The sequence below is a fragment of the Oscillibacter sp. GMB15532 genome, assembly GCF_041020825.1.
In the GTDB taxonomy this organism is placed as follows: domain Bacteria; phylum Bacillota; class Clostridia; order Oscillospirales; family Oscillospiraceae; genus Oscillibacter.
On sequence record NZ_JBEVTO010000011.1, the window covers coordinates 1 to 55925 of the forward strand.

Here is a 55925-nt window from a genome sequence, read left to right on the forward strand (position 1 = left end):
GTGACATAATTTGCGGTGACTGCGCACAGATTGCGAGCTGCCATTCCACTTACGACAGATTAAGACTGCTACCTTGAAAAGCTAAAAGGTGTTTTGGGAATTCATTAAAGATGTACTTTGTGTCTATTCGGGATTACCTTTCAGTATGCTTATGGTAAGACCGTCCAGTCTTTCGCTTTGTGTGCTTATCTCTGGATTTTTTTGGATTTTTAGCCCCGGTCCTTTTGTAGTTGCGTCGCAGGGGGAGTTGTGTTAAACTAATGACTGCACATTGCCTTGCGCAGCGCGGGAGGGGGGAGCCGATGAAATATGGAACAGTGCTTCCCGGTTGCTTTGCGGAGCGACCGAACCGCTTTATCGCGCTGGTGGACACGGCGGAAGGGCGGGTAGTGTGCCATGTGAAAAACACGGGCCGCTGCCGGGAACTGCTTCTCCCCGGGGCAAGGGTCTATCTGGAACGGGCGGAGAATCCTGCCAGGAAGACCGCCTATGATTTGATTGCGGTGGAAAAGGGAAGCCTGCTGGTCAATATGGATGCACAGGCTCCGAATCGGGCGTTTGGCGAGTGGGCCGCGAAGGGCAGTTTTCTGCCGGATGTCCAGACGCTGAAGCCGGAGTATGCCTACGGTGCGTCCCGCATCGACTTTTGCCTGGAGACAGCCAGAGGGCCTCATCTTGTGGAGGTAAAGGGCGTGACACTGGAGGAAAACGGCCACGCGCGGTTTCCTGACGCGCCCACGGAGCGGGGTGTCAAGCATATCCATGAGCTGCGCCGCGCAGTGGAGCAGGGGCTTGTGGCTACGCTGTTTTTTGTTGTGCAGATGGAGGGTATGCTGGATGTGTCGCCCAACGACGCGACGCACCCGGCCTTTGGTGCCGCACTGCGGGAAGCGGCGGCAGCGGGCGTTTTTGTGCGGGCATTTGACTGCACGGTGACGCCTGACAGCATTGCGATTCGCAGAGAAATTCCAGTGCTTTTATGATTTACGAGGATGGGAGCGGGATTTTTTGGGACTTTTTGAACTGCTACTGGTTGGCGTAGGCCTGTCTATGGACGCATTTGCAGTAGCGATTTGTCAGGGGCTTTGTATGCGGAAGCTTCGCTGGGGCCATGCGTTTGTGGTGGCTCTGTTTTTTGGAGGATTTCAGGCGATAATGCCTTTTCTGGGCTGGCTGCTGGGGTCCCGGTTTGCGATGTATATCCAGAACGTGGACCACTGGATAGCCTTTGCCCTGCTTGCGATCATCGGTGGAAACATGATACGCGAGGGCTGCGGTAAAGAGGAAGAGGAGGCGGCCTGCGCCGTGGCGGAGAGAGTGGACCTCAAGCAACTGACGGTGCTGGCCTTTGCCACCAGCATCGACGCGCTGGCGGTTGGCGTGACCTTTGCATTTTTAAGTGTGCGCATTGCCCCGGCGGTTTCTATCATCGGGTCCGTGACCTTTCTCCTGTCCTTAGCGGGCGTAGCAGTGGGGAATTACTTCGGGGCACGGTACAAGCGCCGCGCGGAGCTGAGTGGTGGAATTCTCCTCATTTTGTTGGGTGCAAGAATTTTAATGGAGCATCTCGGCTTTTTTTCCTGAATAGGCAGTACATACCGGACGGGGGCAGATGGAATCGGCCCCTGCCCGGTCTTTTTTTCTTCTGAGCTCATATCCTGCTTTCAGGAGAAGAGGGGGGAAGGTATGGAGAGCCTTTGGATGATGCTGGGCGGCGTGGTGCTGTTTTTGTTTGGAATTACGCTGCTGGGGGAATATCTGCGGGAATTTGAGGGCGGACGGGCAGAGCGTTTGCTGCGCCGCGCTACGGACGGCCGGGGCCGGGGCTTTTTGCTGGGATTTTTGGTAACGGCAGTGGTGCAGTCCTCCTCGGCGGTGACGGTAATGACCGTATCCCTGGCAGATGCCGGGATTCTGACCCTTGGACAGATTATCCCGGTGATGATCGGAAGTAATCTGGGGACTACCGCCACGGCGTGGCTGTTATGCTTCCGAACAGAGACTTCCGGTGCGCCGGGGCTGACGGTAATTTTGGCGTGTATAGGGCTTTTAATTTATCTTGTGGTTCCCAGACGGAGGGTATGGGGTGGGCTGCTGCTGGCTCTGTTTTTGCTGCTGGTGGGGATGGAGCGGATGGCTGTCGCCGCCGCGCCGATCGCGGAGACAGAGGCTTTCCGCCGACTGACAGAGATGGCGGTCAACCCGCTGACAACGCTTCTGGCGGGCACGATCTTTACCGGCGTAATCCAAAGCTCCAGTGCCTCCATCGGACTGTTGCAGGCGTTTTCAACCGCAGGCTCGGTAACTTGGGGAATGGGAGTGCCTTTGGTGCTGGGAGGGAACATCGGCACCTGCGTTACAGTCCTGCTGGCCTCCGTGGGCTGCGGTGCAAACGCCAAGCGGGCTGCGTTTGCACATCTGAAATTCAATGTTCTGGGAACAGCGGCCCTCCTGCCACTATGGCTGCTGTTTGGCGGGCCGATGCAGGACCGTATTATCAATCCGGTGGGGATTGCCGTGGTACATACTGCGTTTAACCTGCTCTCCGCCGTATTTCTGCTTCCGGTGTTTGATGGTCTGACCGGCTTTTTTACGCTTCCGACGAAAAGAAGACGGAGGCTGTCCCCAAGTCTCCCGGCTTCAATTGGAAAGCGTACCGCAGGGACAGCTTTCAAAGAAAAAAAACCTGCAAGAAAATAAGGAACGGCTCGCGGAACCAAATCGGTTCCGCGAGCCGCGTTTATGAGATGAAGAAGAATTTTTTAGAACTGACCCTGCTGCATCATGGCTTCGGCAACCTTCTTGAAGCCCGCGATGTTGGCTCCGGCCACCAGATCATAGCCCAGACCATACTCTTCGGCCGCTTCGGCGGACATGCTGTGGATGGTGACCATCATCTTCTTGAGCTGTGCGTCAACTTCCTCCGCAGTCCAGACCAGACGCTCGGAGTTCTGAGACATCTCCAGAGCGGAGACGCCCACGCCGCCGGCGTTAACAGCCTTGGAAGGAGCGACGACCATGTGCTTCTGGCCGCGCAGGAACTCCAGGGCATCGTTGGTGGTGGGCATGTTGGCGACTTCGATGTAATACTTCACGCCGGACTCGGCAATCTTCTTGGCCCACTCCAGATTGACGTCGTTCTGCATAGCGGCGGGCATGAGAATATCCACGTCCTTGTGGCCCCAGTGCTTGGTGCCTTCCACAAACTCGCAGCCGAACTTCTCGGCGTAGGGCTTGCAGTGCATGGGGTCCTTGGCGCGCATGTCAAGGATGAAGTTCAGCTTCTCGTCGGTGTCGATACCGTCGGGATCATGGACGTAGCCGTCGGGGCCGGCCATATAAGTAACCTTGGCGCCAAGCTCGGCAGCCTTCTTCATGATGCCCCAGGCCACGTTGCCGTAGCCGGAAACTGCGATGCGCTTGCCCTCAATGGAGTCGTTCTCATGCTTGAGAACCTCGCACAGATAATAAACCGCGCCAAAGCCGGTGGCCTCGGGACGGATCAGGCTGCCGCCGAAGCTCAGGCCCTTGCCGGTAATGACGCCGTTCTCCCACACGCCCTTCAGGCGGCGGTACTGGCCGTACAGATAGCCGATTTCGCGGGCGCCCACGCCCATGTCGCCGGCGGGAATGTCAATATCGGGCCCGATGTAGCGATACAGTGCGGTCATGAAGCTCTGGCAGAAGCGCAGGACCTCGGCGTCGGACTTGCCGGCGGGATCGAAGTCGGAGCCGCCCTTGGCGCCGCCGATGGGCAGGCCGGTCAGGCTGTTCTTAAAGGTCTGCTCAAAGCCCAGGAACTTGATGATGCCCTCGTACACGTTCTTCTGGAAGCGCAGGCCGCCCTTGTAGGGGCCGATGGCACCGTTGAACTGGCAGCGCCAGCCGCGATTGGTGTGCCAATTGCCCTGATCGTCTTCCCAGGTCACGCGGAAGGTGAACATCCGCTCCGGCTCGACCATGCGGGTAAGCAGGTCAACCTTCTCATATTCGGGGTGCTTCTCGATGACGGGCTCCAGAGAAGAGAAGACCTCCTCCACGGTCTGGACGAACTCAGGCTCGTTGCCGTGCTTGGTCTTTACATTTTCCAGTACGCTGGCAAGATATGCATTCATCAAAAACTTCCTCCTTCATTTTTTACAGCGATTTTTGCATAAAACAACTGAAATTTTCCTATTTGCGCTTTAATTATTTTAGCACTTTCCATGTATGGAAGCAAGCCTCCTTTTCTTCATATGGGTCATTTTCTTTCTGTATGACGGAAAAAATTCATGCAGGTTTTTGTGCAGTTTACCAAAGAAATGCAAGATATGCGTCTTTTGATGGAAAATTGGGACTTTACATTGACTTTTTAAGATAGGCCTATATAATAAATATGTTTGGGACCCGGGGAAAATCGGAAATTCGACTGTGTTGTTGGAGGAGTTTTACTATGCGGCAAACCTATAAAACAAACATCGCGGGGCTGGAGCGGGAGCTGCCCATCTGCAAGGTGACGGACGATTTGTACATCGGCGCGTTTATCTGCTTCGGCGACGCGGAGATTACCGTCGCCTGCGCCCGGGAGCTTTTGAAACTGGTGCCTCAGGCCGACTATGACTATATGCTCACGGCAGAGGCCAAGAGCATACCTCTGATTCACGAGATGGCCCGACAGTCCGGCGCGAAGCGTTATTTCATTGCTCGGAAGGGCCCCAAGGCCTATATGCCGGACCCCATTTATGTGGAGGACCGGTCCATCACCACCGCTGGATCCCAGCGGCTGTATCTGAGTCGGGACGACGCGGAGCTCATCCGGGGAAAGCGGGTGCTGCTGATGGACGATGTGATTTCCACGGGAGGCTCCATGCACGCCATGGAGGCGCTGGTGGAGCTGGCGGGAGGAGCTACCGCGGGCCGTATTGCGGTGTTTGCCGAGGGAGACGCGCAGGCGCGGAGCGACATCCGGTATCTGGCGCCCCTGCCCCTGTTCAACCCGGACGGAACCGTAAAATGCTGAAAAAATGAAATGCGGGAGACGGCTTGCCGTCTCCCGCTTCTTTTTTTGAACCGCCTCCGGGATAAAAGCGCGCACCCCACGTTGCCGCTGCGTATCCCTGATGACCGGGTTTTGGCAGCAACCCGACAGACCATGGCAACTGTGAACGCTCGAACCGCTGTTTCACGGCAAAATGCACTTTACCTTTATTTTACATAAACACCATAACCTTCAAACACAAAGATGCTATCGTTTGATATATAAAAAATATGATAGTAATAAAGAGGAAATAAACGTATGAAGGTTTCCATTCAGTCGAAGGTTCGCAAAGCGATTGCATATAACGTGGTCGCCACCTGCGTCGTCATTACCGCCATTACCTGCGTGCTGATCGGGCGGTATTCTCTTGAGAACCATAAGGTGTTTGCGCAAAGCCTTGCGGCCTCTTATTCCATGAGCATTACCGAAGCGGTTGCCTCCATTAAAAACCAGATACAGAATGTTGCCGCCGATGAAGCGGTCTGCGATCCCACGCTGGACGCGGCTGATCGCAGGGCCTATCTCAAGGTAAGGACGCGGGGCACCGCCTTTTCCTCCTTTTCCGTCAGCAGCAAAACCGGTGTTACTTACGAAGGGGAAGATATTTCAGGCACCGAAAGCTTTCAAAGCGCCATTGCGGGCGTTTCCTTTCTGTCCGCGCCGGGCCTGTTCCCGGGCGAAGAAGCGCCGGTCATTCTGGCCGCTACGCAGATTACGGCCATAGGCCCCACGGGCGTGGTGACCGGCAGCTTGCCCGCCGATTACTTTAATCAGTACATTCGCCAGATTTCCATGGGAGAAACCGGATACGGTTTTATTATGGACCGCAGCGGTACGATTGTTTCCCATCCGGATGACGCGATGCTGTCGCTTAATCTGCCGGAAAGCGTGGACGCTGCCGCGCAGCCGGAGTGGGCGGCGCTTCTTGCGCGTATGTGTGCGGGAGAGTCCGGCGCGGAGGTTGTAACCGACGCGGAGTCGAAAAAGCTTGTAGCCTACGCGCCCATAGCCGGTGCGGAAGGGTGGGTGCTCGCCGTCAGTCAGGACTATGACGAAATTCTCGCCATGAGCCGCCAGCCAATCTGGATTTCGCTTGTGGTGATGGTGCTGGCCGTGGTTTGCTCGTCCGTTTTCTCCGCCCGTACGGCATCCTCCCTGGCGCGGCCCATCGCTGCGGCGGTTACGCGGTTGCAGCAGCTTGAACAGGGTGATCTGGAATCTCCCGTTCCCACCGACGCATCGGTCAGGGAAGCAGAGGCGTTGCTGCAAGCGCTGGAGCACACGGTTTTTTCCCTGCGTGGCTATGTATCGGAAATCTCCACCGTGCTTTCCTGCATCGCAGACGGAGATCTCACCGTAAAAAAAGAGAAAGAATATCTTGGAGATTTCGCCCCCATCGGCACGTCGCTGGAGACAATTTTGCAATCCCTGAACGGGGTGTTTTCCGAAATTGAGACGGCGGCCTCCACCATCCATCAGGGGGTCAATCAGGTTTCTTCCGGCTCGATACAAATTTCCGAGCGCGCCTGCACGGAAACTGAAACGATGGCCAGACTGGACGACCGAATTGGGTCTGTCACGGACAGCATCAAGGTCAATACCGAAAGCGTGCAGACTGCCGGGGCGCTGTTTGATCAGATGCGCCAGCAGTCCGCCCATGCGGGGGAAAGCATGACGGAGATGCTGGCGGCAATCGGCGGCATGGAGCAAACTGCAAAAAAGATTACCGAAGTGATTCGTGTCATTGAGGACATCGCCTTCCAGACCAATGTGCTTGCGCTGAACGCCGCCATTGAGGCGGCGCGCGCTGGCGGCGCTGGAAAGGGGTTCTCGGTTGTAGCCGGGGAAGTTCGCAACCTTGCGCAAAAAAGCGCAGAGGCAGCCGAAAGCACCCAGGCCCTGCTTGGGCAGTCCGTTGCATCCGTGCAGGCCGGGCGCATCCACGCACAGAAGACCGAAGAGGCCTTGTACGAAATCATGGACTTCGTAAAGCAGGTGACGGACGCGATTCAGCAGATATCAGGCACATCCTTGAAGCAGAAGGAGGCCGCCGTGGAGATGCAGTCGAGCATGACGCAGATTGTGTCCTCCATAGCCTCAAACAGTGCCTTTTCCGAGGAGTGCGCCGCCACCAGCCAGAGCCTGCTTGAACAGGCGGAAGTTTTGGCGCAGAGAATGCGGCAATTCCGCCTGATCGAATCTGCGGATGATTCTGCTTTGTCGGACGATGCCGCCATTACGCCGCCGGATTGCGGGGACGACGCGCCTGCATCATCCATCTGAGCCATCGCGAAGTTTCCAGCAAAAGTGCTCAGCAGTCCGCAGTCTTGGGAGCTGCTGCCCATACACAGGAAAAATCGCGCCATCCCAACGGGCTTTTCCTGCATGACGGTAAAGTCTGCGGCCCTGACATCCCCGCACATATAATTCAAGGGTGGAAACCGATCACTATCGGTTTCCACCCTCGATTTTTGGTATTCAGGCTGGGGGCTGCCGTCTCCCGCTTCTTTTTGTGAACAGGGCGCATAGAATCATACGTTCTCTGCGTATTTCTCCCGGTCGCGGCGAATCTGCTTTTGATAGCGGTCCGCCTCGGAAAAGACGCAGCCGCAATATTTCTGCATATAAAAGCCCAGCTCCCGTGCCTTTTGGTTGCCCTCGCGGAAATTGGCCCGGAAGTCTCGGTATAAAAACGCAACGCCATATTGCTGACCAAGCCGCTCTGCCGCCCGGGCAATGCCATCGTGGTCCTGATAAAGGGAGGCCAGAAGCGTGGAGGTAAAAGCTTCGTACCCGTGCGCGGCGGCATAGCGTGCCGTCTCCTCCAGCCGGTGCTCGTAGCACCAGGCGCACCGGTGGTCGATGTCGCCTGCCACATGGCAGACGAAGTCCCGCAGGCCGTATTCCTCCCGCACAATCAGCTTCATGCCGATGCTGGGCGCATACTCCGAAAGACAGTCCCGGCGGGCCTCATATTCCTTCCACGGATGAATGTTGGGATTATACCAAAAGGCCGTGGGCTCCAGCCCCTCCGCCCGCAAAGGCTCAATGCAGGAGAGGGAACAGGGGGCGCAGCAGCAGTGCAGCAAGACGGATTCCATAAAACGCGTCACCTCGCCGTCAGTATAGCAGATTCGCCGACTTTGCGCAAGGGCGCAGAAAGACACGGAAAAGCGCGGGAAATTCCTCTGTTTCCAATGTTTGTTTTAACGTATCATTAACAGAGGAAAACGTTTTTACAATTGAAAAGTTCACAAAAACAGAGTAAAATGAAAACTGTTTAACAGGAGGTGCGGTGCGAATTTTCGCGCCGTTCGGACATTCTTAGGAGGAATCTGTTTTTGCGTGTTGGACTGGATGTCGGATCCACCACCATCAAATGCGTGGTGCTGGATGACGACGAAAAAATTATATATTCTACTTACGAGCGTCATTACAGTCACATTCTGGAGAAATCTGAGGAGCTGCTGCGGCGCATGGCCCAGTGGCATGTTCCCGGTGGGCGGGCCTTGCTCTCTATTTCCGGCTCCGCCGGGATGGGCATGGCGCAGAGTGTGGAGGTCCCCTTTGTGCAGGAGGTGTTTGCCACCCGCGTAGCGGTGGGGCAGTTTGCCCCCGGCACGGATGTGGTGATTGAGCTGGGCGGCGAAGACGCTAAAATTCTCTTTATGACCAATGGGCTGGAGGTCCGGATGAACGGCTCCTGCGCCGGCGGGACCGGTGCGTTTATCGACCAGATGGCGACGCTTTTGAAGCTGACCGCTGAGGAGCTGGATACTGCGGCCCTGCGGGCGGAGAAAACCTATACCATCGCGTCCCGCTGCGGCGTGTTCGCCAAGAGCGACGTGCAGCCCCTCATCAATCAGGGCGCAAAGCCGGAGGACATTGCCGCCAGCATCTATCAGGCGGTGGTGAATCAGACCATTGCGGGACTGGCACAGGGCCGTCCCATCAAGGGAAGGGTTTTGTATCTGGGCGGGCCGCTGACCTTCTCTAAATGCCTGCGGGAGAGCTTTGACAGTACGCTGGGTGTTGCGGGCATGTGTCCGGAAAACAGCCTTTTGTTCGTGGCCCTTGGCGCGGCGCTGTATTCCGATCAGGAGTTTGACCTAGCGGACGTGGCCCGGCATCTTCGGGAACGGGGCGCGTCGGAAACCTACCGGTCCCAGCCGCCCCTGTTCGCCGACGAGGAAGCGTATGAGAAATTCCGCGCGCGGCACGCAAAGGCATCCGTTCCCCAGGTCCCTTTCGGGACGGATTATGCCGAACCGGTGCACATTGGGATCGACTCCGGCTCCACCACCGTGAAGGTGGCGGTGATTGACGAACAGGCCCGGCTGCTGTTCACGGACTACCGTCCCAACGAGGGCAGCCCCACCACCCTGATCCGGGAGGTGCTTCTGCGGCTGTACGACGAGCACCCGGCTCTGCAAATTGCCTCCGTCACCACCACGGGATATGGAGAGGATTTGGCCAAGGCTGCGTTTCACGCGGATTTCGGCGTGGTGGAAACCGTGGCCCATTTTACCGCCGCGCGGCATTTCCTGCCGGATGTGGATTTCATCATCGACATCGGCGGGCAGGACATGAAGTGCTTCAAGATTGAAAACGGAGCCATCGGCGACATCTTTTTGAACGAGGCCTGCTCATCCGGCTGCGGCAGCTTTCTTCAGACCTTTGCCCAGGCGCTGGGCAGGGACGTAAAGGAGTTTGCAAAGCTGGGCCTGTTTGCCCGGCGGCCTGTGGATCTCGGCAGCCGGTGCACGGTGTTTATGAATTCCAGCGTGAAGCAGGCCCAGAAGGACGGGGCCTCCATTGAGAACATTTCGGCGGGCCTTTCCATCAGCGTGGTGAAAAACGCCATCTACAAGGTTATCCGCGCCGCTTCTCCAGAAGAGCTTGGACAGAACATTGTAGTGCAGGGCGGTACATTTTATAACGAGGCGGTTTTGCGGGCCTTTGAAAAGGAGATGGGGACGGAGGTCATCCGCCCCGACATCGCGGGACTGATGGGGGCTTACGGCGCGGCACTGCACGGTATGGAAAAGGCGGAGCCGGGACGGCAGAGCACACTGCTGACGGCGGAGCGCCTGCGCGGCTTTACGCAGGATACCCGCAGCAGGCTGTGCGGCCTGTGCGGCAACAACTGCCAGCTCACGGTCAACACCTTTTCCGACGGCTCTGTCTTCCTCAGCGGTAACCGCTGCGATCGCCCCGTCACCGGCAAGGCGGATACCGGCGTGCTGAACCTCTACGAATACAAGCGCAGGCTGCTTTTAAGCTACAAGCCTGTCCCCGGAAAACGGGGAAAAATTGGCCTTCCGCTGTGTCTGAACAATTACGAGCTGCTGCCTTTCTGGCACGCGTTTTTTACAAGCCTTGGCTTTACCGTATACCATAGCCCACTCAGCAGCCGGGATCTGTACCTGAAGGGGCAGGCCAGCATCCCCAGCGACACCGCCTGCTTTCCGGCGAAGCTGGCCCACGGCCACATCCAATATCTGAGCCGTCTGGGGCTGGACGCGATTTTCTACCCCTGCATGACCTATAATCTGGACGAGGGTAAGGGCGACAATCACTATAACTGCCCCGTGGTGGCCTATTACCCGGAGGTCATCGCCGGGAACTCTCCGGAGATTAAAAACGTCAAATTTATATACGATTACGTGGGGCTTCATCATCCCAAGGAATTTGCCCGTAAAATGCATGGGATTCTCGAAACGTATTTCCCCGGCATCGGACGGGGCGAGGTCCGGCAGGCGGCGGACGAGGCCTATGCCGAGTATGAAAAGCACATGGCCCAAATCCGCGGAGAAGGCCAGCGCATCATCAAGCAGGCTCGTGAAGAGGGACGGCGCATCGTCGTTCTGGCGGGGCGGCCCTACCACGCGGATCCGGAGGTGAACCACGGCATCGACACGCTGCTGACCCAGTTCGGTGCGGCGGTGGTGACGGAGGACGCCGTTTCCGAGCTGGTGGACCCGTTTGAAACCTCCGTGCTGAACCAGTGGACCTACCACGCCCGGCTGTATGCCGCCGCGAAATACTGCACACAAAGCAGCGATATGGAGCTGGTGCAGCTGGTGTCCTTTGGCTGCGGTGTGGATGCCATCACCTCCGATGAGACGCGGGAAATTTTGCAGGAGGGCGGAAAGCTCTATACCCAGCTTAAAATTGATGAAATTACGAATTTGGGCGCGGTGCGTATCCGGCTGCGGAGCCTGTTTGCCGCATTGGAGGAACAGGAAGACCGACGGCGGGTTGCCGCGGGGAAGGAGGACTGAGCCATGGAGATGAATTATCCGAAATTTACCCCGGAAATGAAAAAGACCCATAAGATACTGATTCCCAGCATGGCTCCCATCCAGTTCCGGATTCTGGCCGCCGCCATGGAAAATCAGGGCTACACCTGTGAGCTTTTGGGCAACTGCGGTTCTCAGGTGGCGGAAAACGGACTGAAATACGTCCACAATGATACCTGCTATCCGGCGCTGCTGGTCATCGGCCAGTTTTTGGACGCGCTGGATTCCGGAAAATACGATTTGGACCACACGGCCCTCATTATCACACAGACCGGCGGGGGCTGCCGTGCGTCCAACTATATTCACCTGCTGCGCAAGGCTCTGGAGCGGGCGGGTTATGGGCAGGTGCCCGTGGCCAGCCTGAACTTCTCCGGCCTTGAAAAGGATTCCGGCTTTCCCATGACGCTGCTTTTGATGCGCCAGCTGATGGCGGCCATCTACTATGGGGACTTGCTGGCGACCCTGCGGGCCCAGACCGTTCCCTATGAGCTGAACCGGGGCGACGGGGACGCGATGCTTGAAAAATGGCTGACCCATATTTGCGATGGCATTCGGGCGGGGAAGGGCTATACCAATCGCGAGGTCCGCGCCCTGATGCCGAAAATCGCCGCCGATTTTGCCACCATCCCCGTCCGCCGTACGCCCAAGGTAAAGGTGGGCGTGGTGGGGGAGATCTACGTGAAATACTCTCCCCTTGGCAACAACGATTTGGAGAAGTTTCTGGAGTCTCAGGACTGTGAAGTGAATCTGCCGGGATTGATGGGCTTTGTGCAGTACTGTGCCTATAACCCCTCGGAGACGGCGCGGCTGTACGGCGGGGGCTTTTTTGAAAAGCACATTTCCGATGTGGTGCTTGGGTATCTTGCGGGAACGGAGCGGGTGATGCACAAGGCGCTGGAGAGAAACGGCTATCATGCGCCACTGCCCTTTAAGGAGCTTAGAAAGCTTGCCGAGGGTGTCATCGGTCTGGGCAATAAAATGGGAGAGGGTTGGCTCCTCACCGCCGAGATGATTGAGCTGGTACGTGCGGGATACGAAAATATCGTCTGTGCGCAGCCCTTTGGCTGCCTGCCCAACCATATTTGCGGCAAGGGCATGGTGAATAAAATCCGGGAGCTGTATCCCCAGGCCAACATTACCCCCATCGACTACGACCCCAGCGCCACTCGGGTAAACCAGGAAAACCGCATCAAGCTGATGCTGGCGGTGGGCCGGGAGCGGCTGGAGGGCGGCACCGGTGGTAAGGAACAGGCCCCAAAGCTGAAACCAGCCTTGGAAATGGACAGCGAACCCGTGCGGGAGCCGGAGATCAGGCTGGCCCCGGAGACGGAAGAGGAAGAGAAGCTGGAACCGGTGCTGGAAAAGAAGGCCGCTGGCCTTTGAGGCCGGGAAGCTTATCATACAACAAGCGCCGCCCGCGATTGCGGGCGGCGCTTGTTTGTCTTTTGTTATGCCTCAACCGAAAGGCTCGGCTTTAAAGGTGATTTTTCGGTAAAGCCCCGCGGGAGAAGACGAAAGAAACATCCCAACAAGAAAGGTCCTGAAAGAAATTCCCCGCAGTCTCATTCGGCCATTTCCAGCTCCGGTCCCCAGAGAGAGACGCCGCCCCGCTGAACGCGCTTGGCGCGGTAAAGCGCTGCGTCGGCCCGATTCATAAGGGCCTGAGGGTCTTCACCGGGGTCGCAGGCCGTCAGCCCGATGCTGATGCCCGAGGGGATGGGCCCCGCATCCGCCTCCACAACTTCAATAAAGTCGGACTGAATCTGGTGGCACAGGGAGGCTGCGTCCTCCAAGCTTCGGGTCTGAAGAATGGCGCAAAACTCATCTCCGCCGAAGCGGAAGGAGCGGAACGCATCGTCCTCATAGCGCTGAAGAATCCGCCCCAATGACTGCAAATAAGAATCGCCCCGTATATGCCCCAGCTTGTCATTCACGTTTTTGAACTGATCCACGTCCATCATGGCGAAAAACCACTGGGAACGGCTCTTGCGGGTGACTTCGCACAGGGCAATTTGAAGGGCCCTCCGGTTTCCAACGCCGGTAAGGCTGTCGGTCCTCGTTTTCTCCCGCAGCCGGTGCTGCTCCAAAACGGCGTTGACGCTGAAGTCAATCTGCCGTCGGCAGAGCCGCACCAAAAGACTGGAAATCAGGCAGCAGGTGGCAAGCACCGAGAGGGAAATCAGTTGATTCAAAACCTCCGGTCCGCTCAGGCGGAAAGGGGGGACGTCGGCAAACCAGCTCAGGAATAAGTCTGAGACGACTTTTCCCGCAATGCAAAGCACGCCCACCAGCGCCGTCAGGCGAATCCGCCCGTACAGAATGGTCAGGATCACCGGCAGCATCAGGGCCATATCCATGGCGGGAAAGAAACGGTGCACCGTGTAAAGCACGAGCCCGATGCCCGCCCCGCAGAGGGAAATGATCACAATGTGCGCATCCTGACTCAGTTTTTTGCTGTGTCGGGCCAGCAGAGCGGCGGACAGAAGAACAAGGTTCACAATCAGAGGCAGCGCGATAAACCGGAGCATATACCGCTCGGCAGATGCAATGGGGAGTCGGAAAAAGTCGGCCGCAAAAAGGACCAGACTCTCCAACGCCACGGCGATAAAAACAGCGGCGGACATAATCAGCAGGTGAAGCTTCATCCAGACGCCGGAAATGTCTCCGGGCGTTTGCCCCGCGCCCTGATGCTCAGTCGAAGGTTGTTCCAATGTCCTGCGCCCCCGTTTCTAGAATGCGAACCTTACCGCGTTAAAGATGCCCCATTTGCCCTATTAATGAATTAAATAGTAGTTATTATTATAACAGGCAGGCTTTTGTTTGTCATCAGCTTTTTCACAAAATTTTCCAAATTTTCCAATTTGCACAAAAAAGCACCCATAATTGCACAGACAGTCTCCGACAAAGGGTCGGGGAAAGAGGGGTACTGCCTTTTTCTTGCGTTTTTACAGCGGGTATGCTAAAGTAAGGAAGCCGCTGTCCTCCGCCGGTCACACCCGGCGAATCCAAAGGCGGCAAAGGAATTGAAAAGCTTGAACAATCAGGATATGTATGAGGCCCTGGGCGTAAGCCGGGCCGTGTATAAAGTTGGAGAGGCCGTGCTGACCGCCCAGCGGGAGCGGTTTGCGGAGATTGACGCGACGGCGGAGTATAATCAGGGCAAGGTGCTGCTGGCCATGCAGAAAAACAGGGTCAGCGCCGCCCATTTTGCCGCCACCACCGGCTATGGCTACAACGACGAGGGCCGGGACAATCTGGAGCGGATTTATGCCGATGTATTCCACACCGAGGCGGCGCTGGTGCGCCCGCAGATTACCTGTGGAACCCATGCGCTGGCCGTAGCCCTGTCTGCCAATCTCCTGCCGGGGGACGAGCTGTTATCCCCCGTGGGCGCGCCCTATGACACGCTGGAGGAGGTCATCGGCATCCGGGAGAGCAAGTGCTCCTTAAAGGAATACGGCGTGACCTATGCGCAGGCCGACTTAAAAGAAGACGGAAGCTTTGATTATGATGCCATCCGGGCCGCAATCAATGACCGGACAAAGTTGATCACCATCCAGCGCTCCAAGGGCTACGCCACCCGCCCCAGCTTTTCTGTCCCTCAGATCGGGGAGCTGATTGCCTTTTGCAAGTCCGTGAAGCCGGACGTGAAGTGCATGGTGGACAACTGCTACGGCGAGTTTGTGGAGCTGGTGGAGCCTTCCGACGTGGGAGCCGACATGGTGGTGGGCAGCCTCATCAAAAACCCCGGCGGCGGTCTTGCACCCGTGGGCGGATATATCTGCGGTACGAAGGAATGCGTGGAGCGATGCGCTTATCGGCTGTCTGCTCCGGGACTGGGACAGGAGGTGGGCGCGAATCTGGGCCTGATGCCTGCGCTGTATCAGGGATTGTTTTTGTCGCCCACGGTGGTGTCCGGCGCGCTGAAGGGTGCGATTTTTGCCGCCAATATCTATGAAAAGCTGGGCTTTGCCTGCGTCCCCGGCGGGGCGGAGGACCGCCACGACATTATTCAGGCGGTCACGCTGGGGAGCCGCGAGGCTATGGTGGCCTTCTGCAAGGGCATTCAGTCTGCCGCCCCGGTGGACAGCTACGTCACCCCGGAGCCATGGGCCATGCCGGGCTATGAGTCCGACGTGATTATGGCGGCGGGGGCCTTTGTGCAGGGCAGCTCCATCGAGCTGTCTGCCGATGGACCTATCCGGGAGCCCTACGCCGTGTATTTTCAGGGCGGACTGACGTGGTATCACGCCAAGCTGGGCATTCTCATGAGCCTGCAAAAGCTGGTCGAGGCCGGTATCGTGAGGCTGTAAGAATGTCTACGCCCAATCATTTTTTCAGGAGGAGGCCGCCTCCGGTCCAAAACCGATAAACCTCAAAAAATTTTAATACAGGAGATTTATCTACATGTGGTTTTGGCTTTCTATGATTACTCTGCTCTGCTGGAGCGGGTCGGACCTTTTTTCTAAAATCGGCTGCCGCGATCAGGACAAATATGCCCACCTGAAAATGGTGATGGCTGTGGGCCTTGTGATGGGACTTCACGCAGCCTATGAAGTATTTATTGGCGGGGCGGAGATTTCCGTGTCCATCCTGCTGACGTATCTCCCAGTCTCCGCGCTGTATATCCTGTCCATGACCATTGGCTATGTGGGTCTGCGGTACATCGAGCTGTCGATTTCCTCGCCCATTTGCAATTCCTCCGGGGCGCTTGTGGCGGTGCTGATTCTGGTCACCGGCGGCGCGGGCGACGTGGGCGGCTGGCAGCTTGCCGCCGTGGCGCTGGTATGCGCGGGCGTGGTGGGCCTTGGCATTGTAGAGGCCCACGAGGACGAGGACCTGCGCGCCCTGCGGCAGGAGGCGTCTAATTACAAATACGCAAAGTCTGCGCTGGCATTGGTGCTGCCCATTCTCTATTGCCTGTTGGACGCGCTGGGTACCTTTGCGGATTCTCTGGTGCTGCGCACGCTGAACGAGGACTCCGCCAACGTTGCCTATGAGCTGACGTTTTTCGTCTGCGCCGTGGTGTGCTTCATTTACGTGGTGCTGGTGAAAAAGCAGCCGCTGGTTCCCAAACAGGAGGCGCCCAAATACGTGGGCGCCCTGTGCGAGACGGCAGGCCAATTCGCCTATATCTACGCCATCGGAGACGAGGAGCACGTGATGATGGCCGCGCCCATCATCTCGGCCTACTGCGTGGCCTCCGTGGTGTGGAGCCGCATTTTCCTGAAGGAGAAGCTCTCCGTAAGACATTATGCGGCAATTGCCACGGTCATCGTAGGCATTGTGATTCTGGGCGTGTTCGACGCGTAAGCCCCGGCAATATCGTTTGAAAAAGAACCCTCTTCCCGTGGGAAGAGGGCTCTTTTCAGCTCCTGACAGAGATAAGGTGCGGCGCAGGGCGAATCACAGCCGGTCCGCCTTGGTTCCGGCGAACCAGAAATTGTAGGTCTGCCGCCAGATTTTTGCGGCTTCCTCCGTATGGCAGACGATCCGCACGCTGCGGGGAATTTCATTTTCGTATAAAAAGTCCATCATTGTCCGCAGGGCGACCGTTGCGGCCTGCGCCATTGGATAGCCGAAAACGCCGGTGGAGATGCAGGGGAAATCCACAGATTCGATTCCGTGCTCCTTGGCAAGATGCAGGCAGGAGCGATAGCAAGAAGCGAGCTGCTCCGCCTCACCAAACTGTCCGCCCCGCCACACGGGGCCGGGTGTGTGGAGCACATACCGGGCCTTCAGCCGATAGCCTTTTGTCAATTTCGCCTGCCCGGTAGGACAGCCGCCCAGTGTGCGGCACTCCTTCAAAAGCTCCGGACCCGCAGCGGCGTGAATGGCCCCGTCCACGCCGCTGCCGCCCAAAAGCGACTCGTTGGCGGCGTTGACAATGGCCTCTGCGTCCGATTGGATAATATCTCCCACAAGAATGGAAAAACGGTCCATAAAGGTGCCTCCTTTTGCAATTTACTGCATATTTTTTCCGGTTAAACCGCAGGTCAAATATCCGGCGGCAGTTGTCCCGCAAGGGTTGTCAGTTCCGCCGGGCGGTGCATGACGCGCCTGACTGCCCCGGGCTGCGCCGTTTGCCCGTGCCTGCCACCCCGCGCTGTAAGGCGGGCCTTTTACAGCGCTTTTACTTGCGTTTACGGCGGTAAAGTGATAAAATACATCCCATAATATTAGTTTCATTGTATCGCAAAAGGAGGTCATCCATGCCCAAACACATGCCTACCTATACCGGGACGCTGCGCAGTCACACGCTGGCGCTGCCCCAGTGCGTCAGCGAGTGCGGAGGCATCCGCATTTTTGGCCGGCGCATCAAGTCCCTGGCCTTTTCCACAGATGTGGCCATTGTCAAAAACATCAACGCCGACGCCATTATCGCTGTATATCCCTTCACGCCCCAGCCGGTGATTTCTCAGGCCATCATCAGCGTATCGGACGTGCCGGTGTTTGTGGGGGTGGGCGGGGGCATCACTACCGGGGCCCGGGCCGTCCGTCTGGCCATTCAGGCGGAGCATCAGGGGGCCTACGGCGTGGTGCTGAACGCGCCCACGGACAACTCCATCATCCGCCAGATCAAGGAGGAGGTGGATATTCCGGTGATTATCACCGTGGTGTCCGAGCAGACGGATGTCCGCGCGCGCATTGATGCCGGGGCCGATTTTCTCAACGTGTCCGGCGCCGCCAGAACCCCGGAAATCGTGGCCCACATCCGAAATCAGTTTCCCGAGGTGCCCATCATTGCCACTGGAGGGCCCACGGATGAAACGATCCTTAAGACGATCCGGGCAGGAGCCAACGCCATCACCTACACACCCCCCAGCACCGGTGAGCTGTTCGCCAGAATCATGGATAGGTATCGGGACACACTTTAAGAGCAGGCGCTCCTCCAACGCCGGGGGAGCGCCTTTTCATGGCCTTACGCCCGGGCCAGATACGCCCCGCAGACCCGCCGGGCTTCGGCCGCCACGGCGTCCTCGTCCACAGTGACCAGCTGCCCGTCCCGGACCACGATCTTTCCGCCCACCACAGTCATGTCCACCGGGCCCCGCAGGCCCATGGTGGCCAGAACGGCGGCAGGGTCATATTCGCCGCCCACCAGCTCTAAGCGGCGGGAGTCCACTAAAAAGAAATCCGCGCATTTGCCAACCTCAAGAGAGCCGATGTCGGTTCTTCCGAGCAGGCGGGCGCTGCCCCGGGTGGCCAGCTTTAAAACCTCATACCCCGAGGGGGCAGCGGCGCTGGAGCTGAGCCGGTGGAGCAAAAATGCCACCCGCAGCTCCTCCATCAGAGAAGATCCGTCGTTGCTGGCCGAGCCGTCCACCGCAAGGCCCACCGGAACACCCAGCTTCATCATCTCGGGAATCCGGGCAATGCCGGAGCTAAGCTTCATGTTGGAAATGGGGCAGTGGGCCACGCCCGTGCCGGTGCGGGCAAGCTCTTTCAATTCCTCCGTGTTAAAATGGATGCCGTGGGCAAACCACACGTCCGGTCCTGTCCAGCCGAGGGAGGCCATGTATTCAAGTGGGCGCATTTGGAAACGCTCTAGTGTGTAGCGCTCCTCGTCCTTCGTCTCGGCCAGATGCGTGTGCAGCCGCACACCGTACTGCCGGGCCAGTACAGCGCTCTGGCGCAGCAGCTCCGGTGACACAGAGAAGGGCGAGCAGGGGGCCAGAGCCACCTGACGCATGGAGCCAAACGACCCGTCGTGATATGCCTCGATACACCGGGCGGAGTCACGCATGATTTCGTCCACCGTCTGCACCACGCTGTCCGGCGGCAGGCCCCCGTCCTTTTTGGACAGGTCCATGCTGCCCCGGGATGCGTGGAACCGGATGCCCAGCTCCCCCGCCGCCGCAAACTGCACGCCCATCAAGTCCCCCGCTCCGGAGGGGAAGACGTAGTGATGGTCAAACACAGTGGTGCAGCCGTGCTTTAAAAGCTCGCCGCAGCCGGTCAGAGTGCTCAGACGGATGGCCTCGCCATCCAGCCCCTTCCAGATTTCATACAGGGCGGTGAGCCAGTCGAACAGCTCCAGATTCTGCACCTGAGGCAGATTTCTTGAAAAGGTCTGATACAGGTGGTGGTGGGTGTTCACAAGCCCGGGATAGCACCAGAAATGGGCACCGTCCAAAACCTCGTCGGCAGACTGGGGCAGTGCCGTTCCCATGGCGCGCAAAACGCCGTTTTCACAGTAGAGATCGGTGTTTTTCAAAACCCGATCCCCGTCGTCACAGGTCACCACGGCGGACAGGTTTTTAATCAGCAGAGAGGACATGGCGCAGCTCCTTTCAACATCGAAACAGGTTGCATCGTTTTTTACGACTATTCTAACAGAAGTATCAAAAAAATCAACTTGAAACCTCATAAAATTTGTAGTAAGCTAAAAGAAAGTTTTGGAACAGGGAAGGGAGGGGCCTTATGCTGGATATTTTTGATATCCTGGGTCCCATTATGGTGGGGCCGTCCAGCTCTCACACGGCGGGGGCGGTTCGGATTGGCAACATGGCCCGGTCACTGCTGGGCGGCGAGCCGAAAACGGCAAATATCGGGCTGCACGGCTCTTTTGCGGAGACGGGGCCGGGACACGGCACGGACCGGGCGCTGGTTGCGGGGCTTCTGGGGATGAGGCCGGATGATCTGCGCATTCCCCGCAGCTTTGAGCTGGCGGAAAAAGAGGGGCTGGAGGTATCCTTCCGGAAGGTGGAGCTGAAAGAAGCCCATCCCAACACGGCGGTGCTCCGTGTCTCCGACGGAAGTGGGCGGACGCTGGAGCTTCAGGCTGCCTCCACCGGCGGCGGACGCATCCGGGTGGACGCGCTGGACGGCATCCATGTGAATTTCACCGGCAGTTTCAACACGCTGATTATCCGCTCCGTCGATGTGCCGGGAAAGCTGGCGGAGGTGACATGGATTCTGGAGCACGGAAACGTGAACATTGCCAACATGAACCTCTGGCGGGCAAAGCGGGGTGGCAGCGTGCTGATGGTGATTGAGACGGACGAGAAGGTGTCCCCCAAAGTGCGGACGCTGATTGGAGAGCTGGAGGATGTGACCGGCGTGACGTATTATGAGAGGGAGGACGCGTAATGGCACTGGATTCCATGCAGGAGATTTTTGATGCCGCCGAAGCGGGCGGCAGGGAGTTTTGGGAAGTGGTGCTGGACACCGACATGGAGGAGCGGAGCGTGACGGCAGAGGCGTCCATGGAAAAAATGCGGATTGCGTGGCGGGCCATGCTGGAGGCGGTGGACACCTACCGGGGCGACCGGCTCTCCGCCAGTGGACTGGTGGGCGGCGACGGAAAGAAGATGCGCAACTACGCGGCGGAGATGAACACCCTTTCGGGGCCTTATCTTGCGGCGGTGATTGCCTCCGCCCTTTGCACCGGCGAGTCCAACGCCTGCATGCGCCGGATTGTGGCGGCGCCTACGGCGGGGGCCAGCGGCGTGCTGCCTGCCGTGCTGATTCCCCTCTATCACCGGGGCGACATTGACGAGGACGCCGCCGTCCGCGGACTGTATGTGGCGGCGGGCATCGGTGCGGTGGTGGGCAGCAGGGCCTGTATTTCCGGTGCCTCCGGCGGCTGTCAGGCAGAAATCGGAACGGCCTCCGCTATGGCTGCGGGCACGCTGACGGCTTTGCGGGGCGGATCCTGCCAGCAGATCGGACATGCGGTGGCTATGGCGCTGAAAAACCTGTTGGGCCTTGTGTGCGACCCCGTGGCGGGCCTTGTGGAGGTCCCCTGCGTAAAGCGGAACGTGGTTGGGGCGGTCAACGCCGTAAGCTGCGCGGATATGGCCCTTGCGGGGGTGGAGAGCCGGGTTCCTGTGGATCAGGTGATTGACTGCATGGGCGAGGTTGGCCGCAAAATGTCCGAAGAGTTCCGGGAGACGGCGCTGGGCGGTCTTGCAGATTCCCCGTTTGGCCGGGAGGTCAAGGAGCGGATGAAAAACCGGGTGTAATGATAAAAGGTCCGGCCGTACGGCCGGACCTTTTTGCGCGGAAACGTTAAAATAGCTATTGCTACGGTGCTCCTCCTGCGCAACAATGCGTGGGTATACGGCCCGTCCGCTGTGTACGGATGTGCCGAAGGCGGCTGCTTGCGCTTCTTCCAATGGGACGACAAAAGTGTCAGTCGTCCCACTTCACGCCGGCGGCTTTGGCCGCCGCTTCAATGACGTGTCCGGCCAGCACGGTGGAGGTCACTGTGCCCACGCCGCCGGGAACCGGCGTGATGGCGGCGACAATCGGTTCCACACTTACAAAGTCCGCGTCGCCGTGCATGGAGCCATCGGCGTCCACGTGGATTCCAACGTCAATGACAGTCTGGCCTGGGGCTACACACGCGCCGTCCACGGCCCCGGCTTTTCCGGCTGCCACAATCAAAATCTCGGCCCGGCGGCACTCTTCCGCCAAGTCTTTCGTGTGGGTGTGGCAGGTGGTGACGGTGGCGTTTCGAGCCAGCAGCAGCATAGCCACGGGCTTTCCGATGACAAGGCTGCGCCCCACCACTGTCACCCGTTTTCCATCCAAATCGCAGCCATAGTGATCCAAAAGTTCCATACAGGCCTGGGCGGTACAGGGGGGATAGCCTGCGCCCTTACCGGTGAATACCCGGGCAAGGGATCCGCCTGTGATGCAGTCCACATCCTTTTCGGGAAGCAGGGCGTCGCAGGCCGCCTGCTCGTTCAGTGTTTTGGGAAGGGGGCGCAGCATCAATAGGCCGTGGATGTCCGCAGCCCCATTGACGCTCTGGACGGCCTCCATCAGCTCCGTCTGGGTGCAGTCGGCGGATAAAGTTAGTTTTTTGACCGCCACGCCAAGCTTTTCGCAGCGCTTCACCGCGCCCCGTTCGTAGGCCAGGTCGTCGGGCCGTTCGCCTACCCGCAGAATGGCCAGCGTGGGCTTCACGCCTTTTTCATCCAGCGTCCGTACCCGCTCCGCAAGACGAATGCTCAGAGCCTCCGCCACTTCTTTTCCGCTTAAAATCCTTGCCATATACGCTCTCCTCTCACTTTCCCCGAAGCTGGACCCGCACTGCGCCGGCCACGGCGGAGGCCCGCGCACCGTATTCGCGCAGCAGCTCGTCCGTCCGGTGCTCCAGCGCCGCCGCAGTCACCCGGTTTTTCATGGTCTTTGTATTGATAAACACATTCAGCGCGGCGCATTCCATGGCCGCCCGGCAGCAGGTTGCCCCGCAGCCCACGTCGGAAATCAGCATTACGCTGCTCTTTTCCAGCAGTCCCTCCAGCAGCTCCACGGCCTTGGCACACTGCTCCAGCGTTTCCATCGGCGCGGCGCAGGCCCGCTTGGTGGCCTCCTCCAAAACCTCGTCCCGGGTGGGGTCGTCCTTGGGGATGGAATAAGCGCGGGACAGAGGCTCGAAGGCCGCCGCGTCCGCGTCCACCAGCTCTAAAAGGCGCTTTTGAATCTCCGCCCCTTTTTCCAGCAGGACGCGGAGGTCCTCTTCTACGGCGGCGTATTTTTTCCGACCCAGAGTCATATTCCCCGCCATAGAGCCCAGAGCGGAGCCCAGCGCGCCCACCAGAGCGGAGGCGCCACCGCCGCCCGGAATCGGGACTTTGGCCGCGAGGAGGGAGGTAAACTCCCGGCAGGTTCGATCAATCAGCTTTTCGGGCATGGGCAAATCCTCCGTTTTTCTTTTTTACAGTTTTTGGAGCGTTCACTGCAAAGTAGTATACCCCCATCCCGATAAAAATGCAACGCTGACGCAGGCTGCATAAAATACGGATGAAAGCGGCAAGGGCGCGGCAAAATCTGATATCTTAGCGTTGCCGGTGCAATGAAAAGCGCCCTCCGAGACTTCGGAGGGCGCTTTTTGGAAAAGTAATCCGTTATTTTACCCGGACGATGCAGGTCAGGCTGTTTCCGTCGTAGGACATGGTGACGGTGGCCATACCGGCGGACACGCCGGTGACCATCCCGCTGCCGTTGACGGTGGCTACGCTGGGATTGCTGCTGGACCAGGTCTGGGCGGTGGTGATTCCGGTGTTTTTAAGCTGGAAGCTCTCGCCCACGCCCAAGGTAAAGTCCTCCCGGTTCAGCTTCACATTGCCGCCAGAGGGTGTGACGGTGTTCCCGGAGCTGCCGGAAGAGCCGGAGCCTCCGCGCACCCGCACGATGCAAAGGCCCTTTCCGGTGCCGTCGGTGGCATAGACGTTGATGATTCCGGCGGAAATGGCCGTCACCGTGCCGTTTTCGTCCACGGAGGCGATTCCGTCGTCCTCGCTGTACCAGGTGTAGCTTCCGCTGCCGCCGGAAACGGTCAGCTTTACCGCCGGATCCCCCACCGGGAGAGTAAAGTCTGTATTAGAGAGGGTCAGAGTGTCGGGCAGGGCAGCCACCTGTTCCACTGTCAGCTCGGAGGCGTCCGTTTCCGTTCCGTTTCCGGGCTCTATCACGCTTCCCGGTTCTTCACCGGCGGAGGAAGAAGAATCCCCGGAGGAATCTCCGATCCCCGGCAGACTGGTGTCCCCGGAGGAGCTGCCGCTTTGAGACGGATCGACTTCGGAGGAGGAGACGCCGGGCGTTGTGCCGCCGCCCAGCTTTTCCTTGATGCTGTCGCCAAAGAACAGCCAGCCCAGCGTCACTGCCAGCACCACAATTACCACAACCAGCACAGGTGTCAGGATGCTGGGCTCCTTTCGGCAGGCGGAGCGCCGCGCACCCTTGCGGCGGAAGGGGCGCTCTTCCTGAAGTGCGGCTTCCTCCTCACAGAAGGGACAGCACTTATATGTATCGGAATACTTTTCCCCGCAGTCGGGGCAGCGTTTCATGGCCATGAATATCCTCCTTCGGAGCGGTGGGTGTTTTTTTGATCAATTGACATAATATCGGGTTTTTCCGGCACAGTCAAGGCCGTGGAGACGAATTTTGCGGAATTCTGTTTTTTTCCTTGGTTTTTACTTGCATTTGGTAGTTGCCGTCCCTATAATATTCTGAGGTTCTTCCCCCTTTTCCTTGCGGGGAATTGCCGATGGCGGGCGGCGCGTGCCCCCGCGGAGAGGGGGAAATGCCCGATGGATATTATTTTGATCGGCGTGGCGGGGGGCACCGGCTCTGGCAAGACCACCCTGACCCGGCGGCTGAAGGAGCATTTCGGGGACGACGTGACCGTTGTGGGCCACGACAGCTATTATAAGCTGCAGGAGGGCGTCTCCTTAGAAGAGCGCACGCGGCAGAATTACGACCACCCCAGCGCCTTTGACACAGACCTTTTAATTGAGCACCTGCGGGCGCTGAAACGGGGGAAGCCCATTGAATGTCCCGTGTATTCCTTTACGGATTTTAACCGCACCGAACGGACGGTGACGATTTTCCCTGCCAAGGTCATCATTGTGGAGGGGGTTTTGATTTTTCAGAATCCCGCGTTGCGGGAGATGTTCGACATCAAGATTTTCGTGGAGACGGACGCGGACGAGCGCATTTTGCGCCGCGCCCTGCGTGACGTGGAGGACCGGGGAAGAAGTCTCCAGTCCGTTGTCAAGCAGTATCTCACCACTGTGAAGCCTATGCATGAGCAGTATGTGGAGCCCTCCCGGAAGTACGCGGACATTATCGTGCTGGGAGGCGGGCGCAATCTGGTGGCGCTGGAAATGATGATTCAGAGGATTCAGGCCCACATCGACAAGAATTAAAAGACAAGGGACCCGCTACTGAGCGGGCCCCTTTTTTGCGGACGTTGGACCGGAATTGCGGGTTTAAAACGCTCTACTTAAAAAATTAACAAATATTGTATTTACAATTATCATCAGCAGTCCTTATAATGATAGCAGTTTAACAGGCAGGAAACCGAAAAAGAAGCAATGCTGCCCGGCTTTGCGCCCAGAAGGATGGGCACTGGGGCCGGGATCCATAAAATCAAGCGCAGTCTCAAAAAGTCCCAAACGCAAAGGAGGAGGCGTCATGTCGGTGAAGCTGGAGCTGTATCGTGTATTCAAGGAGGTGGCGGAGGCGGGGAACATCTCCGTGGCCGCAAAAAACCTCTATATTTCCCAGTCGGCGGTAAGCCAGTCCATTAAGCAGTTGGAAACGGCTTTGCAGGCGCGGTTGTTTTCCCGCAGCCCCCGGGGCGTTTCCTTGACAGGGGAGGGGCAGCTGCTCTATGACTATGTCCGCTCCGCGCTGGGTCTTCTGGCCACAGGGGAGGATAAGCTCTCTCAGGCCCAGCAGCTCATGCTGGGCACGCTGGTGATCGGCGCAAGCGACACGGTGACGGGCCAATTTTTGACGCCCTATCTGGAGGCGTTTCACCGGCTTCACCCCGGTATCCGGCTGAAAATCATCAGCGGGCGGAGCGCCAAGGTTTTGAGCCTGCTGCGATCCGGTTCTGTGGACATCGCCTTTGCGTCCACCCCGGCGGAGCGGGAGCGGCTGGAGGCATGGCCCTGCTTTTCCACCCACAGCGTATTTGTGGCGGGCAGCGGCTACGGCTGCGATTTCGACCATGTTTACACCCGGGAGGAAATTGCGGCCTTCCCCCTGATTCTGCTGGAGCGCAAGGCCAGCTCCCGTGGCTTTTTGGAGCAGGATTTTCTCCGCTGCGGCGTGACGCTGACTCCGGAGATTGAGCTGAGTTCCCGAAGCCTTCTGGTGACGCTGGCAAAAATCGGGTTAGGCGTGGCGGGTGTGACGCTGGAATTTGTGCAGGATGCGCTGAACGCGGGGGAGATTCGGGTTTTGAAGACCGACTTTACCATCCCCGCCCGCAGTGTGGAGATGTGCACCTTGCTGGACGTGGCGCCCACTGCGGCGGCAGGGGCGTTTATGGAAATGGTGAAAGACGAGGACCTTCCCTCTGAGGAGACAGCAGAATGATTGCCTGAGAGAAGCGGAATAATAGCCGCCCGGTAAATTGAAATAATAGCCGCCCAAAGCGGTACACAAACGGAGTGGAGGCCTTTGGCCTCCACTCCGTTTTTATTGTCGTTATCAAAAAATCGGCCAAGAAACGCCGCCGCTTTCCATAAAAAAGCGGCGGTTATCCGTCGTTTGCGGAGGTCACAAAATGAATGGCCGAGAGCAAAGTTCGTTCGTCTCCCACAATATAGAGAATATCTCCGCTCAAGAGGGAAGAATAGGGACCGGGGGAAAGGATAATCTGCTCCCCGCGCTCGATGGCAATGATGGTGGCCCCCGTTTTGTGCCAGAAGTTCAGGCCGCTGATGCTCTTGCCCGCAACCTGAGAATTGGCGGGCACAGCAACCTCGTAGGGCACAAAGGGTGTGTTTTTTCCGGCGCGCCCCTCCGTGTTGAGGACAAACAGCAGCTTTTCCATGGCGGCGGAGGTTTCGGCAATCTGGCGCTCCATCCAGGAAAGCAGCTCGCCTTTTACGTCGGCCGCGCTTTGCAGTTCCCGGCTTTCCTGAATAAACTCTGCGGCCTTTTGCGAGGAGAGAATCCACACGCCGCTGTTTTTCTTGATGTCGAGAATCTCCACATCCTCCAGCAGATGAACCGCCTTGCGAATTGTTTCCGGAGAGACGCCGTACTGAGAGGAGAGCACCGTGCGCCCGGACAGCTTTTGTCCCTCCACATATTTGCCGCCCACAATATCCTGAGCGATGGTGACCGCAATCTTGCGGTAAACAGGCAGGGTAATCCCCTTGCTTCTTGCCATAATGATTTCACCGTAATTCCGTTATAATATTTATTTGCGCTACAATACTGCCAGTCTATCACAAAGTTTAGATTTCGTCAAAATAAATTGCGCTTTCTGTATAATCAGAGGAACAGCGAAAAAGCAAACCACCGGCCTGTATCCAAATTTGCTTGATAATATCGCCAATTTTGCAATAAACTTCTCCAAAAAATGCCATTATTTTTCCGGCAACTTATACAAAAACTAAGATGTCAGTTTGACAAAGTGACAACTTGTTGATATAATATGCAATGTCAGTATTGTTATGTACAAGAAAGGAGTCAGATAGTTTATGAAGAAAACGATCCGGATTGCAGGATTGCTTTTGGCAACGAGTGTGCTGGCCGGCAGCCTTGCGGGCTGCGGAGCGGGGGAGCAGAAGCAGACGAAAACGCTGCGCTTTGCCGACGTTGGCTGGGATTCCATCCTGTTCCACAACGCTGTGGCGGGAACTGTGGCCGAAACGGTGTTCGGCTATGAGTGGACGGAGGTTTCCGGCAGCACCCCCATCACCCACGAGGCGGTAAAGAAGGGTGAGATTGACGTACACATGGAGGTTTGGTCTGACAACCTCCCCGACTATAACGCCGACATCGAGGCGGGTACGCTCAAAGAGGTGGGCGTAAACTTTGACGACAATGCACAGGGCCTGTATGTGCCGCGCTATGTCATCGAGGGGGATCCGGAGCGGGGGATTGAGCCCATGGCGCCGAACCTGAAGACCGTTGCAGACCTCAAGGACTATGCTTCCCTCTTTAAGGACCCCGAGGATTCCTCCAAGGGAATTATCTACGGCGGTATTGCGGGCTGGGAGATTACGCAGATTATCCACCAGAAATACTTGTATTACGGGCTGGACAAAACCTATAACTATATCGAGCCGGGCACCGATGCCGCCACCAGCGCTGTGCTGGTAGCCGCGTATGACAGGGGAGAGCCGGTGGTGGCTTATTATTGGGAGCCGACCTGGCTGCTGGGCAAATACGACTTTGTCCTGCTGGAGGATGAGCCCTATGACCCGGAGCTGTTCCTTGAGGGAAAGACACAGTGCCCGTCTGTGCGGGTCACCATTTGCACCAGCAACGATTTTTATGACAGCGACCCGGAGTATGTGGCGTTTTTGTCCAAGTATCACACCACCTCCGCGCTGACCAGCGAGGCCCTTGCCTATATCGAGGAAACCGGCGCGGATTATAAGACGGCGGCAAAGTGGTTTTTAAATGAGCACCGCGACATGGTTGAAACCTGGCTCACCGCGGAGCAGGCCGATACGCTGTATGCGGCCATTGGATAAGGAGGCTGCATGGATTGGCTGTTTAATTTTCCCTTTACAATCAGCGTTGACACAAACGCAATCGACAATGCCGTGCGCGGCTTTGCCGCTTCACACTCTGCGTTTTTTGACGGAATCAAGTCCGGGCTGACGGGCTTTGTGGGAGCCATCAACTGGATTTTAGGCTATATTCCGTGGTTTGTTTTGATTGCGCTGGTCTTTTTCCTTGGCTGGAAGGGGCATAAGAGCCTGCGTTCCGGCATTACCTACGCGGCCCTGCTGTGCGTCATTGGAATGCTGGGATTGTGGGACCTGATGAACCTGACGCTTTCCATTGTGCTGGCAGGCGTGATCATCGCGTTGGTACTGGGGCTGCCTGTCGGTGTGCTTCTCTCCGGCTCCGACCGGGCCAACCGGACGGCGCGGCCGCTGCTGGACATGATGCAGACCATGCCGGTGTTCGTGTATCTGATTCCGGCGGTCATTTTCTTTGGCATGGGCTCTGCCTCCGCCGTGATTGCCACCGTAATTTATGCCATGGTGCCGGTGATTCGCCTCACCAGCCTTGGCATCCGGCAGGTGAATGCCGAGGTGGTGGAGGCTGCGCGCTCCTTTGGCTCCACAAAGCTGCAAATGCTTTTGAAGGTCCAGATGCCGCAGGCCCTGCCCACGATTATGGCGGGCATCAACCAGACCATGATGATGGCGATGTCCATGGTGGTGACCTGCTCCATGATCGGCGCCCGCGGGCTTGGCAACGAGGTGCTGATCGCCGTCAACCGGGTGGAAATCTCCAGAGGCTTTATGGCCGGCGGCTCGGTGGTCATTCTCGCCATTCTTTTGGACCGCCTGACACAGGGCTGGTTTTCAAACCGGAAGGAATCGGGGGATGAATGACGATGAGCGATATGATTATCGAGACGAAGAATCTTGCCAAACTGTACGGAACGCGCCGGGAAGAGGCCATGGAGCTGCTGAGCCAGGGAACTGAAAAGGCAGAGGTGCTGAAAAAAACCGGCGTGACCACCGCGCTGTACGACATCAATCTGCAAATTCCCCGGGGCAAGATTTTTGTCGTCATCGGACTGTCCGGGTCGGGAAAGTCCACCCTGGTGCGCTGCTTTAACCGGTTGCACCGGCCCACCTCCGGCTCCGTCACCTTTGACGGAGTAGACCTTCTGAAGCTGAATAAGCAGGAGCTTCGGGAATTCAGGCGGAGGAAGATGGCCATGGTGTTCCAGTCCTTCGGCCTGATGAGCCACCGGAATGTGCTGGGCAACGTGGCCTATGGGCTGGAGGTGTCCGGCATGGGCCGGGAGGAACGGGAAAAGCGCGCAAGAGAGGCCATTGCACTGGTGGGTCTGGAGGGCTGGGAGGAATCCATGATCGGAAGCCTTTCGGGCGGTATGCGCCAGCGGGTGGGCCTTGCCCGGGCGCTGGCCAACGATCCCGAGGTGTTGCTGATGGACGAACCCTTTTCCGCGCTGGACCCGCTGGTGCGAAACGACATGCAGTTTGAGCTGCTGTCCATTCAGCGAAAGCTGGGAAAGACCGTCATTTTCATTACCCATGACATTGACGAGGCGTTTCATCTTGGTGACACGGTTGCCATCATGCGGGACGGACGGCTGATTCAGGTGGACACGCCCGAGGGCATGAGCACGCGCCCGGCGGACGACTATGTGCGGCGCTTCATCGATTCCGCAGACAAATCAAAGGTGCTGTCCGTGCGTAATATTATGATTACGCCGGTGAGCCTGATCAAGCCCGGCGACGGCATTGACCATGCGCTGCGGCTGATGCGGAAAAATGCCATCTCCTCGGTGTACGTTGTGGATGGGCAGATGAAGCTTCAAGGAATTTTGACGCTGGCGGACGCCATGCGAGCCAAGCGAGAAAACCTGGATTTGACCGAAATGATTATCAAGGACGTTCCCTCAGCAGGGCTGGACGCCTCAGTGGAGGAGATCATGCCCCTGTCGGCGGAATCGCCCTATCCTCTGGCGGTGCTGGACGAGGGGGGGCGCTTGCAGGGAATTGTCACAAAAGCAAGCGTTCTGTCCTCTCTGGTGTAAGACAAAAAATCCCCGGCAGAAATTGCATTGCAATTTCTGCCGGGGATTTTATCTGCCGTTTTTTTGCTCCGCAGGGAGCATAAAAGTCACACCGCTTGCTTTGGAAACAAGGTTCCCTCGAAAAGCCGGACTTCTGTTTTCGGCTTAGAGCTTCTCCTTGACCTTGGCCCGCTTGCCCACACGGTCACGCAGGTAGTAAAGCTTCGCACGGCGAACCTTACCGTTGCGCACCACCTCCACATGGTCGATAGAGGGAGAGTGAACGGGGAACACCTTCTCAGCGCCCACGCCGTAAGAGATACGACGGACGGTGAACGTCTCCTCGATGCCGCCGTGCTTCTTGGCGATGACGGTGCCCTCGAACACCTGAATGCGCTCGCGGGAGCCTTCTCTGACCTTCACGTGCACGCGGACGGTATCGCCCACATTGACCTCGGGCAGCGTCTGCGCCAGCGCTTCTTTGTTCAGTTCCTTAATGAGATCCATGGATTTTCCTCCTAAATTATAGGCGTTCTTACCGCTGTTCATGGCACGCCGCCAAAAATGGCGCGTATGCGGCAGAGGACCGCCCTTTGTAGCCTGAATAGAATACCACGCCGTTCCCCTAATTGCAAGGGTTTTTTCAGGATTTCCCCCTGAAAGACGAAAATTAAGAACAAATTGGGCAATTGAGAAGGCTTTTGGAGCGTGAGGTTCATCCGCCGCCGCTTCGCTGGGAGTACCGCCAGGCGGCGGAATAAGGACAAGCGGTGAAATACGGTTAGGCCGAAATAAGCGCTGAAAAAAATCTGAAACTGCTTGACAAATTGCGCCCCGACTGATAATGTGATAATTATGTTATCGATAATTTAATTATCAATTAAGCAAGGAGGTGGGTGACACAAATGGCAACGCCGGATCATACCATTGATCCACGTATTCTGGACAGTGCAAAAAAGGAATTTCTGGCTCATGGATTTGAAAAGGCTTCCCTGAAAGTGATCTGCGAGGATGCAGGAGTGACTACCGGGGCGCTGTACAAGCGATATAAAGGAAAAGAGGATTTATTCTGCGCCGTGGTGGGGGATGCGGTGGAGGCGCTGTATGACTTTGTGGAATTAAGAAGTTCTGTTCCTGCCAGTACGCTATCCGACGATGCGCTGATAAAGGCGTGGGAGATGGGGGAGAGCATGATGGAATGGTTCCACTTTCTCTACCAGTATCACGATGGGTTTACGCTTCTGGTTTCATGTGCGGCGGGAACCCGCTATGCCAATTTTCAGCATAATTTTGCCGAAGAAATGGCCGTTAAGACCTATGAATACTTTCTGGAGGCAAAAAACAGGGGGTTGACTGAGGCTGACATCTCCATCGAAGAGATGCACATTTTGCTCTCGGCCTTCTGGACCACCGTTTACGAACCGTTTATTCACAACTATACGCTCCAGCAGATCGAGGCCCACAGCGAGCTGATGTGCAGATTGTTCAACTGGTATTCCGTGCTGGGCTTTGACTCAGCCAAATAAAATTCCCTTCGAGAGAGGGAATTTTATTAAAGTTAATAGTTAGTGTTGGATAACTTGAAAAGCCGTCTCTTTATGATAAGAGGCTTTTGTTTCTCTAAAGTTAGGCAAATCTAACTGCTGCGTGTTTTATAAAGGAGGGGTTTTGTTTGTTCAAAAAAATACTGGGATATGCGGGCGAGTACCGAAAAACCACCTACAAAGCGATTGCCGCCATGCTGGTGGGGATGGTGATGCAGGTGCTGCCTTTTTGGTTTATCTACCAAATTATCCGGCCGCTGCTTTTGCGGGAAGCCGTTTCGGCGGAGTATGTGATCTGGAGAGTGGTGGGAATTGGCCTCAGCACGGTTTTGTATGCGGTGTTTTATATCTGGGGCCTTTCCCTGTCCCACAATGCGGCCTATAATACGCTGAAAAATCTGCGCATTTCCCTGCAAAACAAGCTGGAAAACCTGCCCCTTGGCGTGATTCAGGAAAAGGGCGTGGGCTCCATCAAAAAAATGTTTATTGACGACATTGAAACGATTGAATTACCGCTGGCTCACGCCATTCCCGAAGGGGTTGCCAACATTACAATTCCGGTACTGGTATTCGCGGGCCTGTTTCTGACGGACTGGCGGCTGGCCTTGCTGGCACTGGCGGCGCTGTCTTTTGGAATGCTTGCCATGGCGGTGATGTACCAAAGCGGCGTGGGCAAAATGCGGGACTACTATGCCGCGTCCCATAAAATGAACCGCACCATCGTGGAGTACATCAATGGCATGGAGGTCGTCAAGGTATTCAACCGGGACGGCGAATCCTACCACCGCTACGAAACCGATATTAAAAGCTACCGTGATTTTACGCTGGCGTGGTACAGGGTCTGCTGGCCGTGGATGGCCATTTATGAGTGCCTTGTGCCCTGTGTATCTCTGTTTGTGCTGCCCGTGGGCGCGTATCTGGTCCTGCGGGGATACTCCACCTTGCCGGACCTGGCGCTGGCGCTGTGCATGTCCTTTGGAATCGGCGCGCCGCTGCTGCGCGTGATGAGCTTTTTCCCCAACATGGCGCGGCTTAACTTCGTCGTGTCCAACATGGAGCAGATGCTGGAGGAAGAGCCCCTGAAGCAGGCGGAAAAGCCCTTTTCCGGCAAGAACTACGGCGTGGCGTTTGAAGACGTGCACTTTGCTTATAAGGAAGCGGAGGTGCTCCACGGCATTACCTTGGAAATTCCCGAGGGAAGCCTCACCGCGCTGGTGGGCGAGTCGGGCAGCGGAAAATCAACGCTTGCAAAGCTTCTGGTGCACTTTTACGACGTGACCGGCGGCTCCGTGAAAATCGGCGGGCAGGATGTGCGGGACATGAGCCTTGAAGCGCTCAACGAGCAGATTTCCTATGTGGCGCAGGAGCAGTTCCTGTTTAACATGAATCTTCTGGAAAATATTCGGTTGGGCAGGCCCGGTGCCACCGATGACCAGGTGCTGGCCGCTGCGGAAAAGGCCCAGTGCGGCGAATTTTTGAGCCGACTGGAAAAGGGGATTTACACGATGGCGGGAGACGGCGGCAAACAGCTTTCCGGCGGAGAGCGCCAGCGCATTTCCCTGGCCCGGGCCATTTTAAAGGACGCACCCATTGTGGTGCTGGACGAGGCCACCGCCTTTATGGACCCGGAGAACGAGGAAAAAATGAATGCGGCAATTGCCGAAGTAATCCGGGGAAAGACGGTGGTAGTCATCGCCCACCGGCTACATTCCATCGTGGACGCAGATCAAATCTGCGTGCTGGACGCGGGCAGGCTTGCCGACGCCGGGACCCATGATGAATTGCTGGAGCGCTGCCCGGCCTATCAAACGCTGTGGCAGGCAGCCGAGGGCAGCGCCAGATGGAAAGTCAGCGCCGTAAAGGAGGGGGAGACACGATGACCGCTTTAATGAGCCGCATTTTCAATGCCTCCGGAAAATACCGGGGCAGAATCGCATGGGCCTTTGTATTCTCTTTTTTGAAGGGCATCCTCAAAAACGCGCCCATCGCCCTTGGTTTTTTCGCACTTGCCGCGTTTTATCACGGGACGGCCACGCCAAAGTTCTGCCTTCAAATCGGCGTCGCGCTGGTTGGTATGCTTTTGGCCCAGATGCTGTTCCACCACATTGCCGACCGGCTGCAATCCGGAGCGGGCTACCTGCTTTTTGCCGATAAGCGGATGGAACTGGGCGCGCACCTGCGGAAAATGCCTATGGGTTATTTCACGGAGGGCAACATCGGCAAAATCAGCTCGGTTCTCTCCACCGACATGGTGTTTATTGAGGAAAACTGCATGGCCGTGTTGGCCGATCTGATGAGCTATCTTTTTGCGCAGGGTATTTTGGTGGCCTTTCTCTTTTTCTTCAATGTATGGATTGGGCTGGCGGGACTGATTGTCGTTGTGCTGATTACGCTGTTGGGTCGGGGCCTAAAAAAAGAGGCCGTGGAGGATTCTCACATCCGTCAGGCCCAGCTTGAAAACCTCACGGAATCCGTGCTGGATTTCACCGAGGGCATCGGCATCATCAAAACCTACAACCTGCTGGGGGAAAAGTCCGAGACGCTTACCGGCAGCTTTGAGGAAACCTGCCGGGCCAGTCTTGCGTTTGAGGAGAATCATACCCCGTGGCAAAGAGGGCTGAATCTCATCTACGGACTGGGAACCACCTTTGTAGTCGGTCTTTCCGTGTTCCTGTATTTTAAGGGTATGCTGGACGTGACCTATCTGGTGGGTACTATGCTTTTTGTGTTCGATCTGTTTGGCCCGCTGAAAGCACTGTACAGCCAAAGTGCGCGGCTCACCGTCATGAATAGCTGTATGGATCGTATTGAGGAAGTGTTCCGGGAGCAGGAGCTGCCCGACACAGGCGCAAACCATATTCCCGCAAGCAGCGACGCGCCCGAGGTGCAATTTGAAGATGTCACGTTTGCCTACGGCGAGAAAAACGTTTTGCAAAATGTGTCATTCAACCTCCCGAAAAACCGGATGCTGGCGCTGGTCGGCCCGTCGGGCGGCGGAAAATCCACCATCGCAAGCCTGCTGGCCCGCTTTTGGGATGTAAAAGCGGGACGGATTCTGGTGCGGGGGCAGAATATCCGAACGGTCCCCCTCAGTGAGCTGATGGATCAGATCAGCATGGTGTTTCAGCGGGTCTACCTGTTTCAGGATACTATATATAATAATATCAGCATCGGCAGGCAGGAGGCCAGCCGGGAGGAAGTGATGGAAGCGGCTAAAAAAGCCCGCTGCTACGATTTCATCATGGCCCTGCCCGAGGGGTTTGACACCGTGGTGGGCGAGGGCGGCGCCAGCCTTTCCGGCGGTGAGCAGCAGCGGATTTCCATTGCCCGGTGCATTTTAAAGGACGCACCCATTGTCATTTTGGATGAAGCCACCGCCAGCGTGGACGCGGACAACGAGAGCTATATTCAGGAGGCCATCAGTGAGCTGTGCAAGGGGAAAACGCTGCTGGTTATCGCCCACCGCCTGAATACGATCCGCAACGCCGATCAGATTCTGGTCATCGCCAGCGGGGGGATTGCCCAGCAGGGAACCCATGACGAGTTGATGGAGCAGGCGGGCATCTACAAACAATTTGTCACTGCCCGGGAAAACAGCCGGGGCTGGAGTCGGAAGAGCGCGTAAGCGCTAAATTGACTGACCGGGTAAATTTCGGTGGAAAACGGCGGCGGGAAAATGCAGAGTCCATGGTCGGTCTAAGCCGTGGGGATGCGCAAGGCGCTTGCCGAGACCGAAATCAACAAAACGCTCCGGGAATAAGACGCTGCAACGGGCGGACGGTTTTTAAAACCGTCCGCCCGTTTGCGGAGTGGAGCGCATCTTCCCAGCCGAATATTTCAAGATTTGCGTAGTTTTTTGTTTTGTTGTCTTGACATTAATTTTAATTGTATGCTATACTAACAAATAGCTTAGTTTCAACTAACTAAAGGCATATAGGAGGCATGCTGAAATGCCGTATCACACAGAAAACAGCCCGGGCCGATACTATGAAACAATGCGCCGGTATCAGGAGGCGCAGTTGCTGTTCGCGGCCATTCGCCTCAATGTATTTTCCCATCTGGACACGCCGCAGACTGCGCAGGATGTTGCCAAGGGGCTGGACTGCGACCCGTGTCAGGTTCGGCTGCTGCTGCTGACCCTGACTTCCTGCGGCTGGCTTGGAAAGCTTGGGGAGTATTACATGAACACGCCGGAAACGAAGGACTTTTTATCCCGGAACAGCGACGTGTTTTTGGGGGACGCCCTGCTGTTCCGGGAAAACATGACCTCGCTGGCGCAGTTGGAGCAAAAGGTGAAGTCTCCCGAAGCCCTGCCCAAACCGGCCTACAATTTTTCAGAAATGGCGCGGGTGTCCATTCCCGAGCTGTACGCCGGGCGCGTGCAGGCGTTTTTAAAGCAGATGGAGGCCCTGTATCCCGACCCGCTGCGCCCCCTCCGCCTGCTGGACTTGGGTGGGGGAACCGGGATTCAGGGAATTGAATTTACAAAGCAGTTTCCAAACAGCCGGGCGGTGATTTTTGAAGCGCCGGATGTGGCCGCGGTCACAAAGGAAATTGTACGCGAACATGACAAAGAGCAGCAGGTGGGGGTTATTGCCGGGGATTTTAATACGGATCCTCTCGGCGGCCCTTACGATGTGATTGTCGCCTCCGGCATCCTGAACTTTGTGCGCGGCGACCTGTCGGACTTTATCAAAAAGCTGTCGGCAAGCCTTGCGGAGAATGGAAAGCTGCTGATTGTGGGGCAGTTTGCGGACGAGGAGGACAGTGTGTCGCCCAATATGGTGGGATGGCTGTCCGGCTTTTTAGACGGCCTGCCGCTCCCGCCCGACGGGGAGGCGCTTACAAAGGCGGTGAAAAATGCGGGACTGACCCCCATGAAAGCCACAGGGGCTGACCGATACGAAGGGCGGCTTTACCAAAAGGGAGGCGCTGAGTCGGCTGTTTCCTCCGGGGACGTCATCCGTTCCTTTATTGAGCTGAACGAGCGCATTGCCAACAGCCGGACCAATGTCCTGAATTTTGGCAGCGAGGAGATGACCTTTTACCGCGGGGAAATCCACATTCTGAAAATGATCGGTGATTTTCCGGGGATTCATAGTGCCGAGCTGGCCCGGAAATTTGGAATTACCCGGCCTGTGGTTCATAAAACCTTGCAAAAGCTGACGGAGCGGGATTTGATTCGCAGAGAGGACGACGCCGCAGATAAAAAGCGCGCCCTGCTGTACCTGACGGATAAGGGGCAGACGGCCTACCGGGAACACGAGCGCTACCACGAAGAAAACGACAGGGCGCTCTTTGCCTTCCTCGCGGATATGCCCGGCGATAAGCTGGCCGCCATCAACGGATTTTTAAACCATGCCATCGGCCTGATTGCAAACCATGCGTAGGCGGCGTAGGTGAGGTTTCCGAATGGAACAGAACGAATGGGTATGCTGTCCCCTGTGCGGACAGAAAACGCGGGTGCGGATTCGGGGAGATACAGTGCTGATTCGACTGCCGCTTTTTTGCCCCAAATGCAAGCGGGAAAGCTTGATCAATCTACGCGACGGGAAAATTTCCGTTGTCCCACAGCCAGACGCCAAGACGCAGTGCTGATAAAACAAACGTGTTTGTTTTATCACGCCTGCGTCTTTTTTCTTGCAAAGCAATTGCTAAAGTTTTTAAAAAATTATAAAGAACATCTTAATTATTATTAAGGAGAAATGGTATATGAACAGCAAATTAATTGCCGCCGCCTTGACGGCCGTTCTCTGCCTGTCGCTGGCAGCGTGCGGGCAGGCGCCTGCTTCGTCAGGCGCGTCCGGAGCCGCAGCTTCGTCTCCAGCGGAGGAAAGTGCCGCGCCCGGGGAGCCGAGAACCATCACAGACCTTGGCGGGTATCAGGTCACCGTTCCCGCCGCCGCAGACATTCAGAAAATTGTCATTTTAAGCCCGCCCGTCATGTCCTTTGTAATCGGGGCCGTGCCCGATACCGAAATGATTGTGGGCATTAACGCCCGGTCCTTCCTGACCTCAAATCCGAAAATTGTGGAAAAGACTTTTCCCAATTGGCAGTCGGTGGAATCCTCCTTTGTGGATGTGAATTTTGCCGTAAATACCGAATCTTTGCTGGCGCTGGAGCCGGACATTATTTTCTATTACGGAGATTTCCAGAAAAAAGGCATTGAGGGTCTTGCGATTCCGGCGGTGGACTTTCTGATGAAGGGCGTGAACAGCCCGGAGACAATGTCGGTTGCATGGGACGGGCAAATCAGAGAGCTGTTGGGGTCGGATACCTCCGTGGGAATCCAGCAGGAATGGGACGCCACCAACGCAAAGCTTGCAAAGCTTCTTGAGCAGGTGGGCGACGAGAAGAAAACGGGGCTTTGCATCAAGCTGAATCAGGCTGGAAGCCTGATGGTCATGGGGTCGGACTCCTTTGACGGCTGGGCCCAAAGCTTTTTCTCCCTCAGCGGAATTGAAAACGCCGCCGCGTCCATTGAGGGTACCGGCGAGGTCAGCATGGAGCAGATTTACCAGTGGGACCCGGATTTTATCATGTGCTTTCAGGATGCCCCGGCAAGCTATATTCTGGAAAATTCCATTGAAGGACAGGACTGGTCGCTGCTGAGCGCCTGGAAAAACAAGCAGGTTTTTGACGTGCCCAGAACCACCTATGCCTGGGTCACGCCCTGCGCGGATTCCCCGCTCTTTCCCCTGTGGCTGGTTTCCAAGGCGTACCCGGAGCTTGTGAGCGACGACGAGGTGCGCACGGAAATCAGGGAGTATTACCAGCGGAATTACAACGTGGAATTGACCGAAGGGGAGCTTGACTCCATTCTTGGATATCGGGAAGCCACAGGAATATGAAAACCACCCATCACGCAGGCTATCGCAAAACAATGTTGCTTGGCTTCATATTGCTGGCGGGGGCGGCGGTCGCCGGGATATCGTTGGGAAAATACGGCATCCACCTGCCGGAGCTTGTAGCCATTTTCTCCGCAAAGCTGCACGGCAGCGTGGACAGATCAATGGAAATCGCTGCCTTTGTCATTTTTAACGTGCGCATTCCGAGAATTATTTTAGCCGCCATGGTCGGAGCCGGATTATCCATATCCGGCTCCGCCTTGCAGGGTACCTTTCAAAATCCGCTGGTCAGCCCGGATTTGCTGGGCGTCAGCTCCGGCGCGGGCTTTGGCGCGGCGCTGGGCATTCTGCTCACCGGGGGGCTGGGCCTGTTTACGCCGGTGCTTTCCCTGCTGGCAGGGCTGATGAGTGTGCTGCTGGTGTTTTTGCTGGCGGGGACAAAAAAAGGAGGGGGAACGCTGTCGGTGGTGCTGGGCGGCATTATTGTGTCCTCCATTTTTTCAGCGCTCATCTCCCTGATTAAGTATGTGGCTGACTCCTCCGAAACGCTCCCCGCCATCACCTTCTGGCAGATGGGCAGCTTTGCAAACGTCACCTATCGGGACATCGGCATTGCTTTTATTCCCATTGCGGGGGGCATGCTGGGTCTGCTTCTGCTTCGCTGGAAAATCAACCTGCTCTCTCTTGGCGACGAGGATTGTTTTGCCCTTGGAATCAATCCCCACACCACCCGCTGGCTGGTGATTTTATTTGCCACGCTGACCACGGCAGGCAGCGTCACCGTCGCCGGGGTCATCGGGTGGGTGGGGCTTGTGATTCCCCATATTTGCCGCAGGCTGGTGGGAGTGAATCACGGGCATCTCCTGCCCGCCTCCGCCCTGATTGGGGCGACCTTTATGATTCTGGTGGATACCGCCGCAAGAAGCCTGACCTCTGCCGAGATTCCCGTGGGCATCCTCACCGCCCTGATTGGTGCGCCGTTTTTTGCGGTGATTTATCGCCGCGGAAGAAAGGAGGGGTGAGCGAATGGAAAAAATTCTGGAGGTGCGGGATGGCTGCTTCTCCTATGCGAAGGGGAGGCCGCTCCTGCAAAATATCAATGCTTCCCTGGACGGCGGGCAGGTGATGGCGGTGATGGGGAGAAACGGCATCGGAAAAACCACGCTAATCAAATGCATTGTCGGTATTCTGAGCTGGGACAGCGGCTATTCCACAGTAGCCGGCAGGCAAAGCCAAAGAAACAGGCCCATGAAAGAAATCGGCTATGTACCGCAGGCCCACCGGGTTTCCTTTGACTACTCCGTGCGGGATATGGTGGTGTTTGGCAAGGCGGGGCACAGCTCCTTTTTCGCGGCCCCGAGCCGGGGAGATTATGAGCTGGCGGACCGGATGCTTTACAAAACAGGGATTTATGAACTGCGGGATTCCCCCTGCAACGAGCTGAGCGGCGGGCAGCTTCAACTGGTGTACATCGCCCGCGCGCTCATCAATGAACCAAAGCTTTTGGTTCTGGACGAGCCGGAATCACATTTGGATTTTCGTAATCAAATCCGTCTACTAAAGCTGATTCAAGGCGTGGCAGCCGAGCAAAGCATCGCCTGCATTCTCAACACCCATTATCCAAACCATGCCCTGCGCATTGCGCAGCGGTGCTTTCTGCTGGGCGAGGGGGACTATATTACCGGCGATACGAAGCAGGTGATGACGGATGCCAATATTCAGAAATTTTTCGGCGTGGTTTCTCATTCTGTTGAATTTCAGTATCAGGGGGAAACCGTGACCTCATTTTCGTTTTTGGACGAGGGATAGGCGCGTAGGAAAGGGGTAATTTGCCGGGTTTTAAAAAAATACGCAGGGGAGGGCTGTTTCTCAAATTGCGAACCCCCTCGTATCAGGGGGATGCAGGGCCCGCTTCCATACCTTGGGAGAAGTGGAAACATTTATAGATTGCAAATGGTAACAAAACAGTTACAATAGGATGCAAGGAGGTAACAAAATGAAAAACTTGAAAAAAACACTCAGCGTTGCCCTTACATCCGCGGTACTCGCAGTCGGCCTGGCGGTCAGCGCTTCTGCGCAGACCTTACCCGGTGCGTCCTGCCCAAGCGGCTCCGGCCGGTCCGCCGCTTTCCAGAACGTAAACAATGTTCTCAGTACCTATGTCAACAATTCTTCCAACTCGAATTGCAGCTCCAACCTGAAGTCACTGTTGGGGAATCTGACCTCCAACGGCTCCGGGCAGACGCTTCCTTCCAGCGTCAGCGATCTTTTGAAGCAGTGCGGCATTGACGCCAACGCGCTGAACTCCGGCTCCAATTGCAATCAGTCCAAAAACTGCAACACGAATTCCAACTGTAATTCCAACACCAACTGCACGCAGGCGGGTAATTGCATCACCGACTGCGACACCACCGGCAATTGCACGACCACCTGCGATAAGGCCGGCAATTGCACCCAGCCCACCGGAAACAATCAGACTCCCTCTACCGGCAACGGACAGTCCGGTCAGGACGGCTCCTCTAATCAGGGCGGGTCCGGATCTTCCGGCTCTTCCGACAACTCCACGTCCGACAACCAGAGCTTTGAGCAGCAGGTGGCCGATCTGGTCAACCAGCAGCGTGCGGCCAACGGCCTGCAGCCCCTGACGCTGAGCACCGAGCTGTCCGCAGTGGCCCGGGCCAAGTCTCAGGACATGCACGACAAAAATTATTTTGCCCACGAAAGCCCCACCTACGGCTCTCCCTTTGACATGCTGAAGACCTTTGGCATCAGCTACCGCACCGCCGGTGAAAACATTGCCATGGGTTATGCCACGCCCGAGGCGGTGATGAACGCCTGGATGAACTCCTCCGGGCACAGAGCCAACATTTTGAACGCCTCCTATACCCAGATCGGCGTGGGCTATGTGGCGGACGGCAATTACTGGACGCAGCAATTTATTGGGTAATTTCTTTCATACCTGCACAAAGGAATAGAAAAAGCGCAAAAGCGCACCGTGGTAGGCCTGCCACGGTGCGCTTTTTGTAAAAAAGCCCCGGCGCGTCCCAAAATCGGTATGCGCCGGGGTATAGTGGATGTCTCAGCTCCGGGGGTGACTGGAAAAGCCCTGATCGCCGCCTACGTTGTAAAGTCCGTAGAAGGGAAGCATTTCCTCAATGGTGTCGCCATAGCCGCGGGCCCAGCTGAGGTAGCCCTCGGGCAGCTCCTTTACCGGCGTTCCCGGCAGGTAGAACAAAAGCTCCTTGGCATCGTCCAGACCGTAGGGCTCGCTGTAAAGATACTTGATTCCGTCCTGAATTTCCTCTGTGCCGGGTTCCTTGGACAGGGTGAGGTCCTGAATCTCAACGGAATAGGTGTACTCGTCCACTTTTTTCGGCGCTGTAAAGGTTCCTGTAAACTCGGAGATGTAGCAGGTGCCGTCGGGAAAATCGGCTCCCGCGCTCCCAAGGTCAGAGTCGGTGTATACCCCCTCGAAGGAGCCATCGTCCGCCACGTACAGCACCGTGCGCCATCCGCCCGCGCCGCTTCCAAACCAAAATTCCAGCTCTGAAATATCAGAGAAGGAAAATTCTTCTGTCTGTGCACCCGGCTCTGTCCCCGAAGAGGAGGAAGCGGACGCCTCCGCGCCCGAGGAAGGGGAGCCTGCGCTGCTGCCAACCGGCGAGGACGGTTCGCCGGAGCCTCCACAGCCCGCCAAAAGGCTGAGGGTCAGCAGTGCCGTCGTGAAAAGCAATTGAGTTCTTCCGTGTCTCATAGTAGTTTCCGCCTTTACTGAATTGTTTTTTATAATCTGCGCGTTTCTTTTGCGTCCGTCTTACAAGCCATGAAATAGTAATTGTTTTGATTGAATTGAAAGGTTCCCAGCTGGGTCAGAGAAACCTTTTTGGTGTGGGCGGCATAGGAACGGTGGTTGATCTGATTGATAAAGGTCACCATCACATGGTATCGGTCCTTCATACCGGACAGCGACGCGTGGAATAGCTGCTCAAACAGTCCTGTACCGCGCACGGCTTTGTCAAGGCATGCGGGACCGTACTGATAGGAGTTTTCCACCGACAAGGTCCGCCCATTCAGCGAATAGAGAGGCAACTGCCCGATCATGTGGGTGAACAGGGGCCACTGGGCCCAAAAGTCCCAGGAAGCGGCAGTGGCGTATGCCATCACCTTTCCCGCATCATCCTTGGCCACGGTCACGCCCCGCTGCTCCGTGATCAGTGCCTTAAGCTGCTCCGGTGTAAAATTTGTGGTGACAAAGCCGTCCGGTCGGTCCTCCGGATGGATAAGGTCTGTGTGATACGCACGATGCAAGGCTACGATTCCGTCATAGTCCTCCATGGTTGCCCGTGAAATACGCATGAAGCCCCCCTCCAAACCTTCTTAACAATCGAGATACCGAGGATAGTATAGCACACATTGGCCTATGGTGAAACATAATTATTGCCTGCCGCCGGTGGCTTTTTCCGCTGCGGCGGAGCGACTTTCCCGCAGAATTGCAACTCTGTTTCTTTTAATTATTTTTGTAGATATTTTGTTACTGTTGTACTTCGAGGCATCCAAAATTATCCAGTCATTTTAGGGAGTTTTTGGGAGAAAGTGGGGACACTACTTGCCCAAATGCCACATAAACTTGACAAGGGTGGGAAAGTGGAGTATACTAGGCCCAGTTTTTCATTTGGTAACAAAAAGTTACAAAGTGTTTTCCGCGAAACGGGAAGACGTATAAACGTTTTCCAAATCGGGGAAAATTCGGAATGGAAACGATTCTCAGGAGGTATTGTTTTGAATATGCAACTGCTTTCCCGTGCGAAAAGCGCGGCTGGACGGCTGATCTCGTTTGTCACTGTGACGGCGCTGGTTCTGACCGTCTGTTGGTTCACCGCGGAACGGGCTTCCGCGCTGTATATCCTCACCGACGAGGAGGACGCCACCATTGTTCTGGAGGCGGGCGCCGACGTGGCGGACTTTTCCTCTCAGATGGTGTATATCGGCACGAACGCCGCCGGCTTTGAGCTGACGCTGGCCGCCGGCTGGCCCGTGACGGTGCTTTACGACGGAGCTTCCGTCTCCACCACTTCCCGTCAGGAAACCGTTTCGCAGCTTCTTGACCGGGTTCACACCGTTCCCGGGCCGCTGGAGATGGTGGCCGTGGATTTGAAGGACGCGGGGCTGACGCTGACGGTGTCCTCAGAGCTGACCCACTACGAGCGGGTGGCAGAGGATGTTTCGTACCAGACCGTGGAGGTAGATGATTCCACGCTGGCGGCCGGAACCCGGAAGGTGGTCCAGTCCGGCGCGGACGGAATCCGCACCGCGGTGTATGAGGTGACGTATTCCGGCGGCGAGCGGGTTTCCCGCCAGTTGGTGTCGGAGGAGTCCACCGCCGTGGACGAGGTGGTTCATGTGGGTGTGGCCCCCGCTGCGGGGGGACCCGGCAATGCTGACCCTGTGGTGAATATTGAGAAAAACGCCGACGGAAGCGGCACCCTGACCTTTGCCTCCGGTGCCGTCTCCAGCTTTTCCGCGGTCAAGTCCATGACCGCAACGGCTTATACCAGCGGCTACGGCGGAGCGGACACCTGCACCGCCACCGGCACCTTTGTACGGGTGGGCGTGGTGGCTGTTGACCGGAAGGTGATCCCTCTGGGAACGCGTCTGTATATTGTCACCGCCGACGGCAGGGTGAACTACGGCATGGCCGTGGCTGAGGATACGGGCGTTCGCGGCAACACCGTGGACCTGTATTTCGACACCTATCAGCAGTGTATTGAGTTTGGCCGCCGCGCGGCCACGGTGTACGTGCTGGACTAACGGCTCTTTAAGGAGAATAAATGTGCCCGCCTCGCCAAAAACCGGCGAGGCGGGCGCGTTGCGTTTCGTGGAGGGGAAGTTCCGCCGACAAAAAGCGACAGAAGTTGCCATTTTTTTTAGACAGGGACTTTTAAAAAGCAAAAAGCCATGTTATAATGGCTCAGAAACAGACGCGATATGGAGATTTATTCGCTTTTTTATCCCTTTCCCGGGCAGATGGGAACAGACTGCGCCGCATTGGCGCACAGTCCGGTCAGGTGAAAAAGTGCCGCCGTTGAAAGAATCTTGCGCTTGGGAGCGCGTTGGCTTTCAAGAAAAGGCGGATTGATTAAGATGTGTGTAGATTCCAGAGCGGCGTGCCCTTTAGCGGGCGCGCGGCGCGGGAAGGAGGGCCGGATGAAGCAATTGGCACAGGGAGCCGTTGTTGACAGCGATTTGGCGGAGGAGCAGTTCCACGGCAAGACGTTGAATTTTCCCGGAGAGATGAGAGCGGCGGAGTTGGTCGGCGACAGTGTCGATTTGGACTTGGAAGAAGGCGTTTCTCCGGCGGAGGAAGCAGAAAACGAATCGACGGCGGACAGCGTTCCGCAGGATCAGTCGTATGCCATTATAGAAGAGGTCATTCCCGAAGCAGAGGCGTTGTCCGAAGCGGAAAGCAATCCCGCAACGGAGGAGCCTGCCGACGATCTACCCGAAGAGGGTAAGGCGGCGGATGAAGAGCCCGAATCTGAACCCGATGAAGCGCCTCGGGGAGAAGAGGCGTTTTCCCTGGTGGAGCAAACGGACGCGGAAGGGGCTTTGACCAAGAGAGAGCCGTATTTCGGCAGCGTCAGATTCTTTAAAAACATGATTTTGGCGGCAGTGATCGTTGCCATTGCGATTCCTTCTGCGCTGGCAGTTTCCTTCTGGAGAAGCGGGCAGACAACACTGGCGGAGGTGGAAGGTCAGAAGGAGGCCCTCAGTGCGTCTCTGGCGGAGCTTCAGACTCAATACGATCAGATGGCGGAGGAGAAGCTTGCGCAGGAGCGTATCTGGGCGGGTTCGGTGGCGGACCGGGTGGTAAAGTCCGACCCGCTGTATTATCAGGAGTTGTACCCCGATTTTTACGTGACCGAGCCCCTTGGTCCGGCGGTGCAGGACGACGGCACCATGTACCTTACTTTTGACGATGGCCCCTCCTCCAACACGCCGCTGCTGCTGACGGTTCTGCGGAACAAGAATGTGAAGGCCACGTTTTTTGTGGTGGGCGGTGGCACGGAGAAGCAGCGCCAGTGGATGCGGGACATTGTAAGCGAGGGCCACACGCTGGCGATGCACAGCTATACCCACCGGTATCACGAGATTTACGCGTCGGTAGAGGCGTTTCTCGATGATTTCTATAAGCAATTTACGGCCATTAAGGAAGCCACCGGTCAGGCGCCCACGATTTTCAGGTTTCCCGGCGGCAGCGTGAACGCCTATAATTACCCGGTGTACCGGGAAATCGTGGCAGAGATGCTGCGCAGAGGGTTTGTGTTCTACGACTGGAATCTGTCCAGCGGGGACGCGTCCTCCAATTACATATCGCCCAAGAAAATTACCTCCAATATTCTGGACAATGCTCCGGCATTTTCCCGGGGAATCGTGCTCATGCACGACGCACCCAGCAAGGACAGTACAGTGGAATCCCTTGCCGGGGTGATCGACGGTCTGCGGGATCAGGGCTTTACCCTTGCCCCTCTCTCCCGGGAGGTGCGCCCGATGCTGTTCAATTACACCGACTATCAGCCCGACTGAAAATCGTCCGCGCATGAAAGGTGACAAACGCTGAACGAAACAGCGAAAAAAGCCTTTGGCCAGGGCAGCGCCAGAGCAGAGAAAGGAATTTGAATGCAGATGAAAAAGGATAATTTCAGTAAGGCCATGAACGAGATGTTCGGAGTTGGCGGAGACGGCAGAGCCGAGGCTCCCGCTGCGGAGCCGGTGATGGCGGCCCCGTCAGAGCCCTATGTGTCCGACGAGCTGTTTGCCCCTGCGGAGACGGCTGCGCCCGAGATCGGCTTTGCTGCGCCTCCCGCGCCGGAGCCGATTGTGCCGGAACCGTCCGCGCCGGACCCCTTTGCCGCCGCTGTGCCCTATACCACGGAGCCGTCCTATACCAGAGCGATGCCCTCCTCCGCGCCCGTGCAGAAGACCATTCTGGCGGCGGGGACTACCTTTGTGGGCAACATGACCGCGCAGGGTGATGTGGATATGGACTGCGAGTTTCAGGGCGACATCCGCGCCAACGGCACCGTGACCATCCGCACCAAGCTGGCGGGCGATTTGAGCGCGCGGGTGGCAGAGCTGGTTTCCTGCGAGGTGCAGGGCGATGTGCACGCCGACGAAAGCGTTCGGATTGACAGCAATTCCAAGGTCATTGGCAATATTACCGGCAAGGATTTGAACTGCTCCGGGAGCATTCAGGGCAACGTGCAGGTCAGCGGCCATGTGCAGGTCAGCGGCAGCGCCTATATTGAGGGCGATTTGGAGGCGGCCAGCATTTCCATTGAAAACGGTGCGGGCATCAGCGGACAGATGCAGGTTCTGCCCCGCAGAGTTCAGTAACAGGTATTAAAAAAGGCCGCGGTGTAACGGCGTAGGCAAGGGGACCGCCTTTGGCGGTTCCCTTGCGCTCTTGCGACAGGAGAGAAAACTTTGGACACATTGCGCGGGAACCCATTTGCGTATAGTTTGTCGCTGGGGCGGAAAACTTTTGCAAGGCTCCTTTTGCGTGGTTGCGGGCTGTGTCCCGCAGAAAGGCGGAACTTTTTGAATCTTTGTGAGCTGAACGATCTGCGGGACCTGCTGGGACGGCACGGCTTCCGTTTCTCAAAATCCATGGGCCAGAATTTCCTGATTGACCCCGCCGTTCCGCAGGAAATTGCGGATTCCTCCGGCGCGTCCCCGGAGTGGGGCGTTTTGGAGATTGGCCCCGGTGTGGGGCCGCTGACGGTGGAGCTGGCCAAAAGGGCCGGAAAGGTGGTGACCGTGGAGCTGGACCGGTCGCTTTTGCCGGTGCTGAAGGAGACGCTGGCGCCCTATCCCAATGCGGAGGTTGTCTCCGGGGACGTGATGAAGCTGGAGCTGGGCGCTTTGTTTCGGGAAAAGTTCGGCGGCTTGCCGGTGATGGCCTGCGCCAATCTGCCCTATAACATCACTACGCCGGTTCTGACAAAATTCGTGGAGACAAAGGAAATCCGCCAGTTTACCGTGATGATTCAGCGGGAGGTGGCAAAAAGAATCTGCGCCCCGCCGGGGGAGAGGGAAGGAAGCTCTTTTTCCCTGTTTTTGCAGTACTATATGGAGCCGGAATATCTTTTTTCCGTAGAACCTGAAAAATTCTATCCCGCGCCCAAGGTGACCTCTGCGGTGGTGCGCTGCGTCCGACGGGAAAAGCCACCGGTGGAGACGGAGGACGAGGCGCTGCTGCTGCGCCTGATGCGAGGGGCGTTTGCCCTGCGGCGAAAGACGCTGGCCAACAGTCTGGCCTCCGCGCTGGGGCGGCCCAAGGAGGAGCTTTTGGACGCTATCCGTGGGGCGGGACTCTCCGAAACCGTTCGTGGCGAGCAGTTGACGTTTCAGGATTTTGCCGCGCTGTGCGCGCGGCTGACGGGCTGACGGGCGGATATCGCACCGACGGAGTGCGTCTTGTGATATTCGGGGCCTGCGTGTCAGCCTCATGGGCCTGCCGGAGACATACGCGGTCTGTGCCGATGGTCGCTTCGCGGATTGCCTGCTTTTGGGGGTCTGAGACACCCATACCGTAAAAACAACGCCCCCGACGGAAGAGACTATCTTCCGCCGGGGACGTTTTCTTAAGAATTTCGGCAGGGGGGAGCGGGACGGGGCAAGCAAAACCGTTGTCAGTCCCGCTGGGGGAATTTTTTGCACAGGCCGTCAAGCTCTGCGATCAGGGTGCTCAGCTCCGCCTCGGTCATCACGCAGTCCACGTCGGCACAGTCGATGTCCTCCATGGTGTTTTGCAGGAGAAAGGAGACGTTCACGATATAGCGTCCCTCATCGTCCCTGTACGCGGCAAAGAGAAAGACCGGCTCAATAAATTCACTGTCCCAGCGGTCGCGGATGCCGGAGCGCAGGACCTTCAGTCCGGCGGTCAGCTCTTGCAGCTCGCTGGTGGATAAACAGCTGCTGGATTCCCGAATAACACGGCCGTCGTCATGGGTGTAGTTGGCCCGCAGAACCAGCCAGTTGCGGTCCTCCGCCGACGAACCAGCAGAGGAAGAAAATTCGTAGCTGACGATTTCCAGCTTCAGGCTGACAGTTTCGTTTTGAAAAAGCATTCTTATCTCCGTTCTATTCTTATACGGCGCTGTGGTGCAGAGCGTAAAACTCGTCGTAATCCTTCAGCATGGACCGGAGCAGCGCGGGCGTGTCCAGTTCATAGGGGCAGCGGCTTTTGCACGCGTTGCAGTGGATACAGTCCTCAATTTTGTGCATTTTGGCGTGCCACTCGTCACTCATGTAGGGCTGATAGGGTGCGCGGCGCAGCAGCATAGCCATCCTGGCGGCTTGGGGAATATCAATCCCGGCGGCACAGGGGAGGCAATAGCCGCAGCTTCGGCAGAAGTTATGGGCAAGTTCCGCTCGGTCTTTATCAATGACCGCCTGAAGCTCTGGGGTCATCTTCTGCTTCTTTTCCGTCAGATCCAGCCACTGGTCCAGCTCCCACTCATGCTGAATCCCCCAGATGGGGACCACGTTGTCATAGCCCTGCATAAACGCAAAGCAGGCGGCAGCGTTATTCAGCATCCCGCCGGACAGGCCTTTCATGGCGATAAAGCCCATATCGGCTGCTTTGCAGCGGGCTGTGAGGTCGATGTCCTTGTCGGAGGACAAATAGCAGAAGGGGAACTGCATCGTCTCAAAATTCCCGGAATCCACGGCGGCAAGGGCCACGTTCAGCCGATGGTTTGTGATGCCGATGTGGCGGACATAGCCCTTTTGCTTTGCTTCCAGCGCGGCGGCAAAGGGACCGTCAGGGTCGTTGATGTCCGGAAGCTGGGCCGGGTTGTGAAACTGGAACAGGTCGATGTAGTCCGTTTTCAGGCGGCGGAGACTTTCCTCAATGTGGGCCTGCACCGTTTTCTTGTCCATGCCGCCGCTTTTGGTGGAGATGACAATTTCGTGCCGCACGTCGCCCAGCGCCTCGCCCAGCTTTTCCTCACTGTCGGTATAGGCGTTGGCGGTGTCAAAATAGTTGATCCCCGCGTCAAAGGCGCGGCGCAGCAGCGCCGCTGCGTCGCCGTGGCTGATGCGCTGAACCGGCAGTGCGCCGAAGGCGGTTTTTGTGACCAGCAGCTCCGTCCTGCCCAGGCGGACCTTTTCAATTTCCATGGACGTTTCCTCCCCGTTTGTGCGATTTACGAAAGTTCGCCGATGCTAAATTTTATTGTAAACCATCGAGAGACGGTTTGCAAGAGGGCCGGGAATTTCGGCACGCTTTCCGTCGGGGAAAAATCGCTTGGGGCGGTTTTCGCCCTGCCGTGCCGGTGTATTTTATAGGAGGACGGGGTAAGCTGAATCACGAAAATACCCGTTTGACGAAGCGGGCGGGATGTGCTATGATGCAGGCATGAATGAACATTTGAAATTAAAACTGACTGTCAGATTATATTCCGATGACGACGAGCGGGGCTTTGGGCCGGGAATTGCCACGCTGCTCCACCGGGTGGAGGAGTACCGGTCCCTGCGCGCTGCCGCTGCGTCCATGGCCATGGCCTATTCCAAGGCATGGCGCATTGTGCGAACGGCGGAGTCTGTCTTCGGCTGCAAAATGCTCAGCAGTGTCACGGGCGGAAAAAATGGCGGCGGCGCGGTCCTCACCGAGGAGGCGACGGTGCTGCTGGGGGCCTACGATCAGTATTGCGCCGAGGTGCAGGGCTTTGCGGCAGAGCGGTTCAAGCGCTATTTTGCGTTTGGGCCGGAGGAAACGTGACCATTTTTTGCAGAACCTTTAGGGCGGGAGCTTATGCTCCCGCTTTTTTATTTCTCGTTGACAATAGCGATATTCGATGTTATTATTTTGAATAGCGATAATCGATATTTGGAGAGGTGGCAGGTGGATGGCCCGGGAAAAATTTCAGACACTGACGGAGCAGATGTTTTATATCCTTCTTTCCCTGCGGGAGGAACTGTGCGGCGCGGACGTGATGGCCCGCGTGGCGGAGCTGACGGACGGACGGGTGATAATCGGCCCGGGGACGCTGTATAACCTGCTGGAAAGCTTTCTGAATGCGGAGATGATTGCGGAGACGGCGGCGGAAGGCCGACGGAGAAGCTACCGGATTACGGCGGCGGGGGAACGGGCGCTGCTGGCCGAGGCCGATCGGATGGAAACACTGCTGGCGGATTACCGGAGGCTGGGCACAGGAGGGGAAAGGGTATGAGGCAGACAAAGCGGACAATGATGTGGTATGAGTTCTATCAGGACGCAAATATTGAGGAGCATCTGGAAGCCATGGCCGCCAATGGCTGGAAGCTGGAGAAGATCGGGTTTTTCTGGCACTACCGCCGGGCGGAGCCGGCACGGGTGCGCTATTCAGTGACCTATTTTTCCGAGTCCTCGGAGTTCAATCCCTCGCCCACCGAGAATGAGGAAACCCTGCGGGAATACTGCGCGGCGGCGGGGTGGGACTTTGTGGCCGGATGGCATCAAATGCTGATTTTTTCTACCTCCCGGGAGGACGCGCCGCCCCTCGAGACGGAGGGGACCGTGAAGCTGGAGGCTGTCCACCGCGCCATGAAAAAGAATTTTCTGCCCTCTGGCTTTGTGATTTTAGCACTGTTTGGTTTTAATCTTGCCATGCAGCTTCGGCTGGCGGAAAGAAACCTTCCGTCCTTTTTGGCAGATGGCGTTCAGTTGGGGGCGGCGTTGCTGATACTGCTGCTGGTGTGCCATTTAGTGTGGATTTTATGTTCTTATTTCCTGTGGTATCGGGATGCCAAACGGTCTGTGGAGCAGGGCGGTCCCTGTCCAAAGCGGCGCAGCCGCTTTGCCCGGGCGCGCCAGACAGTCCTTCTGGCGGCGGCTGCGTCCGTGGTGCTCTTTATGTATATTCCGGCGGCTGTATCGGTGGGGCGGGGCACGGTGAAGGGCCTGCTGTTTCTCCTGTGCGGATATGGATTTATGGGTGTGGTCATTCAGCTTGTGCGCAGATGGTTGAGGCACAGAGGCGTCAGTGCGTGGACCAATCGGATTGTGACAATTGTTTTGGCGTTTGTGCTGGGAACCGGAATCATAGGGGGGAGTGTGTTTTACACCCTGTGGGTACATAAAAGTGTGCAGCCCGGCGGAGAGGATACGGAAACCTACATTACGAGCTACGGAAGCGAATGGCAGCTCCGCCGCGACCCGCTTCCCTTGAAAATTGAGGATTTACAGCCGATAGAGGCGCTTCCCTGGTCCTATGAGCTGACGGAGCATTGGAGCCCGCTTGCGTCTTTGCAGGAGGGACGGCAGGTGGAGTATGAGAACTGGGAATCGCTGGACTACGAAATATTTGACGTGAAAACGGACTTTTTGTATCGGGCTTGCCTGCGGAATTATTTAGGGACAGAAGAGCTGGTCGGGCAACGCTGGCTGGAGTACAGTGCGGCGGACGAAACCCAATGGGGCGCAAGCGCGGCCTACCGCCTAAGCATTGACGGAGAGGAAATGGACACCTGGCTTCTTTGCAGGAATCGGCGCATCGTGAAAATCACCTTTGACTGGGAGCCCACTCCGGCGCAGATGGCTCTAGTGGGAAAAACGCTGCTGACAGGCGCATGAACCCTCAGACGAGGATGACGTCCGTGAATGCTGCCTGAAAAATGCGGAACAGGTGAGCGCTGAAAGCCGGGATGAGAGTACAAAGGTAACGGGGCTTATTTGCGATTGAAGGGAAGAGTCAGAAAACCGAACAGAAAAACCACGCCCCGAAGCGGTAAGCTTCGGGGCATGATTTTTCGGAATCCGTCTTTAAAATGTAGAAATCGCGTCTGGAGACAAGCTGCGATGCCGCTCTAAACCCGGATAATTGCGCTTTTTTTCGGAATGACTGTCTTTTTAGAAATCAATTTCCGCCATCACCTGCGCCGGGTCCACCTTTTCATGAATCAGCCCAACGCTGTACATCCAGTCGATGTTGGCCTGCCAGGTTTCGGCGGTCTGGCTGAGGAAGGGGGTGCTCTCCGTCTCCATCAGGGGCAGCAAAGTCTTGCAGGACTGGGTTTCCACAGAGGGGGACAAGGGGAAGTTCTCCTCATTCTGGTTGTCCAGCAGGATTTGCAGACAGCCGTCCGGGTCCGCCTGAAAATCCGCAAAGCCCTTGGCAGAGGCCCGCAGAAAGCCTGCCAAAACCTCCGGCTCGGCATCAATCATCTTGTCATTTGCCAGAAACACGGCTTCGTAATAGTTGGGAATGCCGAACTCGTTAACCATAAAATAATTGACGTCAAAGCCTTCTTCCTCCATCTGGGGGACTTCGTGGTTCACAAGGCAGCCGATGGTGGCGTCCACGTTGCCGGTGGTCATGGAGCTCATCAAATCAAAGCCCACGTTCACCAGATTTACGCGGCTAAAGTCCGCGCCGTTGGCGTCCATCAGGGCTTTGACCAGGGACTCGCTGAGGGCCGTTCCCGCATAGCCCACGGTTTTGCCCTCCAAATCCTTGGGGCTGTGGATGTTTTTATCCGCCAGAGACAAAATGATGTTCAGGGGAGACTGCACCACCGCGCCGATGGACTTGATCCCCACGCCCTGATCGGCCACCGCCTGAATCACGTCCTGCTGATAGTACAGGCCAATCTCCGCCTTGCCTGCAGCCACCAGAGACAGCGCGTCGTTTTCGTTGGAGGGGAACCGAACCTTTACATCCAGCCCCTCGTCCTTGTAGTAGCCACGCTGGATGGCTGTGTAAATAAAGGTGTGCAGGGCGTTGGGGTACCAGTCCAGCACCACGTTGATTTCCCGGAGACTGCCGGCCTCTTCGCTGCCGGATTGTCCGGCGGGCGTCTGCGTTCCGCAACCGGTGAGTACCGTCAGCGTCAGCATTGCAGCCAGAAGCAGAGCAGTAATTCTTTTCATAAAAATTCCTCGTTTCTTATTGTCCGCGCCATGTAATGACGCGTTTTTCTATCATACTAACGATTGCCACCAGCAGCATCGCAGCCACGGATAGCAGCAAGATGGGCGCAAAAACCCCAGCCCCGTCCAATTGCGTCATCATCCGGCGGCTGAAATACCCAAGGCCGCTCTGCGCGCCCAGCCATTCTCCAATGGCCGCGCCGATGACCGACAGGGGAATCGCCATTTTGATGGCGGAGAAAAAGTAGGGCAGGGCGGCAGGAAGCTTCAGTTTCCAGAAAATCTGGCGTTTGCTGGCCCCGAAGGTGAACAGCAGCTCCGTCATCTCCGTTTTTACGGACCGGAACCCGTCAAACACCGTGATGGCGATGGGGAAAAAAGTAATCAGAACCGCCACCAAAACCTTGCTCCACAGCCCGTATCCAAACCACAGCACGAACAGGGGGGCCAGCGCTGTGGTGGGGATGGTCTGGGAGGCAACGATCAGCGGATACAGCGCCTTTTCCGCGGCGGGAGACGCATCCATCAGCATGGCAAGCCCCAGTCCCAGAACGACGGAGATGCCAAGGCCCACGCCCACCACCGCCATGGTGGCGGGCAGGTGGGCGGAAAACAGCGGCCCCCGCAGCTCCCACAGCCGCACAAGTACCTGCCACGGGCTGGGCAGGATATAGGCCGCGTCCATACCCATGGCGGCGGCCTGCCAAACCATGATCAGCGCCAGTGTCAGCCCGGCGGCGGGGAGGTTTCCACGGTTTGCTTTTTTCATCCGGCGTTCCTCCTGAGCATGGAAATCAGCTCCTCCTTCAGCGCCAAAAGCTCCGGCTGACGCAGGGTTTCCATCGACCGGGGATACCCGGAGGGGACTGGGAAGGAACGCAGAGTGGTAATGGGCGTGCCCTCCGCGGCCAGAATCCGGCCGGAGAGAAACAGCGCTTCCTCCACATCGTGGGTGATGAACAGCACCGTTTTGCGCTCCCGCTCCCACTGCTCCAGCAGCCATTCCCGCATGGAAAGGCGGGTCAGATAGTCCAGCGCGGAAAATGGCTCATCCAGCAAAAGAAGCTGGGAGCCGGTGAGCACCGTCCGGGCAAAAGCCGCCCGCTGGCGCATTCCGCCAGAGAGTTCTCCGGGCATTTTTTTGCCCCAGGCTCCAAGGCCAACGGCCTCCAGTGCCCGCTCCACGCGGGCATCCATCTCCACTGTGGAAAGCCCGCCCTGTATTTCCAGCGGCAGACGCAGATTCTCCGCCACAGTGCGCCAGGGAAACAGCAAGTCCTGCTGCGGCATGTAGCCGCAGTAACGCTTTCGCCCGGCAATGCTTGCCCCGTCCACCAATATTTCGCCGCGTTCGGGGGATAGCAGTCCGTTCACCAGACGGAAAATGGTGCTTTTTCCGCAGCCAGAGGGGCCGACGACGGACACAAACTCCCCCCGGCCCACATGAAAGGAAAGCCGGTCAATGGTGGGGAAGCCGTCGGCCTCGTATTGAAAGGTCACATTTTTAAAGGTCAGCATACGCTTACGTCCTCAGCTCCCACGCCATATCCCAGAACGCGCCTTCATACCGGGAGCAGGCGATGAAAATTTCCTCCAGCCGCCGGAGCCGGGCTTCGGAATAGTCCGATGTCAGCTGCTCGGTCAGCTCGGCCAGCTTTTCATTGGCGGCGGCATAGTCGGGACTTGCATAGTTCCGGACCCATTCGCCATAAAAGGGATGCTCCGCGCAGGCGGGATTTTTTATGACCATTTCCTTGGCGATCACCTCATAGCTGAGGGCGCAGGAGAGGATCGCCGCGGCGATTTCCCCCGGGCCCTCCTCATAAGCTACCCGGAGCATGTAGGAGACGTAGGAGAGATTATCCTGCGCCATAGGCGTGCGCTCGGCTTCGTCTGGAGAAATACCCAGCCGCTCCATATAGCTTCGGTGGATATCCATTTCGCCGTCCAGAATCTGCGTTACATAGCCCGCGAACAGGCTCATGGCTGATTTCTCCCGGGATTTTGCAACGCCGAGGGCGAATACGCGGGCATAGTCCAGCAGGTACAGGTAGTCCTGCACCATGTAATGCTTGAATTTTTCCCGGTCCAGAGTGCCGTCGGCAATTCCCCGGACAAAAGGGTGGGCGTGATAGTCCGCCCATATGTCTTTCGCCGCGTCCAAAAGACGCTGCGTTTTATTCTGTTTCATTTCCCCGCCTCTTTTGCAAATTCGCCGGTCAGGCCAAAGGCGTGGTTCATGGGGCCGGAGCCTGCCCCCAGATTCAACATCGCTCCCAGCGCTTCGGAGAGGTAAGCCTTGGCC

The 55925-nt window shown here is 57.0% G+C and carries 53 protein-coding genes (1 of these 53 running past the window's edge); 34 read left to right on the forward strand and 19 right to left on the reverse strand.

Annotated elements, in window-relative coordinates; genetic code table 11:
- The first annotated feature begins 302 nt into the window (after positions 1 to 302).
- The 3 genes from sfsA to ABVS15_RS12825 all read left to right on the forward strand — a co-directional run bounded on the left by sfsA (position 303) and on the right by ABVS15_RS12825 (position 2700).
- The gene (gene sfsA / locus ABVS15_RS12815; protein WP_369284077.1) at positions 303 to 983 is read left to right on the forward strand and encodes a DNA/RNA nuclease SfsA; all 681 of its coding nucleotides are present in this window, start codon (positions 303 to 305) and stop codon (positions 981 to 983) included.
- Positions 984 to 1050: 67 nt separating this feature from the next.
- Positions 1051 to 1584 (forward strand): manganese efflux pump MntP family protein, encoded by a 534-nt coding sequence (locus ABVS15_RS12820; RefSeq protein ID WP_369284191.1) that lies wholly within the window; start codon positions 1051 to 1053, stop codon positions 1582 to 1584.
- Between the two features lie 102 nt (positions 1585 to 1686).
- Positions 1687 to 2700: a Na/Pi cotransporter family protein gene (locus tag ABVS15_RS12825; RefSeq protein ID WP_369284078.1), complete on the forward strand. Its 1014-nt coding sequence runs from the start codon at positions 1687 to 1689 to the stop codon at positions 2698 to 2700.
- A 62-nt stretch (positions 2701 to 2762) separates the two neighbouring features.
- Here ABVS15_RS12825 and gdhA read toward each other — a convergent pair whose 3' ends face one another.
- Positions 2763 to 4115: an NADP-specific glutamate dehydrogenase gene (gene gdhA / locus ABVS15_RS12830; protein WP_369284079.1), complete on the reverse strand. Its 1353-nt coding sequence runs from the start codon at positions 4113 to 4115 to the stop codon at positions 2763 to 2765.
- Between the two features lie 317 nt (positions 4116 to 4432).
- Here gdhA and ABVS15_RS12835 point away from each other — a divergent pair, with 317 nt between their 5' ends.
- Both ABVS15_RS12835 and ABVS15_RS12840 read left to right on the forward strand, forming a co-directional pair.
- Positions 4433 to 4999 carry a phosphoribosyltransferase family protein gene (locus tag ABVS15_RS12835; protein WP_369284080.1) on the forward strand — a complete coding sequence of 189 codons (567 nt, stop codon included), beginning with the start codon at positions 4433 to 4435 and terminating at the stop codon, positions 4997 to 4999.
- A gap of 276 nt (positions 5000 to 5275) precedes the next feature.
- On the forward strand, positions 5276 to 7300 hold the full coding sequence (locus ABVS15_RS12840) for a methyl-accepting chemotaxis protein (protein ID WP_369284081.1): 2025 nt from the start codon (positions 5276 to 5278) through the stop codon (positions 7298 to 7300).
- 248 nt (positions 7301 to 7548) lie between these two features.
- On the opposite strand, the gene ABVS15_RS12845 is transcribed toward ABVS15_RS12840, so the two are convergent.
- Positions 7549 to 8118, reverse strand: coding sequence for an epoxyqueuosine reductase QueH (locus ABVS15_RS12845; protein ID WP_369284082.1), 570 nt, complete (start codon positions 8116 to 8118; stop codon positions 7549 to 7551).
- A gap of 240 nt (positions 8119 to 8358) precedes the next feature.
- Here ABVS15_RS12845 and ABVS15_RS12850 point away from each other — a divergent pair, with 240 nt between their 5' ends.
- Both ABVS15_RS12850 and ABVS15_RS12855 read left to right on the forward strand, forming a co-directional pair.
- Complete coding sequence (locus ABVS15_RS12850) at positions 8359 to 11301, forward strand: acyl-CoA dehydratase activase (RefSeq protein ID WP_369284083.1); 2943 nt, start codon at positions 8359 to 8361, stop codon at positions 11299 to 11301.
- A 3-nt stretch (positions 11302 to 11304) separates the two neighbouring features.
- Positions 11305 to 12702: a 2-hydroxyglutaryl-CoA dehydratase gene (locus ABVS15_RS12855; RefSeq protein ID WP_369284084.1), complete on the forward strand. Its 1398-nt coding sequence runs from the start codon at positions 11305 to 11307 to the stop codon at positions 12700 to 12702.
- A 179-nt stretch (positions 12703 to 12881) separates the two neighbouring features.
- Here the strand turns inward: ABVS15_RS12855 and ABVS15_RS12860 are convergent, their stop codons facing one another.
- Positions 12882 to 14030: a diguanylate cyclase gene (locus ABVS15_RS12860; protein ID WP_369284085.1), complete on the reverse strand. Its 1149-nt coding sequence runs from the start codon at positions 14028 to 14030 to the stop codon at positions 12882 to 12884.
- A gap of 336 nt (positions 14031 to 14366) precedes the next feature.
- Here ABVS15_RS12860 and ABVS15_RS12865 point away from each other — a divergent pair, with 336 nt between their 5' ends.
- Complete coding sequence (locus tag ABVS15_RS12865; protein ID WP_369284192.1) at positions 14367 to 15632, forward strand: aminotransferase class I/II-fold pyridoxal phosphate-dependent enzyme; 1266 nt, start codon at positions 14367 to 14369, stop codon at positions 15630 to 15632.
- Positions 15633 to 15726: 94 nt separating this feature from the next.
- Positions 15727 to 16632: an EamA family transporter gene (locus ABVS15_RS12870; RefSeq protein ID WP_369284086.1), complete on the forward strand. Its 906-nt coding sequence runs from the start codon at positions 15727 to 15729 to the stop codon at positions 16630 to 16632.
- A gap of 93 nt (positions 16633 to 16725) precedes the next feature.
- Here ABVS15_RS12870 and ABVS15_RS12875 read toward each other — a convergent pair whose 3' ends face one another.
- The gene (locus ABVS15_RS12875; protein WP_369284087.1) at positions 16726 to 17262 is read right to left on the reverse strand and encodes an O-acetyl-ADP-ribose deacetylase; all 537 of its coding nucleotides are present in this window, start codon (positions 17260 to 17262) and stop codon (positions 16726 to 16728) included.
- A gap of 269 nt (positions 17263 to 17531) precedes the next feature.
- Here ABVS15_RS12875 and ABVS15_RS12880 point away from each other — a divergent pair, with 269 nt between their 5' ends.
- Positions 17532 to 18197 carry a hydrolase gene (locus ABVS15_RS12880; RefSeq protein WP_369284089.1) on the forward strand — a complete coding sequence of 222 codons (666 nt, stop codon included), beginning with the start codon at positions 17532 to 17534 and terminating at the stop codon, positions 18195 to 18197.
- A gap of 44 nt (positions 18198 to 18241) precedes the next feature.
- Here the strand turns inward: ABVS15_RS12880 and ABVS15_RS12885 are convergent, their stop codons facing one another.
- Positions 18242 to 19600 (reverse strand): 8-oxoguanine deaminase, encoded by a 1359-nt coding sequence (locus ABVS15_RS12885; protein WP_369284090.1) that lies wholly within the window; start codon positions 19598 to 19600, stop codon positions 18242 to 18244.
- Between the two features lie 143 nt (positions 19601 to 19743).
- Here ABVS15_RS12885 and sdaAB point away from each other — a divergent pair, with 143 nt between their 5' ends.
- Together sdaAB and sdaAA are read left to right on the forward strand one after the other, a co-directional pair.
- Positions 19744 to 20412 (forward strand): L-serine ammonia-lyase, iron-sulfur-dependent subunit beta, encoded by a 669-nt coding sequence (gene sdaAB, locus ABVS15_RS12890; RefSeq protein WP_369284091.1) that lies wholly within the window; start codon positions 19744 to 19746, stop codon positions 20410 to 20412.
- Positions 20412 to 21287, forward strand: coding sequence for an L-serine ammonia-lyase, iron-sulfur-dependent, subunit alpha (gene sdaAA, locus ABVS15_RS12895; protein WP_369284092.1), 876 nt, complete (start codon positions 20412 to 20414; stop codon positions 21285 to 21287). The genes sdaAB and sdaAA overlap by 1 nt, the downstream gene beginning before the upstream one ends.
- A 169-nt stretch (positions 21288 to 21456) precedes the next feature.
- Here sdaAA and ABVS15_RS12900 read toward each other — a convergent pair whose 3' ends face one another.
- The 3 genes from ABVS15_RS12900 to ABVS15_RS12910 all read right to left on the reverse strand — a co-directional run bounded on the left by ABVS15_RS12900 (position 21457) and on the right by ABVS15_RS12910 (position 24128).
- Positions 21457 to 22323, reverse strand: coding sequence for a bifunctional 5,10-methylenetetrahydrofolate dehydrogenase/5,10-methenyltetrahydrofolate cyclohydrolase (locus tag ABVS15_RS12900; RefSeq protein ID WP_369284093.1), 867 nt, complete (start codon positions 22321 to 22323; stop codon positions 21457 to 21459).
- Between the two features lie 13 nt (positions 22324 to 22336).
- Entirely contained in the window at positions 22337 to 22966 is a 630-nt protein-coding gene (locus ABVS15_RS12905; protein ID WP_369284094.1) for a cyclodeaminase/cyclohydrolase family protein, read from the reverse strand.
- Between the two features lie 214 nt (positions 22967 to 23180).
- Positions 23181 to 24128: an Ig-like domain-containing protein gene (locus tag ABVS15_RS12910; protein WP_369284095.1), complete on the reverse strand. Its 948-nt coding sequence runs from the start codon at positions 24126 to 24128 to the stop codon at positions 23181 to 23183.
- A gap of 237 nt (positions 24129 to 24365) precedes the next feature.
- Here ABVS15_RS12910 and udk point away from each other — a divergent pair, with 237 nt between their 5' ends.
- Together udk and ABVS15_RS12920 are read left to right on the forward strand one after the other, a co-directional pair.
- On the forward strand, positions 24366 to 24983 hold the full coding sequence (gene udk / locus ABVS15_RS12915; protein WP_369284096.1) for a uridine kinase: 618 nt from the start codon (positions 24366 to 24368) through the stop codon (positions 24981 to 24983).
- 268 nt (positions 24984 to 25251) lie between these two features.
- Entirely contained in the window at positions 25252 to 26163 is a 912-nt protein-coding gene (locus ABVS15_RS12920) for a LysR family transcriptional regulator (protein ID WP_369284097.1), read from the forward strand.
- Positions 26164 to 26326: 163 nt separating this feature from the next.
- Here ABVS15_RS12920 and ABVS15_RS12925 read toward each other — a convergent pair whose 3' ends face one another.
- Entirely contained in the window at positions 26327 to 26965 is a 639-nt protein-coding gene (locus ABVS15_RS12925) for a TrkA C-terminal domain-containing protein (protein ID WP_369284098.1), read from the reverse strand.
- A gap of 313 nt (positions 26966 to 27278) precedes the next feature.
- On the opposite strand from ABVS15_RS12925, the gene ABVS15_RS12930 reads away from it, so the two are divergent.
- The 3 genes from ABVS15_RS12930 to ABVS15_RS12940 are packed head-to-tail and all read left to right on the forward strand — an operon-like array spanning position 27279 to position 30334.
- Positions 27279 to 28280, forward strand: coding sequence for an ABC transporter substrate-binding protein (locus ABVS15_RS12930; protein WP_369284099.1), 1002 nt, complete (start codon positions 27279 to 27281; stop codon positions 28278 to 28280).
- 9 nt (positions 28281 to 28289) lie between these two features.
- The gene (locus ABVS15_RS12935; protein ID WP_369284100.1) at positions 28290 to 29156 is read left to right on the forward strand and encodes an ABC transporter permease; all 867 of its coding nucleotides are present in this window, start codon (positions 28290 to 28292) and stop codon (positions 29154 to 29156) included.
- A 2-nt stretch (positions 29157 to 29158) separates the two neighbouring features.
- Entirely contained in the window at positions 29159 to 30334 is a 1176-nt protein-coding gene (locus ABVS15_RS12940; protein WP_369284101.1) for a glycine betaine/L-proline ABC transporter ATP-binding protein, read from the forward strand.
- Between the two features lie 144 nt (positions 30335 to 30478).
- Here the strand turns inward: ABVS15_RS12940 and rplS are convergent, their stop codons facing one another.
- Positions 30479 to 30820 carry a 50S ribosomal protein L19 gene (gene rplS, locus ABVS15_RS12945; protein WP_293007748.1) on the reverse strand — a complete coding sequence of 114 codons (342 nt, stop codon included), beginning with the start codon at positions 30818 to 30820 and terminating at the stop codon, positions 30479 to 30481.
- 398 nt (positions 30821 to 31218) lie between these two features.
- On the opposite strand from rplS, the gene ABVS15_RS12950 reads away from it, so the two are divergent.
- From ABVS15_RS12950 to ABVS15_RS12990, 9 genes are all read left to right on the forward strand, one after another.
- Positions 31219 to 31839, forward strand: coding sequence for a TetR/AcrR family transcriptional regulator (locus ABVS15_RS12950; protein ID WP_369284102.1), 621 nt, complete (start codon positions 31219 to 31221; stop codon positions 31837 to 31839).
- Between the two features lie 146 nt (positions 31840 to 31985).
- A complete protein-coding gene (locus ABVS15_RS12955; RefSeq protein WP_369284103.1) occupies positions 31986 to 33737 on the forward strand; it encodes an ABC transporter ATP-binding protein in 1752 nt (583 codons plus the stop codon).
- The gene (locus ABVS15_RS12960; protein ID WP_369284104.1) at positions 33734 to 35482 is read left to right on the forward strand and encodes an ABC transporter ATP-binding protein; all 1749 of its coding nucleotides are present in this window, start codon (positions 33734 to 33736) and stop codon (positions 35480 to 35482) included. Before ABVS15_RS12955 ends, ABVS15_RS12960 begins: the two co-directional genes overlap by 4 nt.
- Positions 35483 to 35807: 325 nt before the next feature.
- Positions 35808 to 37247, forward strand: coding sequence for a methyltransferase (locus ABVS15_RS12965; protein WP_369284105.1), 1440 nt, complete (start codon positions 35808 to 35810; stop codon positions 37245 to 37247).
- Positions 37248 to 37269: 22 nt separating this feature from the next.
- Positions 37270 to 37455 (forward strand): cysteine-rich KTR domain-containing protein, encoded by a 186-nt coding sequence (locus ABVS15_RS12970; RefSeq protein ID WP_369284106.1) that lies wholly within the window; start codon positions 37270 to 37272, stop codon positions 37453 to 37455.
- Between the two features lie 114 nt (positions 37456 to 37569).
- Entirely contained in the window at positions 37570 to 38709 is a 1140-nt protein-coding gene (locus tag ABVS15_RS12975; RefSeq protein ID WP_369284107.1) for an ABC transporter substrate-binding protein, read from the forward strand.
- Positions 38706 to 39728 (forward strand): FecCD family ABC transporter permease, encoded by a 1023-nt coding sequence (locus ABVS15_RS12980; RefSeq protein WP_369284108.1) that lies wholly within the window; start codon positions 38706 to 38708, stop codon positions 39726 to 39728. Before ABVS15_RS12975 ends, ABVS15_RS12980 begins: the two co-directional genes overlap by 4 nt.
- Positions 39729 to 39732: 4 nt before the next feature.
- Positions 39733 to 40515, forward strand: a complete 783-nt coding sequence (locus ABVS15_RS12985; RefSeq protein ID WP_369284109.1) for an ABC transporter ATP-binding protein — start codon at positions 39733 to 39735, stop codon at positions 40513 to 40515.
- Positions 40516 to 40702: 187 nt separating this feature from the next.
- Positions 40703 to 41653 carry a CAP domain-containing protein gene (locus ABVS15_RS12990; RefSeq protein WP_369284110.1) on the forward strand — a complete coding sequence of 317 codons (951 nt, stop codon included), beginning with the start codon at positions 40703 to 40705 and terminating at the stop codon, positions 41651 to 41653.
- Positions 41654 to 41785: 132 nt separating this feature from the next.
- On the opposite strand, the gene ABVS15_RS12995 is transcribed toward ABVS15_RS12990, so the two are convergent.
- On the reverse strand, positions 41786 to 42460 hold the full coding sequence (locus tag ABVS15_RS12995; RefSeq protein WP_369284111.1) for a hypothetical protein: 675 nt from the start codon (positions 42458 to 42460) through the stop codon (positions 41786 to 41788).
- A 29-nt stretch (positions 42461 to 42489) separates the two neighbouring features.
- Positions 42490 to 43062 carry an N-acetyltransferase family protein gene (locus tag ABVS15_RS13000; RefSeq protein ID WP_369284112.1) on the reverse strand — a complete coding sequence of 191 codons (573 nt, stop codon included), beginning with the start codon at positions 43060 to 43062 and terminating at the stop codon, positions 42490 to 42492.
- A gap of 429 nt (positions 43063 to 43491) precedes the next feature.
- Here ABVS15_RS13000 and ABVS15_RS13005 point away from each other — a divergent pair, with 429 nt between their 5' ends.
- The 5 genes from ABVS15_RS13005 to rsmA all read left to right on the forward strand — a co-directional run bounded on the left by ABVS15_RS13005 (position 43492) and on the right by rsmA (position 48153).
- Positions 43492 to 44514, forward strand: a complete 1023-nt coding sequence (locus ABVS15_RS13005; protein ID WP_369284193.1) for a G5 domain-containing protein — start codon at positions 43492 to 43494, stop codon at positions 44512 to 44514.
- A 22-nt stretch (positions 44515 to 44536) separates the two neighbouring features.
- Positions 44537 to 44842 carry a hypothetical protein gene (locus tag ABVS15_RS13010; protein WP_369284113.1) on the forward strand — a complete coding sequence of 102 codons (306 nt, stop codon included), beginning with the start codon at positions 44537 to 44539 and terminating at the stop codon, positions 44840 to 44842.
- 68 nt (positions 44843 to 44910) lie between these two features.
- Entirely contained in the window at positions 44911 to 46290 is a 1380-nt protein-coding gene (locus ABVS15_RS13015) for a polysaccharide deacetylase family protein (RefSeq protein WP_369284114.1), read from the forward strand.
- Between the two features lie 99 nt (positions 46291 to 46389).
- Positions 46390 to 47100: a polymer-forming cytoskeletal protein gene (locus tag ABVS15_RS13020; protein WP_369284115.1), complete on the forward strand. Its 711-nt coding sequence runs from the start codon at positions 46390 to 46392 to the stop codon at positions 47098 to 47100.
- A 204-nt stretch (positions 47101 to 47304) separates the two neighbouring features.
- Positions 47305 to 48153: a 16S rRNA (adenine(1518)-N(6)/adenine(1519)-N(6))-dimethyltransferase RsmA gene (gene rsmA, locus ABVS15_RS13025; RefSeq protein WP_369284116.1), complete on the forward strand. Its 849-nt coding sequence runs from the start codon at positions 47305 to 47307 to the stop codon at positions 48151 to 48153.
- Between the two features lie 245 nt (positions 48154 to 48398).
- On the opposite strand, the gene ABVS15_RS13030 is transcribed toward rsmA, so the two are convergent.
- Both ABVS15_RS13030 and ABVS15_RS13035 read right to left on the reverse strand, forming a co-directional pair.
- On the reverse strand, positions 48399 to 48836 hold the full coding sequence (locus ABVS15_RS13030; RefSeq protein ID WP_369284117.1) for a hypothetical protein: 438 nt from the start codon (positions 48834 to 48836) through the stop codon (positions 48399 to 48401).
- 19 nt (positions 48837 to 48855) lie between these two features.
- The gene (locus ABVS15_RS13035) at positions 48856 to 49890 is read right to left on the reverse strand and encodes an aldo/keto reductase (RefSeq protein WP_369284118.1); all 1035 of its coding nucleotides are present in this window, start codon (positions 49888 to 49890) and stop codon (positions 48856 to 48858) included.
- Between the two features lie 238 nt (positions 49891 to 50128).
- On the opposite strand from ABVS15_RS13035, the gene ABVS15_RS13040 reads away from it, so the two are divergent.
- The 3 genes from ABVS15_RS13040 to ABVS15_RS13050 all read left to right on the forward strand — a co-directional run bounded on the left by ABVS15_RS13040 (position 50129) and on the right by ABVS15_RS13050 (position 52324).
- Positions 50129 to 50491 (forward strand): winged helix-turn-helix domain-containing protein, encoded by a 363-nt coding sequence (locus tag ABVS15_RS13040; RefSeq protein WP_369284119.1) that lies wholly within the window; start codon positions 50129 to 50131, stop codon positions 50489 to 50491.
- A gap of 127 nt (positions 50492 to 50618) precedes the next feature.
- Complete coding sequence (locus ABVS15_RS13045) at positions 50619 to 50942, forward strand: PadR family transcriptional regulator (RefSeq protein ID WP_369284120.1); 324 nt, start codon at positions 50619 to 50621, stop codon at positions 50940 to 50942.
- Positions 50939 to 52324, forward strand: coding sequence for a DUF2812 domain-containing protein (locus ABVS15_RS13050; protein WP_369284121.1), 1386 nt, complete (start codon positions 50939 to 50941; stop codon positions 52322 to 52324). Before ABVS15_RS13045 ends, ABVS15_RS13050 begins: the two co-directional genes overlap by 4 nt.
- Positions 52325 to 52600: 276 nt before the next feature.
- Here ABVS15_RS13050 and ABVS15_RS13055 read toward each other — a convergent pair whose 3' ends face one another.
- The 5 genes in view from ABVS15_RS13055 to thiD are tightly spaced (at most 16 nt apart) and all read right to left on the reverse strand, a layout consistent with a single transcriptional unit that may run on beyond the window.
- A complete protein-coding gene (locus ABVS15_RS13055; protein WP_369284122.1) occupies positions 52601 to 53620 on the reverse strand; it encodes an ABC transporter substrate-binding protein in 1020 nt (339 codons plus the stop codon).
- 16 nt (positions 53621 to 53636) lie between these two features.
- Positions 53637 to 54389 (reverse strand): ABC transporter permease, encoded by a 753-nt coding sequence (locus ABVS15_RS13060; RefSeq protein ID WP_369284123.1) that lies wholly within the window; start codon positions 54387 to 54389, stop codon positions 53637 to 53639.
- Entirely contained in the window at positions 54386 to 55138 is a 753-nt protein-coding gene (locus tag ABVS15_RS13065) for an ABC transporter ATP-binding protein (RefSeq protein ID WP_369284124.1), read from the reverse strand. Before ABVS15_RS13065 ends, ABVS15_RS13060 begins: the two co-directional genes overlap by 4 nt.
- Before the next feature lie 4 nt (positions 55139 to 55142).
- A complete protein-coding gene (tenA, locus tag ABVS15_RS13070; protein ID WP_369284125.1) occupies positions 55143 to 55811 on the reverse strand; it encodes a thiaminase II in 669 nt (222 codons plus the stop codon).
- Positions 55808 to 55925, reverse strand: partial view of a bifunctional hydroxymethylpyrimidine kinase/phosphomethylpyrimidine kinase gene (thiD, locus tag ABVS15_RS13075; RefSeq protein WP_369284126.1) — the end only. Its footprint extends 692 nt past the window's final position; the window shows 118 of its 810 coding nt (coding positions 693–810); its start codon lies off the right edge, out of view — the gene reads right to left on this strand; the stop codon is at positions 55808 to 55810. Before thiD ends, tenA begins: the two co-directional genes overlap by 4 nt.

What these genes read in the sequence shown, in the direction of transcription:
- sfsA (WP_369284077.1), top strand. Translation starts at nt 303, where the DNA reads ATGAAATATGGAACAGTGCTTCCCGGTTGCTTTGCGGAGCGACCGAAC.
- ABVS15_RS12820 (WP_369284191.1), top strand. Translation starts at nt 1,051, where the DNA reads ATGGACGCATTTGCAGTAGCGATTTGTCAGGGGCTTTGTATGCGGAAG.
- ABVS15_RS12825 (WP_369284078.1), top strand. Translation starts at nt 1,687, where the DNA reads ATGGAGAGCCTTTGGATGATGCTGGGCGGCGTGGTGCTGTTTTTGTTT.
- gdhA (WP_369284079.1), bottom strand. Translation starts at nt 4,115, where the DNA reads ATGAATGCATATCTTGCCAGCGTACTGGAAAATGTAAAGACCAAGCAC.
- ABVS15_RS12835 (WP_369284080.1), top strand. Translation starts at nt 4,433, where the DNA reads ATGCGGCAAACCTATAAAACAAACATCGCGGGGCTGGAGCGGGAGCTG.
- ABVS15_RS12840 (WP_369284081.1), top strand. Translation starts at nt 5,276, where the DNA reads ATGAAGGTTTCCATTCAGTCGAAGGTTCGCAAAGCGATTGCATATAAC.
- ABVS15_RS12845 (WP_369284082.1), bottom strand. Translation starts at nt 8,118, where the DNA reads ATGGAATCCGTCTTGCTGCACTGCTGCTGCGCCCCCTGTTCCCTCTCC.
- ABVS15_RS12855 (WP_369284084.1), top strand. Translation starts at nt 11,305, where the DNA reads ATGGAGATGAATTATCCGAAATTTACCCCGGAAATGAAAAAGACCCAT.
- ABVS15_RS12865 (WP_369284192.1), top strand. Translation starts at nt 14,367, where the DNA reads ATGTATGAGGCCCTGGGCGTAAGCCGGGCCGTGTATAAAGTTGGAGAG.
- ABVS15_RS12870 (WP_369284086.1), top strand. Translation starts at nt 15,727, where the DNA reads ATGTGGTTTTGGCTTTCTATGATTACTCTGCTCTGCTGGAGCGGGTCG.
- ABVS15_RS12875 (WP_369284087.1), bottom strand. Translation starts at nt 17,262, where the DNA reads ATGGACCGTTTTTCCATTCTTGTGGGAGATATTATCCAATCGGACGCA.
- ABVS15_RS12880 (WP_369284089.1), top strand. Translation starts at nt 17,532, where the DNA reads ATGCCCAAACACATGCCTACCTATACCGGGACGCTGCGCAGTCACACG.
- ABVS15_RS12885 (WP_369284090.1), bottom strand. Translation starts at nt 19,600, where the DNA reads ATGTCCTCTCTGCTGATTAAAAACCTGTCCGCCGTGGTGACCTGTGAC.
- sdaAB (WP_369284091.1), top strand. Translation starts at nt 19,744, where the DNA reads ATGCTGGATATTTTTGATATCCTGGGTCCCATTATGGTGGGGCCGTCC.
- sdaAA (WP_369284092.1), top strand. Translation starts at nt 20,412, where the DNA reads ATGGCACTGGATTCCATGCAGGAGATTTTTGATGCCGCCGAAGCGGGC.
- ABVS15_RS12900 (WP_369284093.1), bottom strand. Translation starts at nt 22,323, where the DNA reads ATGGCAAGGATTTTAAGCGGAAAAGAAGTGGCGGAGGCTCTGAGCATT.
- ABVS15_RS12905 (WP_369284094.1), bottom strand. Translation starts at nt 22,966, where the DNA reads ATGCCCGAAAAGCTGATTGATCGAACCTGCCGGGAGTTTACCTCCCTC.
- ABVS15_RS12910 (WP_369284095.1), bottom strand. Translation starts at nt 24,128, where the DNA reads ATGGCCATGAAACGCTGCCCCGACTGCGGGGAAAAGTATTCCGATACA.
- udk (WP_369284096.1), top strand. Translation starts at nt 24,366, where the DNA reads ATGGATATTATTTTGATCGGCGTGGCGGGGGGCACCGGCTCTGGCAAG.
- ABVS15_RS12920 (WP_369284097.1), top strand. Translation starts at nt 25,252, where the DNA reads ATGTCGGTGAAGCTGGAGCTGTATCGTGTATTCAAGGAGGTGGCGGAG.
- ABVS15_RS12925 (WP_369284098.1), bottom strand. Translation starts at nt 26,965, where the DNA reads ATGGCAAGAAGCAAGGGGATTACCCTGCCTGTTTACCGCAAGATTGCG.
- ABVS15_RS12930 (WP_369284099.1), top strand. Translation starts at nt 27,279, where the DNA reads ATGAAGAAAACGATCCGGATTGCAGGATTGCTTTTGGCAACGAGTGTG.
- ABVS15_RS12935 (WP_369284100.1), top strand. Translation starts at nt 28,290, where the DNA reads ATGGATTGGCTGTTTAATTTTCCCTTTACAATCAGCGTTGACACAAAC.
- ABVS15_RS12940 (WP_369284101.1), top strand. Translation starts at nt 29,159, where the DNA reads ATGAGCGATATGATTATCGAGACGAAGAATCTTGCCAAACTGTACGGA.
- rplS (WP_293007748.1), bottom strand. Translation starts at nt 30,820, where the DNA reads ATGGATCTCATTAAGGAACTGAACAAAGAAGCGCTGGCGCAGACGCTG.
- ABVS15_RS12950 (WP_369284102.1), top strand. Translation starts at nt 31,219, where the DNA reads ATGGCAACGCCGGATCATACCATTGATCCACGTATTCTGGACAGTGCA.
- ABVS15_RS12960 (WP_369284104.1), top strand. Translation starts at nt 33,734, where the DNA reads ATGACCGCTTTAATGAGCCGCATTTTCAATGCCTCCGGAAAATACCGG.
- ABVS15_RS12965 (WP_369284105.1), top strand. Translation starts at nt 35,808, where the DNA reads ATGCCGTATCACACAGAAAACAGCCCGGGCCGATACTATGAAACAATG.
- ABVS15_RS12970 (WP_369284106.1), top strand. Translation starts at nt 37,270, where the DNA reads ATGGAACAGAACGAATGGGTATGCTGTCCCCTGTGCGGACAGAAAACG.
- ABVS15_RS12975 (WP_369284107.1), top strand. Translation starts at nt 37,570, where the DNA reads ATGAACAGCAAATTAATTGCCGCCGCCTTGACGGCCGTTCTCTGCCTG.
- ABVS15_RS12980 (WP_369284108.1), top strand. Translation starts at nt 38,706, where the DNA reads ATGAAAACCACCCATCACGCAGGCTATCGCAAAACAATGTTGCTTGGC.
- ABVS15_RS12985 (WP_369284109.1), top strand. Translation starts at nt 39,733, where the DNA reads ATGGAAAAAATTCTGGAGGTGCGGGATGGCTGCTTCTCCTATGCGAAG.
- ABVS15_RS12990 (WP_369284110.1), top strand. Translation starts at nt 40,703, where the DNA reads ATGAAAAACTTGAAAAAAACACTCAGCGTTGCCCTTACATCCGCGGTA.
- ABVS15_RS12995 (WP_369284111.1), bottom strand. Translation starts at nt 42,460, where the DNA reads ATGAGACACGGAAGAACTCAATTGCTTTTCACGACGGCACTGCTGACC.
- ABVS15_RS13000 (WP_369284112.1), bottom strand. Translation starts at nt 43,062, where the DNA reads ATGCGTATTTCACGGGCAACCATGGAGGACTATGACGGAATCGTAGCC.
- ABVS15_RS13005 (WP_369284193.1), top strand. Translation starts at nt 43,492, where the DNA reads ATGCAACTGCTTTCCCGTGCGAAAAGCGCGGCTGGACGGCTGATCTCG.
- ABVS15_RS13015 (WP_369284114.1), top strand. Translation starts at nt 44,911, where the DNA reads ATGAAGCAATTGGCACAGGGAGCCGTTGTTGACAGCGATTTGGCGGAG.
- ABVS15_RS13020 (WP_369284115.1), top strand. Translation starts at nt 46,390, where the DNA reads ATGAAAAAGGATAATTTCAGTAAGGCCATGAACGAGATGTTCGGAGTT.
- ABVS15_RS13030 (WP_369284117.1), bottom strand. Translation starts at nt 48,836, where the DNA reads ATGCTTTTTCAAAACGAAACTGTCAGCCTGAAGCTGGAAATCGTCAGC.
- ABVS15_RS13035 (WP_369284118.1), bottom strand. Translation starts at nt 49,890, where the DNA reads ATGGAAATTGAAAAGGTCCGCCTGGGCAGGACGGAGCTGCTGGTCACA.
- ABVS15_RS13040 (WP_369284119.1), top strand. Translation starts at nt 50,129, where the DNA reads ATGAATGAACATTTGAAATTAAAACTGACTGTCAGATTATATTCCGAT.
- ABVS15_RS13045 (WP_369284120.1), top strand. Translation starts at nt 50,619, where the DNA reads ATGGCCCGGGAAAAATTTCAGACACTGACGGAGCAGATGTTTTATATC.
- ABVS15_RS13050 (WP_369284121.1), top strand. Translation starts at nt 50,939, where the DNA reads ATGAGGCAGACAAAGCGGACAATGATGTGGTATGAGTTCTATCAGGAC.
- ABVS15_RS13055 (WP_369284122.1), bottom strand. Translation starts at nt 53,620, where the DNA reads ATGAAAAGAATTACTGCTCTGCTTCTGGCTGCAATGCTGACGCTGACG.
- ABVS15_RS13060 (WP_369284123.1), bottom strand. Translation starts at nt 54,389, where the DNA reads ATGAAAAAAGCAAACCGTGGAAACCTCCCCGCCGCCGGGCTGACACTG.
- ABVS15_RS13065 (WP_369284124.1), bottom strand. Translation starts at nt 55,138, where the DNA reads ATGCTGACCTTTAAAAATGTGACCTTTCAATACGAGGCCGACGGCTTC.
- tenA (WP_369284125.1), bottom strand. Translation starts at nt 55,811, where the DNA reads ATGAAACAGAATAAAACGCAGCGTCTTTTGGACGCGGCGAAAGACATA.